Consider the following 56674-nt stretch of genomic DNA (forward strand, 5'->3'; position numbering starts at 1 on the left):
GGGACGTGCCCACCCAGGAGGTGCTGGCCGCCGCCCAGCTGCTGCGCCGCCATCTGCCGGAGCTGACGGTACGGGTGGTCAACGTCGTGGACATCGCCCGGCTGATGCCCCAGGACGCCCATCCCCACGGGATGAGCGACTTCGAGTACGACGGCCTGTTCACCACCGACAAGCCGGTGATCTTCGCGTACCACGGCTACCCGTGGCTGATTCACCGCCTCGCCTACCGCCGCACCGGCCACGAGAACCTGCATGTGCGCGGCTACAAGGAGATGGGCACCACGACCACCCCGTTCGACATGGTGGTCCGCAACGACCTCGACCGATTCCGCCTGGTCATGGACGTCATCGACCGTGTGCCCGGGCTCGCCGTCCGGGCCGCGGCCGTACGTCAGCGCATGGCCGACGCGCGCACCCGCCACCACGCCTGGATCCGTGAGCACGGCACCGATCTGCCGGAGGTCGCGGAGTGGACGTGGGCGGGCTGAACGACACCCCGATCGTCACCCCCGCCAGTGGTACCGGCGTTCCGGCCGCCCGGCGGCGCCGTACCGCAGGGACACCTCCGCGCTGCCGGTGGCGTGGAAGTGCTCCAGATAGCGGCGGGCGCTGACCCGGGAGACACCGGTGGCCGCCGCGCACTCGGCCGCGGAGAGCGTGCCGTCCGCCGCCCGGAGGGTGCGCTCCACCAGGTCGGCGGTCTCCACGCTCAGCCCCTTGGGCAGCGGCGTGGTGCCGGGTGCGGCCGTGAACGCTCCGGCCAGCACCCGGTCCACGTCCGCCTGGCCCCGTACGACCGTGGTCAGCAGCCGGCCGCGCTGCTCGGCGTACCGCTCCAGGCGGGAGCGCAGGTCCTCGTACTCGAACGGTTTGAGGAGGTAGTCGACGACGCCGTGCCGGACGGCGCCGCGCACCGCGTCCGCCTCGCGCGCGGCGGTGATGGCCATGACGTCGCAGTCGTGCCCGGCGGTGCGCAGCCTCGGGATGACGTCCAGGCCGAAGCCGTCCGGCAGGTACAGGTCGAGCAGGACCAGGTCGGGGCGGAGCGCGTCGACGGCCGCCACCGCCTCGCCCGCGGTGCCCGCCGTGCCGACGACCCGGAACGGCGCGACACGCTCGACGAACGTACGGTGCACCCGGGTCACCATGAAGTCGTCGTCGACGACGAGGACATCGATGGTGCCGTTCGTGACGGTCGGTGCGGGCGCCGGCGCTCGCGTGGGCGCTCTCATCGGGATACTCCTTCCGCCACCGCCGGCGCGGGGTGGCTCACGGTCATGCGGGCGGTGAACATCGCCCCGTCGGGCGTGTTGGTCACCGCGATCTCCCCGCCGTGGCGCTCGCACACGAGCCGGGTGAGCGCGAGGCCGATGCCGCGCTCGCCCTCCTCGGCGGCCTTGGTGGTGAAGCCGTGCGCGAAGACCTCGTGGGCCAGTTCGGGGGCGACGCCGGGGCCGGAGTCACGGACCTCGATCTCCACGCTGGCGGCGTCCTGCCGGAGCCCGACCTCCACCCACGCCCCGTCGTCGGCAGGGTCGGCACCGCCCGCGGTCACCGCGTCGATGGCGTTGTCGACGAGGTTGCCCACCACGGTCGCCACGTCGGCGGCGTCCTCCGGCGCGAGCCGGTCCAGTGCCGTGTCGTCCGAAATCCGCAGGGTCACCCTCCGCTCCGCCGCCAGTGACGACTTGGCCATCAGGAGGGCGGCCACGGCCGTGTCGCGGACACGCCGGGAGAGGGTCACGTCGAGCGACTGGCGGCGCTGGTGCAACGCGCGGATGTAGCGCACCACTTCCTCCTGCTCGCCGATCTGGATCAGCCCGGAGATGGTGTGCAGCTGGTTCGCGAACTCGTGGGCCTGCGCGCGCAGCAGCTCCGAGGAACTGCGGAAGGAGCCGATCTCCCGCTCCAGCCGGGCCAGTTCGGTGCGGTCCCGCAGTGTCGTCACCGAGCCGAGCGGGCGGCCGTCCTTGGTGACCGTCATCCGGTTCATCACCAGGACGCGGCCGTCGCGGATGACCACCTCGTCGTGCCGGTCCGCCTTCGCGGGGCTTCCCTGGGCCCCCGCCCCCGCGAGTACGTCCCGCAGCCGTCCGTCGATGCCGAGCTCGGCGAGACCGCGGCCCACACAGTCCTCCGGCAGCCCGAGCAGCCGCCGGCCCACGTCGTTCACCAGGGTGATCCGGGCCTGCGGATCCAGCGCGACGACGCCCTCCGCGATGCCGTACAGCATCGCCTCGCGGTGCTCGGCCAGCCCCGCGATCTCGCGCGGCTCCAGCCCGAGGGTCTGCCGCTTCACCCGCCGCGCCAGCAGCCAGGAACCGGCCACGCCCAGCCCGCTGGCGATGCCCAGATAGGCCAGGAGGTACGAGGACGCGCCGCTCAGCCGCTGCCACACCGTCGGGTACGCCTCGCCGATCATCACGGTGCCCAGCCGGCGTCCGAGCATCTCCTCCGTGGCCCCGAGCACCGGCACCTGTGCCACCAGCTCCGGGCTGCCGTCCCAGGTCAGCGGCCCGGTCCAGGCGCGGCCCCGGGTGACCCCGGTGCCGAGGGGCAGCCGGCCGCCGACCGCCGTCGGGTCGGTCGAGCCGACGACGCGGCCGGCGTCGTCGGTCACCGTCACCGAGGTGACCCCGGACTGCACGTACGTGGACTGCACCAAGGTGTCGAGGGCGTCGTCCGGCGCCGGGCGGGCGAGCTGGCTGCGGACGAGGGGGGTGGCGGCGAGCTGTTCGGCCAGCGCGGCGACCCGGCGGCCCTCGACGCGGCGGAAGGTCGCCTCGGACTGGGCGAGCGAGACGGCGGCGACCGCCAGCAGCACCACCACGACGATGGCGAGCTGGAGCACCAGCATCTCGCCCGCGAGAGTATGACGACGGAACGTGGCGACCACGACGGACTCGATCTCTCCTGGCGGCACGGCGACCGGCACGACAACCGGCACGACAACCGGCAGGCCAGGGCGGCTCCGGTGCCGGGACGCACCATCATGGCGCCGACCTGCGGTATTGGAAAGAGTTGTCCGGGCGAAGACTTGTGGTGACCGCAAAGACCACAACCTCCATTGGTTGCGCAAGGCAGACAGTGCGCCGCCACGCGGGCACCATGTGGCGCACATCACGCCCTTCCCGCAAGGGCTCCCCGTATTCGTACGTACCCGTACCGACCTCCAGAACAGGTGGTGGCACTCGTGCGCCTGCGCGCGCTCCTCGCCCTGCTCGGGGCCGCCCTGCTCGTGCTCGTGGGACCGCCGCTGCTCACACCGGGCAGCGGCACCGAGACCGGCACGCAGATCCCGGGCCTGCGCTTCATGGTTCCCAACACGCCCGGCGGCGGCTACGACATCACGGCCCGTACGGCCGCGAAGAACGCCGAGGACGCCGACCTCACCCACAACGTCGAGGTGTTCAACCTGCCCGGCGCCGGCGGCACGGTCGGTCTCACCCGGCTGGTGAGCGAGCACGGCAACGGCAAGCTCGCCATGTCGATGGGCCTCGGCGTCGTCGGCGCCGCCCGCTCCAACGACGCGCCCAGCACCCTCGCCGACACCACCCCGATCGCCCGGCTCACCGAGGAGCAGGACGTCGTCGTGGTCGCCAAGGACTCCCCGTACAAGACGATCGGCCAGCTCGTCGACGCCTGGAAGAAGGCGCCGGGCAAGCTCCCGGTGGGCGGCGGCTCCTCGCCCGGCGGGCCCGACCACCTCGCGCCCATGCTGATGGCGCAGGCCGCCGGGATCGCGCCCAAGCAGGTCAACTACGTGCCCTTCGACGGCGGCGGCGAACTGCTCGCCTCCATCCTCGGCAACAAGGTCGCCTTCGGCGTCTCCGGCGTCGGCGAGTACCTGGACCAGATCAAGGCGGGGGAGCTCCGGCTGCTCGCCGTCACGGGCCCCGAGCGTGTCGCCGGTCTGGACGCGCCCACCCTCCAGGAGGCGGGCTACGACGTGAACTTCACCAACTGGCGCGGCATCGTCGCCCCGCCCGGCCTCTCCGACGCGGAACGCGTAAAGCTCACCCGGCTCTTCGAGGAACTGCACGCCTCCGACGAGTGGCAGCAGTCCCTCAAGCGGAACGGCTGGGACGACGCCTTCCTCACCGGCGAGAAGTTCGGCGACTTCCTGGACGCGCAGGACAAGCGAGTGGTGTCGGTGCTGAAGGAGCTGGGACTGTGACGAAGCGGAACGATCTCACCCCGGGTACGGACGAGAGTACCGGGCGCCCCTCCTGGCAGCGCTGGCTGCGCGAACGCTCCGAACTCGGCGTCAGCGTCCTGCTCCTGCTCCTCGGCGTGCTCGTCCTCACCGACGCGCTCGCCATGGACGTCGACATGACCCAGCGCGGTCCGGTCGGACCGCGCACCGTGCCGATCGCCGTCGGCATCGGCCTGCTGGTCATCGCCGCCCTGCTCGCCGTCGACGTGCTGCGCGGCGGCCGCGGCGAAGCCGAGGCGGGCGAGGACGTCGACCTGTCCGAACCCGCCGACTGGCGCACGGTGCTGCTGCTCACCGGCGTCTTCCTCGGCGCGGCCGTCCTCATCGAGCCGCTCGGCTTCCCCGTCGCGGGCGCCCTGCTCTTCTGGGGCGCCGCGTGCGCCCTCGGCAGCCGCCGCCCCGACCGCGACCCGCTCATCGCGGCCGTGCTCTCGCTGGTCGCCTACGTCGTCTTCAACAACCTGCTCGGGGTTCCGCTGCCCGGCGGTCCGCTGATGGGAGTCCTGTGACATGAACGCTCTCAACTCCCTCATGGAGGGCTTCGGTACGGCCCTCACGCCCATCAACCTCCTCTGGGCGGCCGTCGGCGTCCTCCTCGGCACGGCCATCGGCGTACTGCCCGGCATCGGCCCCGCGATGGCGGTCGCGCTGCTGCTGCCGGTGACGTACGGGCTCGACCCGACCGGCGCGTTCATCATGTTCGCGGGCATCTACTACGGCGCCATGTTCGGCGGCTCGACGACCTCGATCCTCCTCAACACCCCCGGTGAGAGCGCCGCCGTGGTGGCCGCGATGGAGGGCAACCCCATGGCCAAGGCGGGGCGCGGCGCGCAGGCGCTCGCGGCCGCCGCCATCGGCCACTTCGCGGGCGGCATGATCGGTACGACGCTGCTGGTGGCGCTGGCACCGACCGTCGCCGACCTCGCCGTCGACATCGGGGCGCCCGACTACTTCGCCATCATGGTCCTGGCCTTCATCGCGGTGACGTCGGTCCTGGGCTCCTCCCGCATCCGCGGCCTGGCCTCCCTCCTCATCGGCCTCACCCTCGGCCTGGTCGGCCTGGACCAGATGACAGGCCAGCAGCGCCTCACCTTCGGCTCCCTGCAACTCGCCGACGGCATCGACGTGGTGATCGTCGCGGTCGGTCTCTTCGCGATCGGCGAGGCCCTGTGGGTCGCCGCCCACCTGCGCCGTACGACCGGTGAGGCCATCCCGGTGGGCCGTCCCTGGCTCGGCCGCGGCGATGTGAAGCGCACCTGGAAGGCGTGGCTGCGCGGCCCGTTCATCGGCTTCCCGTTCGGCGCGATCCCGGCCGGCGGCGCGGAGATCCCCACCTTCCTCTCCTACGTCACGGAGAAACGCCTCTCGCGGCACAAGGACGAGTTCGGCAAGGGCGCCATCGAGGGCGTCGCGGGACCGGAGGCGGCGGCGTCGGCCTCGGCGGCGGGCACGCTGGTCTCCATGCTCACCCTCGGCCTGCCCACCACGGCGGTCGCGGCCGTGATGCTGGCCGCCTTCCAGCAGTACGGCATCCAGCCGGGCCCCCTCCTCTTCGAACGCGAACCCGACCTCGTCTGGGGCCTGATCGCCTCCCTCTTCGTCGGCATGGTGCTGCTCCTCGCCCTGAACCTGCCGCTGGCCCCGGTCTGGGCGAAGCTGCTGCGCATTCCGCGGCCGTACCTGTACGCCGGGATCCTGTTCTTCGCGGCGGTGGGCGCGTACGCGGTCGGCGGCGAGGTCATCGACCTGATCATCCTGCTGATCATCGGCCTGATCGGCTTCGGCATGCGGCGGTACGGCCTGCCAGTCCTCCCCGCTGTCATCGGCGTCATCCTCGGCCCGGCCGCCGAACAGCAGCTGCGGCGCGCCCTGCAGATCAGCGACGGCAGCGTCACGGGTCTGGTCGACACGCCCTTCTCGGTGACGGTGTACGCCGTCGTGGTGCTGCTGCTGGCGTGGCCGCTGGTGCGGAGGCTGGTCACCCGGGGCCGGGCGGCCCGGAGCTGAGGTGAGGGATGACCCCCGCTTCTCCCCTAGGGGTGCGGCGGGGGCAACCCCCCGGATACACACGCCTGTTGGCTGGATGTCGGTGAGCGTGGAAACGCACGAGGATCTTTCGCATGACGAAGATCAAGCGAAACGCGGCGCTGCTCGCCGCCACGGCCGCCGTCCTGACCCTCACCGCTCCACTGACCGCCACCGCGTCCGCCCCGACCCGGGCCGGCGCGCAGCCCGCTGCTCTCGACTGGACGAAGTGCGAGGGCAGCGGGCTCGACCCACGTCAGAAATGCACCACCATCGAGGTACCGATGGACTACGCGGAGCCGGACGGCAAGAAGATCAGCATCGCGTTCTCCCGCATCCCGGCCGAGAAGCCGCAGGCGCGCCGCGGGACACTGCTCCTCATCCCCGGCGGTCCGGGCGGCGGCAGCCTCAACCGGCCGTCGGGCAAGGGCCAGAGCCTGCCGCAGGAGGTCCGGGACGCCTACGACCTGATCGGCTTCGATCCACGCGGCTACGGTGAGTCGACCCCCGTCAGCTGCGGCCTGGACCACGCCGACCTCGCCACCTCCAAGCTGCGGCCGTGGCCCGCCCCCGACGGTTCGACCACCGAGAACCTGGCCACGGCCCGCCGCATGGCGGACGCCTGCGCCCGCAACGGCGGCGAGCTCATGCAGCACATCACCACCGCCAACGAGGCCCGCGACCTCGACCGCATCCGCGCGGCCCTCGGGGAGCACAAGGTCTCCGCGTGGGGCGTCTCGTACGGCACGTACGTCGGCGCCGTCTACAGCGAACTCTTCCCGCACCGCACCGACCGCATCGTGCTCGACAGCAACGACGACCCGGACCCCACCAGGGTGGGCCGCGGCTGGCTCGCCGCGTACGAGACCGGTGTCGAGGACAACTTCCCCGAGTTCGCCGCCTGGGCCGCGCGGCCCGAGAACCCGTACCGTCTGGCCCGCACGGCGGCCGAGGTACGCCCGCTCTTCCTCGCCCTGGCCGCCCGCCTCGACCGCGAACCCATCCCCTGGCCCGGCGCCAACCCCGAGGAGCTCAACGGCAACGTGCTGCGCCAGACCATGCTGGACAGCCTCTACGATCCCGACGGCTACCCGGCCCTCGCCGAGCTGATCCTTGCCGCCCGCAAGGGAACCGTGCCGCCCGCTCCGCAGGCACCGCCCGAGGAGGCCCTGCAGAACAGCACCGCGGTCGGCGCGGCCACCCTCTGCAACGACGTCGCCTGGCCCACCTCACCGGCCGTGTACGAGAAGGAGGTCGCCGAGAGCCGCGCCGAGTACCCGCTGACCGCCGGCATGCCGAGGAACGCCATGCCCTGCGCCGCCTGGCCCTGGAAGCAGCAGGAGCCCCCGGTCCGCATCACCGACGACGGCCCCGCCTCCATCATGCTGATACAGAACGAGCGCGACGTGGCCACCCCGCTCACCGGCGCCCGGAAACTGCGCGAGGCCCTCGGCCGGCGCGCCGTCATGGTGACCGTCGACTCCACCGGTCACAACGCCTACCTCGCCAACGGCAATGCCTGCGGCGACCGCACCGTGACGCGCTTCCTGGCGACGGGGGAGCGGCCGCGGCGGGATGCGTACTGCGGCTGAGGACCGGAACTGGACGCTGAGGGGCCCGGCTGAGGGCGGGGGGCTGACGGGCCGGGGGCTGATGAGGATGCGCATCGGGGTAGTTCCTCAGGAGCCGGGACACCTCGTCGCGGGTCCTGACGGTGTCGGCGCCGACGACCTGCGCGAGCACCCACCACTGCGGCTGGGAGAGGCCGATCTCGGCGAGGGCGCCCCGGGTACGGGTGACGACGGCCTTGGAGGCCGCCCAACTCCAGTAACCGATGGGCTGCTGGATCAGTTCGGCGTCGCCGTGCGAGTACTCCATGGCCAGCCCCTCCATGACGGTCGGAGATGTGTCCCGGTCGGTCGGACAGGACGACCGTAGGAACTGAACCCGAACTTGAGGTCAAGCACGGCCGGAATCCCGCTGCCGGCTGCCTGGTCCGCTCAGCCAGACTCTGACGTCATGGAGAGCATCGTGCCGGTCAGCGACGGTGAACTGTGGGCGGACGATTCGGGGAACGGCGGACTGCCGCGCGGGTTGCCGCTGGTCCTGCTCCACCCGGGCGTCGGCGACTCGACGATCTGGGACCCGGTCCTTCCGATGCTCACCGAGCGGCACCGGGTGATCCGCTACGACGTCCGGGGCTTCGGCCGCTCACCGGCGCCGACCGTCGCGTATTCCCTGGTCGAGGACCTCGCTGCGGTCCTCGACCACTTCGGCCTGCCCCGTGCGGTGCTGGTGGGTTCCAGCATGGGCGGCGCCACGGCGCTCAACTTGGCTCTCGACACCCCGGACCGGGTGGCGGGCCTCGCGCTCTTCGTGCCCGGGGTCACGGGGTACGAGGAGCTGATGCCCTCCGGGTTCCTGCAGGAGGTGGAGCAGCTGGCCAAGGCCGGCGACATGGAGGGCATTGTCCAGCTGGGGCTGACCATGAGCGCGCGGGCGGGTGGTGGTACTCCGGACACCGATCCGGTCGCGGCCGCCCATCTTCGAAGGGCGCTGCCCGCCTGGTTCAGCAACGCCGCTCATCGGAGGACCGACGCGCCCGCGTTCGACAGGCTCGGGGAGATCACCGCGCCCACGCTGCTGGCCCTGGGGGAGCTGGACCATCCGGACGTGGTCCGCTGCAACGAGGAGATGGCCGCCCGGATCCCCGGCTGCCGTTCGGTCCGCCTGGCCGCCTCCGACCACTTCCCGACACTGCGCGAGCCGGACACCGTCGCCCGGCTGATCGAGGAGCTGTACGCCGACGCGCACTGAGCGCCGGGCACCGAATGCCGTCGGTGCCCGGTGGTCCGGCTCTCAGCCGAGTCGCGGGATCTCGATGGCGGGGCAGCGGTCCATGACCATGTCGAGGCCCATGGCACGGGTCCGCTCGTATGCCGCCTCGTCGACGACACCGAGCTGGAACCACACCGCCTTCGCCCCCTTCGCCACGGCTTCGTCGGCGACCGCGCCGGCGAGGTCGCTGTTCACGAAGACGTCCACGACGTCGACGTCGAAGGGAATGGCGTCGAGGGACGTATACCCCTGCTCTCCGTGGACCGTCTCGGCCTTGGGGTGCACGGGGACGATCCGCTTGCCGAAGCGCTGCAGGACCGCTGCGACGCCGTATGCGGCGCGCTCCCGATTCGAGGAGAGGCCGACGACGGCCCAGGTGTCACCGTGCTCGGTGAGGATCTTGCGGACGGTCTCCGTGTCGCCGTGCATGCTGTACCTCCGTTGTCTCGGCCACTCGTCCGACGAGAACGCGCCGGGGCCGCGGGCGATTCCCGCAGCCCCGGGCCGAGGGAGGGCGCCGGCCTATGCGGTGGTGCGGCGGGAGCCGGCGGAGGCCATGCCGAGCCAGGTGTGGGGGTTGCCCTCCCAGCACCAGCCGAGCTTGGGGGCGTTCTGGCTGATCCATATCGCCGGGACCCGGCGGTCACCGGAGCGTGAGCCGCCGAGGGAGAAGCACTTGTTCTTGACGAGGATCTGCGGGAAGTGGGTGATCAGCGCGATCCCTTCCTCGATGGTGAGCAGGGTCCGCCCTCTGTCCGCGATGACGTCCATGGCGTCACGGGGCACGGCGCCGCAGAACTCCTCTCCCCGCTCGACGCCGAGCACCAGATAGGCACGCTGGTCGGGCAGAGCGGTTGAGGGAGTGGCGACGAAGCGTTCGAGGGCGCCCGGTTCGAAGGAGCGGTCGACGAATCCGGGCTTGTCCTTGCCGTGCAGGGTGGTGCGCGGCATCGTCTGCTCGATCGGAGCGACCTGGCGGGTCACCACGAGCAGGAAGGGCACCCGGCCGGCCTCCGGATCGTACGGCGTGTGGGTCGCGGTGGACGTCACGACATCACGCAACGGGGCGAGCAGCGCGGCGTACTGTGCCGCGTCGGGTCCGGTCGCGGCCGGGTGGTCACGCTCGATCAGATTGCGGACCTGCCGGTCGAACTCCGAGCCCGCGTCGAAAGGTGTCTGCTGTGTCAAGGCGCTCCCATCGTCCTGTCAGTTGTCGCCGGTCGTCCTGCAGTCGTCGTCGGCCGTCCTGTCAGCCGTCGTCGGCCGCCGGGGCGACACGGGCCAGCGCGCCGGTCTCCAGCGCCGTCCACATCGCGCCGTCCGGGCCGAGGGCGATGCCGTGCGGTTCGGATCCGGGAGTGGGCAGGTCGTGCACGGCGACGGTGCCGTCGGGAGCGAGCGAACCGACGCGGTTGGCGCCCCATTCGGTGAACCACGGGGTGCCGTTCCCGTCGATCGCGACGGCGTGCGGCCGGGCGGCGCGGTCGGGCAGCGGGAACTCGGTGATCCGGCCGTCGGTGGTGATCCGGCCGATCTGGCCGGCGGCGATCTCGACGAACCAGAGGACGCCGTCGCGGCCCGCGGTGATTCCCACCGGCGCGGCGGCCTCCGTCGGCAGCGGATGGAGCGTGACCGCGCCGTCCGTGCCGATCCGCCCGACGGCGTTCGTCTGATTCAGGGTGAACCACAGCCCGTCGTCGTCCCCCGCGGCGATCGCGGAGGGGAACGCGCCGGTGACCGGCAGCGGGAACTCGGTGACCCGGCCGTCGGTGGTGATCCGGCCGATGCGGTTGGCGGCGGTCTCCGTGAACCACAGCGCGCCGTCCGGTCCCGCGGCGATGCCGAACGGCCCGCAGCCGGACGGCAGCGGGAACTCGTCGACGACGCCGTCCGTGGTGATCCGGCCGATCCGGTGCGTGCGGTACGCGGTGAACCACAGCGCGCCGTCCGGCCCGGAGGTGATGATCGTCGGTCCGCAGGCGGGATCGATCCGGTGGCTCGTCGGCTCGCCGCCGGGCACCAGCCGTCCGATCCGGCCGGCGTGGACCAGGGTGTACCACAGCGCGCCGTCCGGTCCCGTGGTGATCGCGTACGGGCCGGAGGCACGGTCGGTCACGGTGTGCTCTTCGATGGACAGGGAGGTCAAAGGGCCTTCTCCAGACCGTTGTCGGCGGCGATGCGGGCGATGTCGGCCGGGGTGCCGGCCATGATGGTGCGGGCGTGCTCGGTCACCAGGGCGACGGGCCAGTCCCACCAGGCGGCCCGCAGCAGCCGGTCGATGTCGGCCTCGTCGAAGCGCCGGCGGATGGCCCTGGCCGGGTTCCCGCCGACGATCGTGTACGGCGGGACGTCGGCGGTGACCACGGCGCCGGCCGCGACGACGGCTCCGTGGCCGATCCGTACGCCGGGCATGACCGTGGCGCCGTAGCCGAACCAGACGTCGTTGCCGACGACGGTGTCGCCGCGGCTCGGCATGCCGGTGACGATGTCGAGGGTCCGCTCGGCCCACTCGCCGCCGAACATGGTGAACGGATACGTCGACACGCCCATCGTCGGGTGGTCCGCGCCGGCCATCAGGAACCGGGTGCCCGTGGCGATCGCGCAGTACTTGCCGATGACGAGCCGCTCCGGACCGTAGGCGTACAGCACGTTGCGGTCCGCGAAGGCGGTCGCGCCGTCGGGGTCGTCGAAGTAGGTGTATTCACCCACCACGATCTCGGGACGGCTGATCAGCGGCTTGAGGAAGACGACCCGCTCATGGGCGGGCAACGGGTGGACGGCCATCGGGTCAGGTGTCACGCAGAGGTCCTCTCGGCGGGGCCGGATCACGGAGCGGATCACGGACGCGGGTCACGGACGCGGGTCACCCGTGGCCGACCCGGCGACCATAAGTTATGTCGGTCCTAGAAATGTGTCAAGCATATTTTTGGGTTCGACCTAGGTATAGTCCTTCCATGAGCCCACGGGAGACGGGCCTCAGGGCCCTGAAGAAGCATCGGACCAGGGAGAACATCTCGCGCCAGGCCACCAGGCTGTTCCTGGAGCGGGGCTTCGACCACGTGACCATCGCCGAGGTGGCGGCGGCCGCGCAGGTGGCCAAGATGACGGTCACCAACTACTTCCCCCGCAAGGAGGACCTCGCGCTCGATCAGCACGACGTCTTCATCGAGATGCCGGCCGCGACCATCCGCGAGCGCGAGCCGGGGGAGTCGGCGCTGGCCGCGCTGCGCCGTGCCTATCTGGCCGCGGTGGCCGAGCGGAATCCGGTCATCGGCTTCTCGGGCCCGGAGTTCGCCCGGATGATCACCGGCAGTACGGCGCTGGTGGCCCGGCTGCGCGAGTTCCACGACGACCGGGAGAAGGCCATGGCGCGGGTGCTCGCCGAAGAGACCGGCGCCGAGGCGGGCGACATCGTGCCCCGGGTCGCCGCGGCCCAACTGGGCGGCATCCACCGGCTGCTGTTCGAGGAGACGCTGCGGCTGACCCTCGACGGGCGCACCGACGACGAGATCGCACACACCCTCACCGGCCATGTCCGCACCGCCTTCGACGCCCTCGAACCCGCACTCGCCGACTACGCGGTGCGCCGCGCCCGCTGACCGTCCTCGTTCCGGTGCGACCACGTGCCGATGGTGGGGAACTTCGACGGCACAGGGTGCCCGGCGATGACCGAGATACGCCGTGATAGCTTTCCGGAGCCAGTCGAACCCACATGTCTGGGTCAGGGAATCCGGTGCGAATCCGGAGCTGACGCGCAGCGGTGAGGGGGACGGGCGGGGCATCGGCCACTGGACCGCGAAGGGTCCGGGAAGGCGCCGCGTCCGGACGATCCCGAGTCCGAAGACCTGCTGGCGGCCTCCGCGGTCGTACGACGGCGGGGGAGCACCGTACGACCGGGCTCCGCGTTCGAGCCCTCGACGATCAAGGATTCGCCTCCGTGCCCTTCGCACGCCTCGTACGCTCCGTACGTTCCGCCGCCCTGCCCGTTCTGCCCGTCCTCGGAATGCTCGTGCTGAGTGCCTGCGGGTCGGGGAAGACCGCAGGCGAACCCGTCGCCGACGCGGCGGTCTCCCTCACGAACTGCGGGCACACCGTCCGCGTCGGCGCGCCGCCGGAGAGGGCCGTCTCCCTCAACCAGGGCACCACCGAGATCATGCTCTCCCTCGGGCTCGCCGACCGCATGGTGGGCACGGCGACCTGGACCGACCCGGTGCTGAAGGGGTTGGAGGAGGACAACCGCAAGGTGAAGCGGCTCGCCGACAACGCCCCCTCCTTCGAGCGTGTCCTCGACACGGACCCCGACTTCGTCGCGGCCTCCTTCGTCTCGACGCTCGGCAAGGGCGGCGTGGCGACCAGGGAGCAGTTCGGGAAGCTCGGCGTGCCCACCTACGTCTCCCCGTCCGACTGTGCCGGCAAGGACAACTCCGGGGACGGCGACGGGGCCCGCAAGGACGCGCTGACCATGGACGCCGTGTACCGGGAAGTGCGCGATCTCGCCGAGGTGTTCGGGGTGGAGGAGAAGGGGGAGGAACTCGTCACGTCGCTGGAGCGGCGCATGAAGAAGGCGACGGCGGGCGTCGATGCCTCCGGCGTCACCCTCATGTACTGGTTCGCGAACTCCGAGTCGCCCTACATGGCGGGCTGCTGCGGCGCACCCGGCATCATGACCCGCGCCCTGGGCGCGAAGAACGTCTTCGACGACACGCACGACGAATGGCCCCAGATCAACTGGGAGACCGTCGCCGAACGCGACCCCGACGTCCTGGTCATCGGCGATCTGACGCGTAGGTCGCAGACCGCCGAGACCGCCGAGAAGAAGATCGAGTTCCTGGAGTCCAACGCGGTCACCAAGAACATGACGGCGGTGAGGAAGAAACGGTACGTGCTGCTCAGCGGGCAGGCGCTGAACCCGACCGTCCGTACCGTCGAGGGCGTGGAGCGGATCGCCTCCGCGCTGCGTGAGTACGGGCTGGCCGGGTGACCGCCCGTCCCACGGCCCGTACCCCCGCCGGCACGGAGCCGGAGCCCGCGACGTCCCCGGTCCGTCCGGCGCGCGGCGTCCGTACCGCGCGCCGCCTGCTGCTCGTGGTGGCCGCGGCCGCCCTGCTGGGCGCCTCGGTCGCCGGGGCGATCACCATCGGGCCCGCCGACATCCGGGTCGGTGACGTCTGGTCCGTCGTCGCCGCCCACCTGGGGTGGGGGAGCACGGACGTGAGCCCCATCCGGGACGGCATCGTGTGGGAGCTGCGACTGCCGCGTACCCTGCTGGCCGCCGTGTGCGGGGCCGGGCTCGCCGTCTGCGGCGCGGTGATGCAGTCGCTGCTGCGCAATCCGCTCGCCGACCCGTTCGTGCTCGGGGTGTCCTCCGGCGCGTCCACGGGCGCCGTCGTCGTGGTCGTCCTGGGCATCGGCGGCGGGGCGGTGTCGCTGCCGGCGGGCGCCTTCGTCGGCGCGCTGCTGTCGTTCGCGCTCGTTCTGCTGCTCAGCCACAGCCTCGGCGGCAGCACCGACCGCGTGGTGCTGTCGGGTGTGGCCGCGATGCAGCTGTTCTCCGCGCTGACCTCCTTCGTCGTCATGACCGCGGCCGACGCCGAGACCACCCGCGGGGTGCTGTTCTGGCTGCTCGGGTCGCTCGGCGGGGCGGGCTGGACGGATGTGTGGGCCTGTCTCGCCGTGCTCGTGGTGGCCCTGGCGGTGTGCCTGGGGTACGCGCGGACGCTCGACGCCTTCGCCTTCGGGCAGGACGCGGCCGCCGCGCTGGGCGTGTCCGTCGCCCGCACCCGGCTGGTCCTGCTGTGCGTGACGGCCCTGCTGACGGCCGCGCTGGTGGCCTCCGCCGGTGCCATCGGCTTCGTCGGCCTGGTGCTGCCGCACGCCGCCCGGGCGCTGGTCGGGCCGGGCCACGCACGGCTGCTGCCGGTCGCCGCGCTGGCCGGGGCGGTGTTCCTGGTGTGGGTCGACACGCTGGCCCGTACGGTGCTCGATCCCCAGGAGGTGCCGGTGGGGGTGGTGACCTCGCTGATCGGGGTGCCGGCGTTCGTGCTGGTGCTGTACCGGACGAGGAGGGCGGGATGACGGCGACGACGGATGCGCGCGGGAACCAGGGGCTGCGCGCCGAGCGCGTCTCCCGTACCGCCGACGGCCGCCTCGTCCTCGACGGCGTCGATCTCGCCCCGGCACCCGGTTCCACCGTCGGCCTCCTCGGCCCCAACGGCTCCGGCAAGTCCACGCTCCTGCGGCTGCTCGCCGGAGTGCTCGCGCCCGCCTCCGGCGTCGTCACGCTCGACGGCGACCCGCTCGCCGGACTGAACCGCCGCGACGTCGCCCGCCGGATCGCCGTCGTCGAGCAGCAGGCCGACACCCAGGTCGAGCTGACCGTCCTCGATGTCGTCCGGCTCGGCCGCGTCCCGCACCGCCGGGCCTGGACCCCCGCCTCCGCCCACGACGAACGAGCCGTCCAGGAAGCCCTGGAGCGCACCGGCCTCACCGACCGCGCCCGCCAGTCCTGGCACACCCTGTCCGGGGGTGAACGGCAGCGTGTGCAGATCGCCCGCGCCCTCGCCCAGGAACCCCGCGAACTCCTCCTGGACGAGCCGACGAACCACCTCGACATCCAGCACCAGCTGGAACTGCTCAACCTGGTCACCGACCTCCCCGTCACCACCGTCATCGCCCTGCACGACCTCAATCTCGCCGCCCTGTACTGCGACGAACTGGTGGTGCTGCGAGCGGGCCGCGTGGTCGCCCGGGGCGAGCCGCGCGAGGTCCTCACGGAGGAACTGATCGCCGAGGTGTACGGGGTGCGGGCGACGGTCACATGCCCCGAGGGACGGCCGCACGTGCGCTATCTGGGCACACTGAGCTGATCCAGGGCCCGGGGGCCGGGCGTACGTGACCGGCCGGGAAGGGCCGGTCGCGTACGACCCTCCGCCAAGTCCTGCCGCCCTCCTGCGGCCCGCGCCGCTTCCGCCCTAGGCTCGCCCCGTGCTGCGCATCACCGACGCCCGCACCGGCGAGCCCACCGAGCTGCGCCGGACCCTCACCCGCGTCCACGCCCACGTGACCGGCGCCGACACCTCGGCCCTGCGCGTCCTGCTGGTCGCCGACGTGCTCGCCCGGGCCCTGGAACTGGACGGCGTACCCGTCCTCACCGTCGCCGACCCACCCCCGGAACTGCAGGCGCGTGCCACCGCCCTCGGTATCCGGCCCGCCGCCGGGACCACCGCGCCGGCCGCGGGACGGGCCGCCCTGCACGTGGCGGCCCCCGGCACCGCCGTACCCGAGGACGGCGTCCGCATCACGGTCGCGCCGGCCGGGAACACGGCGGCCGGTACCTCGGCCGACGGTCCCGCCCTGCGCTACGCGCTGCTGGCCCACCCGCGCGCGGAGACCGCCGCGCTCGGCGGCGACGTCGCGGACGCGGCCCGTGACACGCTCGCGCGCTGGCGCGGGGCCGTCGCCGCCTGGGCCACCCGCCCGTCGCGGCCCGTCCCCGAGGCCGTACTGCGGGAACTGCGCTCCGCGTGGGAGGACGACCTGGACATGCCCGCCGTGCTCGACGTCCTGCGCCGGGTCGAGCGCGTGGACGACCTGCCCGACGGCGCCCGCTTCGAGACGTACGCCTACGCGGACCGCCTCCTCGGCCTCGAGCTCACCCGGGACGTCGGAGCCCCGGCGTGATAGAGCGCACCGGAACGGGCCCGCTGCGCCGTCTCGTCGTCCTGCGGCACGCCAAGTCCGCCCGGCCGGCCGGCGTGGCCGACCACGACAGGCCCCTCGGCCCGCGCGGCCGGCGCGACGCGCCCGCCGCCGGGCGCGCCCTCGCCGACGCCGGGCGGCTGCCCGACCTGGCGCTGTGCTCCACCGCCCTCCGCGCGCGCGAGACGTGGGAGCTCGCCGCCGCGCAGTGGGGCACACCGCCGCCGGTACGGTACGAACCGGAGCTGTACGCGGCGACCGTGCCCGAACTGCTGGTCGTCGTGCGCGCCGTCCCCGAGGAGGTCGGGACGCTGCTGATCGTCGGGCACAATCCGGGCCTGGAGGAACTCGTCCTGGAGCTGGCCGGGGACGGCCTCGACGACACCCTGCGGGCCGTCCGCACCAAGTTCCCCACCTCCGCGATCGCCGTGCTCGCCTGGCACGGCCGCACCTGGCGGGACCTCACCCCCGGCGGGGCGCTGCTGACGGACGTGATGGTGCCGAGGGGCCGGGCGGAGACCTCCTGACCGCACGCATAGGCTGGCGGGATGCAGGACGAGTACCGCACCGTCGCGCGCGCGGGTGTGCACGAGGTCGAGATCAACCGCTCCCGCTTCCTGTGCGCGCTCGCCCCGGCCGCCACCGAGCAGGAGGCCCAGGACTTCATCGCCGCTGTCCGCAAGGAGCACGCGACGGCCACGCACAACTGCTCCGCGTACGTCATCGGCGCCGACGCGGGGATCCAGAAGGCGAGCGACGACGGGGAACCGGGCGGGACCGCGGGCGTGCCCATGCTCCAGATGCTGCTGCGCCGGGACATGCGGTACGTCGTCGCCGTCGTCACCCGCTACTACGGCGGGATCAAACTGGGCGCGGGCGGACTCATCCGGGCCTATGGCGGCGTGGTGGGCGAGGCTCTGGACGCCCTCGGCACGGTCACGCGCCGGCGCTTCCGGCTCGCGACGGTGACCGTTGACCACCAGCGGGCCGGCAAGGTGCAGAACGAGCTGCGGTCCACCGGGCGGGAAGTCCGGGATGTGCGGTATGCGGAGTCCGTCACGATCGAGATCGGTCTGCCGGACTCCGACGTGGACTCCTTCCAGGCCTGGCTGGCCGATGTGACGGCGGGCGCCGCCCGGTTCGAGCTCGGGGGAGAGGCGTACGGGGACGCGTGACGGACGGTGATGGAACGGAAGTATCCGCCCGTGATGTCGGACCCGGCCGTTGGTCTTCGGGGATCATGAGGCTGCTGCACGCATTTCCGGGTCGCCACTCACCAGGCGCTGGGTTCTGTCTCTTTGGTCAGCGTCGGGTCCGGATGAGGATGCCGGCGAGGTGGAGCGCGGCCTGGTGAGGGGATGCCGCCTCGTCGGCTGGCCCGCAACCGGCATGCGCCTGCCCGGGGCCCGTGTTCCGGGGGGTGACTCCAGAGAGGTCTGCCGTGCTTGACGTTGGACGGTCCTCCCCGTTCCTCATGGATGCCGCTTCTCGGGGAGGCAGCTATGAACCAGCGCGAGCACCGCTCCGCGGCGACGTCACCGACGACGGTTTCCGGCGCCTGCTGCGCTGGTCGCGCCGGTGGCCGCGGCACCGGTGGGTGATCGAGAACGCCCGGGGCGTGCGGCGGGACCTGGCACAAAGGCTCCTGCGGCAGCGCGAGAAGATCGTCGATGCGCCGGCCAAGCCGTCCACCCGAGTGCGTCTGCTCACCCATGGCCACCCGCGCAAGACCGATCCGGCCGACGCCCGAGCGATAGAGATCGCCGCCCTGCACGCAACGGGCCTGCACGTCCCACCCCACTGGGAGAGGACAACACGACATCCCTGCGCCTGCTCAGCGATCGGCGCGACGAACTGGTCGGCCAGGGCCCAGGCCGTCAACCGCCTCACGTGCTCACCGCGGCGCTGGCCCCTGGCCAGGGTCACGGGAAGCTCCTGGAAGTCGTCCAGCGCGCTCCGGGCAGCCGGGGCTTCGCTCCGCTGCCCCGCCGGTGGACGGCCGAGCGTACCTTCGGACGGATCAGGATGTTCCGTCGGCTCGCCCGCGACAACGAGACGCTGCCCGCCCGCTCCGCCGCCCTCATCCGGCTCCGGATGACCGACCTGATGGCCCGCCGTCTCACCGGCGAGTCCACTCCAACCCGGCGAGGCACCTAGACCGGGACAGCCGTCGAGTCCTGCGCCTGAGGTTCTGTTCGATGGTCGTATCGAGTGCGCGGTAGAACTCGAAGCTGGATCGCAGGGCTTCCGGGTCGGCGGCGAGGATGTCGACGTAGTACTGGACGGCGTAGTCGGGCAGTGCCTTCGCGGATCTCGTGGCGAACTGATGGCCGAAGTAGAGGTGTTCCCGTCCGCTGACCAACTGTTCGTTGACGCCGGTGAGGCGGTTGAAGGCGAAGTGCCAGAGGCGGTCATTGGCCGCGTGCCGGTGTCGTACCCGTCCAGGGGTTCGTCGGACAGTCCGACACCGCGCGGATCGACCGCGACGACCTGGAAGTCCTGGGCCAGCGCGGGCATCACGAGGCGCCAGGCGTACCAGGTCTGGGGCCAGCCGGCGAGCAGCAGCAGCGCGGGTCGTTCGCCGCCGGTCACGGCGTGCAGGCGCAGCTCGACCGTGCCCACAGGCCGGTCTCGAACACCACGACGCCCGCCACGTTCTGGCAGCGCGGATACGCCGACGCCTCACTCGATGCCCTCGGTTCCGCCACCGGTCTCGGCCGCGGCTCCCTCTACGGCACCTTCGGCACCAAGGACGCCCTGTTCCGCCAGTGCCTCGACCGCTACGCGTCGGTCTACGGCGCGCAGTACGAGCAGGCACTGACGGCGCACCCCGGTGATCCGGTACGTGCGGTCCAGGAGGAGAACAGTACTCAGGTGCGTGGCCTGCTCGACCTGCAGCGCCAACGGGTACGCGCGGCACTGGCGGACTCCTCGGCCGACACCCGAACGCTCGATGAACTCGCCACATTCGTCGTCGCCGTCAACCAGTCGCTGACTGTACTGAGTTGTGCCGGCGCTTCTGACGCCGAGCTGCGCTCCGTGGCCCGGCTCGCCTGCACAACGGTGGCGGACACCCTCGCTCGGGCGGCACCGGAGGACGTCACCCAAGGCTGACGGGCACCGACTCCTCCGGAACTCGGCCTTCTGCGGCCCAGCATGCCGGCGGCCGCACCGGGCCGACGGCATCCACTGGCCTGAATCGGCGCCTTCTCACTTTTGTGCGCGATGCGGCCGTGCAGGTCGCGGGCGGTGAGTGCGGTGCGGGTCTTGTCCGAGTCGTCTGGTCGAGCACAAGAGCCCGACGGCGAGTTCCGGCGTCTGGCCCGCTGTGGCCGGGGATACTCGGCTCAGTGGTCCGGACGGCTCGGAGTTCTGTGCTGGGTGCGGGCCGCGGTCAGCCGTACGCAAGTACAGCGTCACCTGGCGGACGGTGCGGCGGACTCCGGACAGCCAGTGGTCGGAGCCACGCAGGCAGCAGCGACGTCCAGAGTCGAGGCTGGATCCCTTCAAGCCGTTGAGCGGTGGAGTTTCCGAGGCGGGTCCGGATGCGCCGGCCAAGCAGCAGCACACCGCTCAGGGGCCGGTGGGACTCCCCGCCCACACCGTGGGGGTTCGGCCCGACCAGGGGCTCGCCTGTTCGAGTTGTCCGGCGAGGCGGAAGAGGCGGCCTTCGAGTCCGTGACCGGCGGCGAACTGCATTCCGATCGGGAGCCCCGTCGCGGCGTCGGCCGTCACAGGAACGGACATGGCGGGCGTGCCCGCCACGTTGAACGCCATGGTGAACGGTGAGCGGTCGTTGAGGCGGTCGATCCAGCCGAGGCCGTCCAGCGCCTGTGCACCCTCGGCATAGGTGCCCAGGGGTACGGGCAGTTCCGGCAGAGTGGGGGTGAGCAGCATGTCGTGGGCGTCGAAGTACCGTGCCAGGCTTCGAGCCACCCGGTTCCGGATCGTGAGAGCGGTGACGAACTGGGCGCCGCTGACCCGCTGTCCGTAGTGGTAGCCGGCAAGGGTGAACGGCTCGAGGGTCGAGGAGTCGACGGGCCGGACGAAGGCGGCAGCCAGCTCGTCGACCTGGGCCGTCAGATTCGCCGTCATCAGACGGGCGTTGGCCAGGACGAACTCCTCCCAGTCGGCCCCGAGGTGGACCTCGGCCTCCTCCACCTGGTGGCCGAGGGATTCGAGCAGACGCACGGTGCGAGAGAGCGCGTCGGCCACGGGCGGGGTGGTGCGGCGTCCGCCCCACGCCTGGGTGAGGACACCGATCCGCAGCCGGCCCGGGGGGCGGATCACTTCCTGTGCGTACGGCCGGGACGGCTGCTGGGCGAAGTAGGGGTCGCCCGGTTCCGGGCCGCGGATCTGGTCGAGCAGTGCCGCACTGTCGCGTACCGTGCGGCTGACGCTGCCGTGCACGGCCAGGCCGTTGAAGACCTCGTCGACGCCGGGGCCCATGGAGACCCGGCCACGGGTGGGCTTCAGCCCGAAGAGGCCGTTGTAGGCGGCGGGGATGCGCAGCGAGCCGGCGGCGTCGGTGGCGTGTGCGATCGGGACCACCCCGGCAGCGACAGCCGCGCCCGCGCCCCCGCTGGATCCGCCCGCACTCCGCTCCAGGTCCCACGGGTTGCGGGTCGCGCCGTACAGCAGTGGTTCCGTCGTGATGCTGTAGGCCATCTCCGGTGTCGCGGTCCTCCCGAACGTCACGAGGCCGGCGCGGCGGAAGCGGAGCATCAGGGAGGAGTCGGCGCCGGCGACGTGGCCGAGTGCGAGACGGCTGCCCAGCTCCATTCGCCTCCCGGCCATGGAGACCGCGATGTCCTTGATCAGGAAAGGAACCCCGGCCAGCGGTGTGCTGCCGGGGGTGGGCGCGTCGTCGGCCGGCCATGTCTCCACGATGGCGTTGATCTGCGGATTGACCGCCTGCGCGGCCTCGCGTGCGGCTGTTTCCACTTCGGCGGGGGTCACCTCGCCTTTGGCCACCAGCTCCGCGAGCCCGACCGCGTCGAAGCTCACGTACTCGGAAATTCTCACTGTCCCTCCCACAGGCAGAACGATACCGCTGGGTCTCTGATGAGACCCGACGGTATCGCATGGAACGGACTGGTACCGTAGCGGTGGGTGTGGGGGCCACACCGGACCGGACGTCACGGAGAAGGCATGGCATCGACCGCCAGAAGGCCGAGCAGGGTGGCGAAACTGCCGCCCCGTGAGCGCATCCTCGACGCAGCGGAAGAGCTCTTCCAGAGCGAGGGGATCCGGCGGGTGAGCGTCCAGGCGATCGCCGAGAAGGCCGAGACCACGAAAATGGCGATCTACCGACACTTCGAGACCAAGGACGCGCTGGTCGCGGAGTGGCTGCGGATCGTCGCCGCCGACTACCAGGCGGCCTTCGACCGGGCCGAGGCCGAACACCCCGGCCGGCCCAGGGAGCAGATCCTTGGCCTGGCCCGTTTCATCGCCGAGGGATTGCCGGCGATCTCCCACCGGGGCTGCCCGTTCATCAACTCCCTCGCCGAGCTGCCCGACCGCTCCCACCCCGCACGGCAAGTGATCGAGAAGCACAAGGCCCACCAGACCCGCAGACTGGTCGGCATGTGCGCCGAGGCCGGGCTGCCCGATCCCGAGCAGGCCGCGGCCGAGATCACCTTCGTACTCGAAGGCGCGCAGGTCAGCACCCAGAACGGAAGCATCGATCAGGCGGGGAACCGGCTGATGAGAACCGTCGAGGGGATCCTGGATCGGCACCGCTCCCTCCTCGGCGCATCCCGCACGAACACCGGCTGACCGCCCGCACCCGCGTCTGCCTCCCCGCACCGCCGGGAACCGGATGCGCCCCCAGGCTCACCGGAACTCCTGCCGCAAGTGCCGGATGCCCGACGCCTGACGCCTCGCTCGCTCAAGAGCAACGCCTCTGCGGGCCGAAGCCCTGCAGAGGCGTCCTCGGTAGCGGCTTCGGCGAAGGCAGCCACCAGGTCGGTACGGAGGGCGAGTCGGAGGGGAGTCGAAGGGGAGTCGAAGGGCGAGTCTGGTCGGCCGCGGCGGAGATGACCGGCCCGGCACTGGGTCGCGAGGGGAGGTCCCGGACCGGAGAGCACACCTGGTCCACCTCGACGCGTCCACCTCGGCGTCATGGTCCCGGAGGACGGCGAGAGCGCGGCCGATGTCAGGCCCGCGACCCGGGCCCTGATCGACCTCGCCGTCACGTCCGGCAGCGGCTGGGGGGGTCCGCCGCTGCCGCAGATGCCGCCGCCCTTCGGCCTGTCCGTGGTCACCGACCCGGCGGCATGAGAACCTGCCGCGTGCCGTGAGGACGGGTATCCGCGAACGGGCGGACAGCGGCGGGCAAGCGGGGGAGGGGCTGCGGCCGGAGGCCGATGGGTCACCCCGCGAGGGCGTGCGCGAGGAGGGTCTCCGCTGCCGCCCTTGCGTGCCGGCCGTAGTCCGCTTCGTCCAGCACCATGGCCCGGCTGGCCGCCCCGTCCGCGAGGGTGACCAGCTGTTCGGCGAGTGCGGCCGGCTCGCGGCAGCCCAGCTCCGTCACCAGTGCGGTGACCAGCTCCACCATCCGCAGTTTCTGCTCGCGGGCGTAGGAGTGGACCGTGCTGTCCGGGTCGGGGAACTCCGCCGCGGCATCGATGAACGGGCACCCGCGCACCGGTGCCGCGTCCGGCGCGGGCTGGTCGAACAGCCCGAGGATCCGCTCCCGCGGAGGGATGTCCTCGCGGGTCAGCACGCTCTCCAGGGTCGCCCCCGACGAGGCGAGGTGCTGGAGGTGGGCGATCACCAGGTCGCTCTTGGTCCGGAAATGCGCGTAGAGCGTCCGCTTGGACACCGGTGCCGCCTCCGCGACCTGCTCCATGCCGGTCGCGTTGATCCCCTGGACCGCGAACAGCCGGGCGGCGGCTGCCAGGATGCGCTCCCGTCCGCCACGCCCGCGCCCCCCGGAGGCCGTAGTCGTCGCACTCATACACCAAGTATACGCCAGCGTTTACCTCGGAGGGCGGAGTCTGCTAGGGTCCCGCCGTACCCGCAAGGTAAACGATCCCGTTTACATCATTTGCTGTCGAGGAGTGTTCCATGAGCCTGCTGGTCCCCACCGAGCTGAGCGGCTGCGCGGAGAAGCTGATACGCGGCCGTCACGCGACCCGCGCGTTCCGTCCGGACGCCGTGCCCGAGGACACGATGCGGTCGATCTTCTCGCTGGCCGGCGCCGCGCCGTCCAACTCCAACGCGCAGCCGTGGCGGGTGGAGGTGGTCAGCGGCGCCGCGCGTGAGCGCCTGGCGGACGCCTTGCAGGCGGCCCACGCCGCACACCGCACCTCGGCCGACTTCCCGTATTCCGAGGACATGTACGCACAGGTGCACCAGGAGCGCCGGGCGGCGTTCGGCGCCCATCTGTACGGAGCGCTGGGCATCGGCCCCGACGATCGCGAGGCGCGGGCGGCCTACGACGCGCAGAGCCTGCGCTTCTACGGCGCGCCGCACGCCGCGTTCCTGTTCGTCACCGGGGACGGCGGGCCCCGGCTGGCCGCCGACGTCGGCGCCTACATGCAGACGCTGCTCCTGGCGATGACCGCGTACGGCGTGGCGAGCTGCCCGCAGGGGCTGCTGAGCTTCTACGCCGACACGGTCCGCGCCGAACTCGCGGTCACGGCAGGGCGACTGCTCGTGGGCATCTCCTTCGGTTACGCCGACGAGGCCGCGCCGGTGAACCACGTCACGACCGAGCGGGCTGCGCTCGAAGAGGTCACGACCTTCCACGGCTAGGATCCGGCTTCGAGGATCGCTAGATGGTGGATCATGGTGGGGTGGTACGCCGACATGAACGCACCGATCAGGAGTGGGAGTTACTCGCTCCGCTGATCCGCGGGCCGCGAACGGTCGGCCGCGGGTGGAGGACCGCCGGGTGATCACGGGTGATCACGGGTGATCAACGGTATGGTCCACAAGATCCGGACCGGGATCTCCTGGCGTGACCTGCCCGAACGGATTCGTTCGAAGACGGACCCTAGTACGCGAGCTGCCCGATGCCCCCATCGACGCGCAGCACGGTCCCTGCGGTGTAGGCGGATTCGTCCGAGGCGAGATAGACCGCTGCCTTCGCCAGCTCGGTGGCGGTTCCCAGGCGATGGAGAGGCACGGTCTGCCGGAGTTCCTCGTAGAGGGCGGCCTGGCGCTCGGGGCCGAGGGGCGCGAACGCGTTGGTGATCGTCGGGCCTGGGCTCAGTCCGTTGACGCGGATGCCCCGGTCCTTCAGCTCATGGGTCAGCCCGCGCGTGTAGGAGAGCAGGCCCGCCTTGGCCGCGCCGTAGACCGTCGCGTTCTCGTGTCCGATGTACGCGGAGACCGAGCCGACGAGGATGACCGAGGACTGCTGAGAGAAGAGCGGCAGCATGTCCCTGATCAGGAAGAACGGCGACTTGAGATTGGTCGCGAGGAGCCTGTCGAACGCCTCCTCGGTCCATGCCTCGATCGGGAGGTGAGTGACGTCGGCGGCGTTGCTCATCAGGATGTCGAGCTTCGGCCATTCCTCCCGGAGCCGCGCCGCGAGCGCCGCCTGGCCGGGTACGTCGCCGGCGTCACTGGCGATGGTCAGCAGCGGGCCGTCCAATTGCCGGGCTGCCTCGTCCAGCTTTTCCTGCGAGCGGCCGGTGATGGCGACAGTCGCTCCCTCGGCGAGGAATTCGCGGGCCGTTGCCAGGCCGATGCCGCTCGTCCCCCCTGTGATCAGTGCGTGCTTTCCCGCAAGACGATCCATTGTTCTGTCTCTTTTCAGATCGCGGTGCGGCCACCGTCGGCGGCCACGATCGCCCCGGTCATGTAACTGGCCCGGTCACTGGCGAGGAAGGCGATCACGTGGGCCACCTCGGCCGGGTCGGAGGTGCGCTTGAGTGCGGTGGTCAGGCCCATGCCACCCATGTCCGGCCCCATCGCCGCGACCACCTTGGAGGTGCGCATCGGGCCCGGAGCGACGGCGTTGACCCGCACGTTCGACTCGGCGAATTCCGCCGCCCAGGTACGGGTCAGCGATTCGAGCGCCGCCTTGGTGGCGCCGTAGACGGCCATGCCCGGCATGCCGAGGCCGGCCGCGGTGGAGCTGACGTTGACGATGCTGCCGCCGCCGCCCGCGGCCATCTTCTCCGCGAGCAGGGCGGTGAGCAGGAACGGGGCACGCACATTGACCGCGAAGGCGGTGTCGTAGCTCGCGAGGTCCTGCCCGATGGTCGGGGAGAACGTCATCACGCTCGCGTTGTTGATCAGGATGTCGACGGCTCCGGCGTCCTCGGCCAGCTGTCGCACGTCCGCCGAGTCGGACACATCGGCAGCGACGAAACGCACCGTCCCGGCGGACTCGCCCCCGGCTGCGCGGAGGTCTTCCACGACCTGGGCACCGCGCTCCGGATCGGTGCCGGTCAGGACCAGGTCGGCTCCGCCCGCGGCCAGCACCTTGGCCGTCGCGTGCCCGAGTCCGCCGATCGCGCCGGATCCGGTGACGAGTGCCGTCTTGCCTGCGAATTCCATTGCTTCACCCTTCGTGCCGGCCAGTGAGCGACCGACTTCTGTGCGTCCGTTCAAGAAGTACTGCAACGGAAGCTACGACTTCTTGAACGCCGAGTCAAGAAGTCGTAGCATTGAGCACGTGGCACGAACCGGACGCCCCCGCGAGTTCGACAGGGAACAGACGCTGGAGCGCGCACTCGAACTGTTCTGGTCCCGGGGATACGGGGCGACGTCGATCCAGGACCTGGTCGACGCGCTGGCCGTCGAGCGCGGCAGCCTCTACGGCGCATTCGGCGACAAGCGCCGCTTCTACCTCGAAGCCGTCAGGCTCTACTGGGAGGTGTACGAGCGGCACCTGACGACCGCGCTCGACACCAGCCCGCTCCTGCCCGCCCTGCGTGAGATCCTGACCCATCCCGTGCGGCTGGACGAACTGATCTCCGACGTGGGCGTGCCGCAGGGCTGCCTGGTCGGCAACACGACCGCCGAACTCGTCCCCCAGGACAGCGAAGCCACGGAGATCGTCACCCGCTCGTACCGCCGGTTCACCGACATCGTCGCCGGCGCACTCCGCCGCGCACAGGCCGCCGGAGAGGTCACGGACACCCATTCCCCCGAGGCCCAGGCGCAGCTCCTGCTCTATATCGTCCAGGGCCTCTCGCTCGTATCGAGGGCGGGGCTCGGCCGGCCGGCGGCCCTGGCGGCGATCGACACGGCGGTGGACGGGTTGCGGGCGTGACCGGATCTCTCCGTGAGCGACCGGAACCCTCCGGCCCTGCGGAGATTCCCTCGCCGCCCACGCACCGAGGGGCAATCGATCACGGAGGTTGCCCGCCCTCCCCCTGCGGCGCGGGTCAGCGCCGCGATCCGGATTCGGCCGCGGGCAGCCTCTCCGGTGCCGTGCCCGCGGTGACGCTCAGGTCCTGGGTTCCTATGACGGACAGCAGTTCCAGCTGCTCGGCTCCCGGGCTTCCGGGCGGCGCGGTGAACCACAGCAGGCGTTGGCGTCCGTCCTCGCTGAGCAGGTTGTAGCAGTCGAGTTCGATGATGCCGAGCGTGGGGTGGACGATCTTCTTGTGGTCCATGCGGCGCACCGCGACGTCGTGGGTGTCCCAGAGGGCTGCGAACTCCTGGCTACGGCGGCGTAGCGCAGCGATCATCTTCGTGACCTCCGTGTCCCGGCCGCGCCGGGCGGCCGCTGCCTGGAGGTCGGCCACGAACACCCGGGAGTGGTGCGGGTGGTCCTCGGGCGGGTACCTCTCACGCGCCTGCGGGTCGGTGAACCAGCGGTACACGAAGCTCGCCGCCGGGCCGCGGTGTGCCGGGGACCTGCCGAGCAGGTTCCGGGCCAGGTCGTTCTCCACCAGGGTTTCGTGCAGGTCGGTGATGACGCGCGCGGGGGTGTTGGACAGCCGGTCCAGGAGTCCGAGAAGCGCGGGCTGCACGTGTGTCGACGGTCCGTGTGCTGACGGAGGGATCGGCCGTTCGGCCAGGTGGAACAGGTGGTCGCGCTCGTCGCCGTTCAGGCGCAGGGCTCGGGCGAGGGCGGCCAGGGTCTGGGGCGAGGGCTGCACGCCGTGCTTTCCGCTGCCGCGTTCCAGCTCCGTGTAGTAGTCGGCTGACAGCCCTGCCAGCTGGGCGACTTCCTCGCGGCGCAGCCCGGGGACGCGCCGGCGCGGGCCTTGGGGGAGACCGACCTCGGCGGGGCGGATGCGGTCGCGGCGTGTCCTGAGGAAGGCGCCGAGTTCTGGAAGGTTCACCCCTTCATGGTCGCGTGCGCGCCAGGCCGTAGCCAGGGGGTGGCATCCCCTGGGTAGACGCAGCCCTGGCTAGGGGTGGGGGACCGGCCGATCGTTGAGCACGCAGCAGGGCGACGGCGAGACCGCGTCCTTGATCGCATCCACCACAGGAGTCAGTAGTGCCTGTCCCCCCTTCCCTCGACGGGATGGCCGCCCCGGCCCGGCCCTCCGCCTCACCCCGTGTCGCGATCGTCACCGGCGGCTCGCGCGGCATCGGCCGCCGGACCGTCGGCCGGCTGGCCGCCGACGGGTACGCCGTCGTGGTCGGCTATGCCGGCGACCAGGACGAGGCCGAAGCCGCCGCAAAGGAGGCCGCCGACGGCGGCGCCCGGGTGATCGCGTTGCGCGCCGACGTCGCCGACGAACACGCCGTCGCAGCTCTGTTCGACGTGGCCGAGGCAGAGTTCGGCGGTGTCGACGTCGTCGTGCACGCGGCCGGGCGGGCCCACCTGGCGCCGATCGCCGAGCTCGACCTGGCCGTCCTGGACGACCTGCACCGCACCAACATTCGGGGCACCTTCGTCGTCGTCCAGCAGGCCGCCCGTCGGGTGCGCCCCGGCGGCGCGATCGTGACGTTCTCCACGTCCGTGGTGGGGCTGGCCTTCCCGAACTACGGCGCGTACTCCGCCAGCAAGGGCGCGGTCGAGGCGCTGACGCTGATCCTGGCCCGGGAGCTGCGGGGCCGGAACGTCACCGCCAACGCCGTCGCGCCCGGCCCCACGGCCACCGACCTGTTCCTGGACGGCAAGGACGAGGAGACCATCGCCCGCCTGGCCGCCCAGCCCCCGCTGGAGCGCCTCGGTACCCCGTCCGACATTGCCGAGGTCGTCGCGTTCCTGGTCTCCCCGGCCGGCCACTGGATCAACGGACAGGTCGTCCGCGCCAACGGCGGAATCATCTGAACCGCCCGCACACCCCATCGATCAACGAGAAACCCTGTCATGAGGAACGACGACGCCGGAAAGGTCATTCTGGTAACCGGGGCCTCCAGCGGCATCGGGGCGCTGTCCGTGCGTGCTCTACGCGGGCATCCGCCAGACCACGACCCGTAACGCGACCGCGGTGGCCGACCTGGCGCGCTACGGCACCGACCACCAGGTCGACGTGCACGCCGTCGAGCTGGACGTCACCTGCCAGGACTCCGCCGACACCGCAGTCGACCGGATCCTCGCCGAGCGCGGCCGGCTGGACATGGCCGTGCACAACGCCGGACACATGGTCCTGGGCGCCACCGAGGCGTTCACCGACGAGCAGTTCGCCGCGGACCTGCACGACGTGAACGTCCTGGGTACCCAGCGCGTCAACCGCGCCGCCCTGCCGAAGTCGCGTGAGCAGGGCTCGGGGCTGCTGGTGTGGATCGGCAGCTCCAGCACCCGCGGCGGCTGCCCCCGTTCCTGGCCCTGTACTTCACCGCCAAGGCCGCGATGGCGCATGGCACTCGGCCGCTGCGCACCCACATAGACCCCAGCCGAGACGGCGGCGAAGTCGTCTCCGCGGTCGCCGACCGCGTCCGCGCCGACTCCTTCCGCCGCATCGGACTGGACAGTCTGCTCACCGCAGGCAGCTCCCTGTAACGCCCCACTGAGAGAAGGAACAACCAGCCATGCCTTTCGCGAACTTCAAGGTCCCCGAGAAGACCCTCACCCCGAAGCAGAAGGAGGAGATCGTCACCCGCACCACCGAGCTGTATGTCGAGATCTACGGCGAGCGCGCCCGTAACAACACCATGGTGCTGGTCGAAGAGGTCGCCGACGGCGGCTGGGGCATCTCCGGCAACGTGCTGACCCTCGCCATGCTCGGTGAGGCGACACCGACCGACACCAGCGACGCCTGACCGCACCCACCGGCCGTCATGCGGCCAGGACAGCACCATGAAACCGAGGGCCGCCGCCGATCGCTCCCGGCGGCTGGCTTCGTTCACTTCCAGGTTCTGGCACAGATCTGAATCTGTGCCAGAACCCACTCTTCGTGAAGAGAGCCACGGCGGCCCTCGGCCGGGCCCCGCTGCGCTACGCGACCTACTTTCGCGGCTGGTGCCTGAGCTAGGCCCAGGGATTACTCCGGGGAAGCGTACGCTGCGCCGGATTTCTATCCGTTGTACCGACTGCCCACGGCGTCTGTACCAACTGCCCACGGCGTCAGGAAGTGCTGCATGGCAGCGGTGGGCCGCCGATCGACCCGTTCGTCTGCGAGACCTCGTCGAGGTAACTCTGTACACGCTTGCGGCCGAAGACGGCGAGCTGGAGGGCGATGCTGTAGAAGGCCATGGTGCGGATGCGGTCCACGCCCGCGTACGCAGCACCCCCGACGGGGCCCTCAGCGAGCCGTGCCACCCCGACGATGCGCGCTGAGGGAGGCGGCACCCTGCAGTTGCGGAGCACGGCCGCCACCCATGACGTGCTGCTGGTCGGCGGGCCGCAGGGGTGTCAGGAGGGGTGGATGGCGTCGATGTCGGCGGTACCGTCGACGACCTGACGAGCGAGGTCGGTCAACCGCAGCCGGTGGGCGCGAGCGTAGGCACGCAGGTGGCCGAAGGCGGTATCGGGGGTGGTGTGCCAGCGCTCGGCCAGGATGCCCATGGCCCGCTCGATCAGCATCCGGCTGTGCAGCGCGATCCGCGGTTGGGTGATGTCCCCGTGGTTGTACTCCGGAGTGCGCTGCTGAAGGGTGGCGATGGCGGCCAGATCGGCCAGGGCCTGCGCCATCCGGGCATCGAGGGCACTGAGCGGGCCGGGCTGGGTGTGGAAGAGGTTGAGCACGCCGACGGCCTCATCGTGCAGCCGCAGGGGCAGGGCGTGGGTGACCGCGATCCCGGCCCGACCGGCGGCTTCGGCGAAGGAGGCACCGGCCGCGACGTCGCCGGGCGACGTCAGGTCGATGTTCAGCAGCGCACGGCTGGTGTGGTAACAGACCACCCACGGACCCTGCTGGTGCTGGAGGGCCGACAGTTCCAGCAACCGGATGTACTCGTCCGAGGCGGCGATGATCTGTAATTCGTCGTGCTCGTCGGCGAGCATCACCCCGGCGGCGGCCACCTCCAGCAGTTCCGTGCAGCGCCCTGAGAACCGCTGCAGGAAATCGATCGGGTTGTGGCCGTCGATGACGGCCTCGACGGCCTCGACCAGGATGTGCAGCATCCGGCGCTCAGGGTCCACGGCGGTCACAAGGCCTCATCGCCTTGTCGCCCTGGACCGGCCGATCGGTCAGATTCATCACGCCTGTCCTGGGGCTGTACCCGGTCGGCCACCACCATCTCGGCCACCTGCAGCAGCGGCCGATCATGCCGGAAGGCGTGGCTGCGCAGCAGCACGGCCGCGGCCGGCGGCACCCCGGCCTGGACGCCGGCCGTGCCGGTGGCCCGGTGGATCGCGGTACGGGGCCATACGTCCTGGTCGGGCTCGGCCCGCGCTGGTGGGACCCGCACGGCGTCGAGTACCGCGTCGGTGATTGCCAGGGTCGGCGGCACCCCGTCGTCCAGGCCTGCGGCGGCAGCGGTCCGGCCGTGGCACTCTGGCGCGGTCAGCACGCCCGGGCAGACCCTTCCGAGGTACGGCGGAACGCAGAAGACCGCCTGCTCCCCAGGTTGTGTCGCTGCGGGCAGCAGCGCCGGCCACCGGTGGGGCCGCACCCGCTCCGGATCCAGTTCCCGGATCGGGCCGCGGGAACCGTAGGCGTCGATACCGGGTGGCCGGCCCACGGTGAACCGCCCCTCGCCCAGGCGCTCACTACGGCCCGGGCCGAACCTCACCAGCCCACTGAGACCCTGGTACACCATCAGTGACACCGCCACTCCGTCGACTCCGATCCTGGGTGACCTCGGCAGGGTCACCTCCGATCAGCTGTGACGTGCTGCCGCTGCGCAAGGTGGGCGGCACTCGTGTCGGGCCCGCGCCGACCACCGGGCCTCAAGCCGCAAGGTGCGGGAACGACGCGATGGCGGGTGTGCCCGTGGCGCCCGACACCCAGTCCCTGGGCCCGTTCGCTGAAGTCCCGGCAGCCCAGAATGCGGTGCAGCGGATACGCGCGGCGCGGGTCGCCGCCGTCCACGGACGGCGGCCGACCTGCCCGGCGGGAGGAGGCACGCTTCCCGCCTGCGTCTGCTGCGTGGATCCGCTCCATGCCGTTCAGTAAAGTCCCGTCCCGGGCGGCCAGGACATACCGGAGACGCGGAAAACGCCGTCAAGTACCCACAGAACGCAGCATCGCGGAATGCGCACGGGCCGGGCGGATGCCGGAGCACGGTCCTGTGACCGTCCCGGCCCCTCCCGGCTCGGCTCAGGGGGCGTCTCGGCGCAGGGTCCGGTACGGGGAGCTGCCGTAGGCGGTGCGGTAGGTGACGGAGAACCGGCCGGGGTTGAAGAAGCCCCAGCGGGCGGCGATGGCGGCGACCGTGACTCCGGTGGTGGGGTCGGCGGCCAGCAACTCGGCATGGGCCTGGGCGAGACGCACCCGGCGCAGGTAGCCCATCGGGGTGGTGTCCAGATGGCGGCGGAAGGCGCACTGTACCGTGCGGATGCTGACACAGGCCGCGGCGGCGATGTCGGCGAGGCTGATGGCGGTGTCGGCGTGGTCGTCGATGAAGGCGACGGCGCGGCGCACGGTGGCCGCGTGGGCGTCGTTGCGGTCCTCGATGGTGGGGTCGGTGAGCGCGGTGTTGGGGAAGGCGTTCAGCACGCTCGCCGCCAGGTGTTGGGAGGCGGTGGAGACGACCAGCGGTGTCTCGCGGATCGCCGGGACGGCGAGGACGTGCTCGCGCAGGTGGGTGATGGTGTGCAGCAGGTGCCCGGCGGCGGTCGGGGAGACGGGCCGGTCGCCGGTCAGCCGCACCGGTTCGGGCCTGCGCCCGGGGAGGGCGGCGGCCACCTGGCTGAGCAGCACCGGGTCGAGCATGGTGACGTTGTAGCGGGAACGGTGGACAGCGCCGCCGTAGGGCCGGCCGAGCGGGGCGAACACGAACACGTCGTCGGGGCCGAAGACGCCTTCCGTCCCGTGCTTGTGGGGGAAGTACTGCCGGACGATGGTGCCGGACTGCACACTGCCCACGCAGATGGTGCTCAGGGAGTCGGCGTCGTACGCCACGTCATAGGCGAAGTCGAGCTGGTCCACGCTGACCGATCCCATGACGTTCCGTGAGATCTGCGCCCGGGCGTGCTCGGCGTCGCTGCCGATCCGCATCTTGGTGTAGACCTTGCTGAGGAAATCCTCGGTGAGCTCCAGGTCCTCGCTGTCGAAGACGAGCGTGTCCATCGCTGTTCCCGTCGGTCGGGTGGGTGTGCGGGGTGTTGTGGGGCGGCTGCCCGCAGGCCCGGCGTTACGCGGCGGCGAACGAGTCGGGCGGGGCGAAGCCCCAAGGGCGAAGCCGCGGGGCGAGCGATCGCGGTGACGGTGACGCCCGTGGCGGGATCGTTGGCGAGCAGGTCCTGCTGGGCCCGCTCCGGCGCGAGTCGGCGCCGGTGGTGCAGCGGGGCGGCGGTGCCCAGGTGGCGGCGGCCGCGATGTCGGACACGGTCAGCGCCTGCACGGCGTTCGCTTCGAGGAGGGTGACCGCGCGGCGCGGCGCCGCAGGCCCGGCGTTGCCGGGACCGGGCCGACGGTCCGGTGGTCATGGCGGTACGAGGGAAGGCGGCAGGCGTCGGGGAGGCCGGCAGGTTCACCGTCTGGGCGTGCACCAGCGACTCACGCGCGCCGCCCTGCCACAGTTGACAGCGGTCGCCGACCTGTACGACGGCAGAGGCGCCGACGGCGATGCCCGGCTGATGGACCGGCGAACCGTCGTGGTAGGCCGACGAAGGCCCGGTCGGCCCGTGGCCCGTGCGGGAAAACCATGCCGTGCCGTCACACCCGTCCATCCGCCACAGGTGCGGCACCGCGGCGACCGCTTCCCCGGCCCGCGTCAGTCGAGCGCCTGCCAAGAGACTGCCTCCCTTGAGACGGGCGGCGACGGAGGGCCGGGTCGGTGTCTTCGGCCACGGCCTCCCGCAAGATGCCGGCGAGGCGGCCGGCGGTCTCCGCGTCGCCTTGGGCGAGCGCGGTCAGCCCGCGGGCCCACACGGCCTGGGCACGGGCCGACTCGCAGGCCGTACCCAGGGCCGGGGCTCGGTCCGGACAGTGCTGCCCCTCCTTGGGGAAGCCGCGGGCGAACAAGTCGAACCACAGCGTCCCGCCCAGCTTCAGTGCGGTGTGCCCGTCCCCGTCGGTGAGGCAGAAGTCGAGTGCGGTGCGCAGATTGGCGTGTTCGGCGGCCAACCGATCACGCCACGCGACCTGGCCGGGCCCGCGCCAGGCGGCGTCGCCGGCCTGGGCCAGGGCCAGGTAGTGGTCGCGGTGGCGTCGGCGCACCGCCTCCTCCTCGCCCAGGCCGCGCAGCCAGAACGCCCCGAACTCGCGGATCGTGTCCAGCATCCGGTACCTCTCCCCGGCCACGGCAGGGACCCAGATCAGCAGCGACTTCTCCACCAGCGCCTGCAGCAGGCCCGGTACCTCCTCGCCGGGCAACGGCCCGTCGGCGCACACCCGGCTCGCCGCCTCGGTGTCGAAGCCGCCGGCGAAGACCGACAGCCGGGCCCACAGCAGCCGTTCCGTGGGCGTGCACAGTTCATGGCTCCAGCCGATGGCGGTGCGCAGCGCCTGGTGCCAGTGCGGATCCGCCTCGTAGTCCTCGTCCTCGGTGTTGCCCAGAACCGCGAACCGGTCGGCCAGCCGCCGGTTCAGCTCGGCCAGCGGCCACTCCCCCAGCCGTGCCGCGGCCAGTTCGATCGCCAGTGGCAGTCCCTCCAGGCGTCGGCACAGTGCCACCGCCTCGGCCCGGTCGGCGGCGGTGACCGTGAAGCCGGGTACCGCCTCGGCGGCCCGCTCGGCCAGCAGCAGCACCGCGTCCGCCTCGGTTTCCCCTGCCCCCGCCGCATCGGCCTCCGGGACCGGCAGCGGGTCCAGGGTGAACACCTCCTCGGCGGCCAGGTGCAGCGGGCGGCGGCTGGTGGCCAGGATCCGCAGCCGCGGGGCAGCCCGCAGCAGCACCTCGATCACCATCCCGCAGTCCTCGACAAGGTGCTCGCAGGTGTCCATCACCAGCAGGATCTCCCGGTCGGCCAGGTACTCGGCCACCACCTCGCTCATCGGGCGGGTGGTCTCGTCGGTCAGCGGCAGCGCTTGGCCTATGGCGTACGGCAGGCCCCGGCCCTGGTTCAGGGAGGACAGCTCCACCAGCCAGGCCCCGTCCGCGAAGTGCGACTGCAGGCCGGCCGCGGTTCGCAGCGCCAGCCGGGTCTTGCCCACGCCCCCGAGGCCGGTCACCGTCACCAGCCGGGACCGTCCGCACAGCCGCGCCACCTGCGCTAGTTCCTCATGGCGTCCGACCAGGTGTTTCGTTTCCCTCGGCAGGTTGCCCACCCGCCGCTTCCGTACCACTTGAATCGTCTCCTTCGCGGTACCTGTCCGTCCGTGGGTGACCAGGTGTTAGCAAAGTGCCGAACCCGCCCGCAGAACTTCGGACACTTCGGTCCCCGCCACCGGCCGAAGGTGAGACAGTGCCTCGTCGCCCGGAAGGACGAGGGCGCAGTCCGCGTCGAGGAGGTCTGAGATGTTCGCAGACCGCGCTCGGCTGCTCATGGCCCAGGTGTCCCTGGCGCTGGCCGTCCGTGCCCGTCCCGCCGACGGCGCCCGGCACGGCGGCGATGTGTGCGATGCCGTCCTCACCCCGGCGGGGCCCCGCCTGATCCTCTGCGACGTCAAAGGCCACGGCCCCGACGCCGCTGCGCTGGCCGCCGCCGTCCGGGCCTTCTTCCGGCACACCGCCGCCACCGAAGCCGATCCCGTGCGCGTCGTCCGCACCCTCGACGCCCGTCTCAGCCCCGCTCTCGGCACGGAGGATTTCGTCACCTGCCTGCTCGCCGACCTCCGCCCCGACGAGGTCCGCCTGGTCAACTGCGGCCACCCCCCACCCCTCCGTGCCGGCCGCCGCCTGCGACCACTCGCCCCTCCCGATCCCTCCCCGCCCCTGGGCCTGGCCCCCGACCCCAAGCTGCAGCGCGCCCCACTCCTCCCCGACGAGCGTCTGCTCCTCCACACCGACGGTCTCACCGAAGCCCGCAACCACGACGGCGCCTTCTTCCCCCTGGACCGGAACGTCCTCGCCGCCCTCAACGCTCCCACTCTCAACCAGGCCCTCGACCGCCTCCTTGACCTCCTGCATCGCCATACCGGACGTCCCACCACAGCCGACGACCTCACTCTGATCCTCATGCAGCCCGTCGCCGCCGCCCGCACCGCCCCGTCCAGTGGCCTTGCCGGCCCCGGCCCCCAGTGCCCTGATCCCCACGGCCGGCTCTGAGGGCTCCATGACCGACACTGCGCCTGCCGAGACGCGGTCGAGTCGGTCAACGCCGCACCCGCCGGGAGGGTGGCGACCAGGCCATGGCCCCGGCCGGGAGTGTCTGATCAACGGCGGATCTGATGATCGAGGAGACGCCAGAGATGACCGACACCGTCGTTGAGCCTGAGCCCGCCGAGCAGCCGGTCCAGGCGCCGTCGAGTACGGCGACGGACGAGCGGTTGATCGCGATGCTGGTGGACCGCGCCCGTACGGACGGGCTGCAGCTGACCGGCGAGGGCGGGCTGCTGCAGATGCTGACCGAGCGGGTGCTGGAGTCCGCTCCGGAGGGCGAGATCATCGACCACCTCGGCTACGAAAAGCATGATCCGGCCGGGACGAACAACGGCAGTAGCCGCAACGGCACCCGGGCCAAGATCGTGCCGACCGATGTCGACCCCGTCGAGGTCAAGCTGCCCCGGGACACCGCCGGCAGCTTCGAGCCGCAGATTGTCAAGAAGCGGCAGCGCCGCCTGACCGGCGTGGACGAGATGGTGCTGTCGCTGTCCGCGAAGGGCCTCACGCACGGCGAGATCTCCGCCCATCTTGCCGAGGCCTACGGCGCCGAGGTGTCCCAGCAGACCATCTCCACCATCACCGACCAGGTGATGGACGGCATGGCCGAATGGCAGAACCGGCCTCTCGACCGCGTCTACCCGGTCCTGTTCGTGGACGCCATCAAGGTCAGGATCAGGGACGGTCAAGTCGCGAACCGCCCCATCTACGTGGTGATGGCGGTGACCGTGGACGGCACCCGCGACATCCTCGGCATCTGGACCGGCGAGGGCGCCAAGTACTGGCTGCACGTGTTCACCGAGCTGAAGAACCGCGGCTGCTTGACCCATTCCTCGACCGCGCGAAACGCGCGCCCTTCCGGACTCTGAACCGCGGGCGCTCATCGCGGCATGACACGTGACCCCGACACCAATCAGGTGATCCGGGTTCGGAGCAGCCGCTCCGTCCTCGCCGAGGGCTTGGACGGAGCGGTGGACGCCGCGTCGGGGCTTCTTGGCGGTCAGTTCGGCGAACCACCGCTCGATGCCCCCGGTCCTCGCGCGCTTCCGGAGCTGCTGCGCGCCGACGAGCGTCGAAAGGACCGGCCCGAGGCGATGAGCCGGCCGCAGCGGCCAGATCCGTCGGCCGACGTTGTCTGTCGGTCCGCGATGCCAGGCACTGAGGCTTCGGCAAGGGCGGGACCAGGAGCCCGGAGCGACCGGCGGCAGGGTCGGGGCGGCCACGTACAGGAACATCGGCCACTTACAGGAACATGCCGAGGAACCGCAGGCGGGAGGTGATGAGACGCGCCTTCTCCGGCCGCTTCTTCTGAGGTCAGTGGTGGATCAAAGGGAGACAGGCGATAGCGTGATGGGTGGTAGTGGCGAGCCCGTGCTGGTCGGTGCTGGTTCGTGAGGCGTAGTAGGGGTAGACATGCAGGTCAGCGCGGTTTCATGAGATTGCTGCACACTTCCGACTGGCATCTGGGCCGGGCGTTTCACCGCGTCGGCATGCTCGGGGCGCAGGCCGAGTTCATCGGCCATCTCGTCACGACCGTGCGCGAGCGCGGCGTGGACGCCGTCGTCGTGTCGGGTGACGTGTACGACCGGGCGGTGCCGCCGCTGGCCGCGGTCGAGCTGTTCGACGACGCCCTGCACCGCCTCGCCGACCTCGGTGTGCCCACGGTGATGATCTCCGGGAACCACGACTCGGCCCGCAGGCTCGGCGTCGGCGCCGGGCTCATCGGCCGCGCGGGCATCCACCTGCGCACCGATCCCGCCGCCGTCGGCACACCGGTGGTGCTGGCGGACGAGCACGGCGACGTGGCCTTCTACGGGCTGCCGTATCTGGAGCCCGCCCTGGTCAAGGACGAGTTCGGGGTGGCGAAGGCGGGCCACGAGGCCGTGCTCGCCGCCGCCATGGACCGGGTCCGCGCCGACCTCGCCACGCGCGCGCGGGGCACGCGGTCCGTCGTCCTCGCCCACGCCTTCGTCACCGGCGGCGAGGCCAGCGACAGCGAGCGGGACATCTCCGTCGGTGGGGTCGCCGGCGTCCCGGCCGGGGTCTTCGACGGAGTCGACTACGTGGCCCTGGGCCATCTGCACGGCTGCCAGACCCTCACCGAGCGCGTGCGCTACTCCGGCTCCCCGCTGGCGTACTCCTTCTCGGAGGCGAACCACCGCAAGAGCATGTGGCTCGTCGACCTCGGGGCCGACGGGTCCCTCGCCGCCGAGCGGCTCGACTGCCCCGTGCCGCGCCCGCTCGCCCGGATAAAGGGGGAGCTCGAGGACCTGCTGGCCGACCCGGAGCTGGCCCGCCACGAGGACGCGTGGGTCGAGGCGACGCTCACCGACCCGGTGCGGCCCGCCGACCCCATGGCGCGGCTCGGCGAGCGCTTCCCGCACGCGCTCAGCCTCGTCTTCGCCCCCGAGCGGGCACCCGACGACCCGGACGTGTCGTACGCCGGGCGGCTGGCCGGGCGCAGCGACCAGCAGATCGCGGAGGACTTCGTGGCCCATGTGCGCGGCGCCGGACCGGACGAGCACGAGCAGGCCGTGCTCAGGGACGCCTTCGACGCGGTGCGCGCCGACGGGGGCGGCGCAGAGGCCGTGCGGGACGCTCCGCGCGGAGCCGTACCGGGAGCCCGGCGAGGCGCCGCGCGGGAGGCCGTCCGGTGAGGCTGCACCGTCTCGACATCACCGCCTTCGGGCCCTTCGGCGGCTCTCAGACCGTCGACTTCGACGAGCTGTCGGCCGCCGGGCTGTTCCTGCTGCACGGGCCGACCGGCGCCGGCAAGACGTCCGTCCTGGACGCCGTCTGCTACGCCCTGTACGGCAGCGTGCCCGGCGCCCGGCAGAGCGGCGGAGGGCAGGGGCTGTCCCTGCGGAGCGACCACGCGGCGCCGTCCACGCGCACCGAGGTCCGGCTCGACCTCACCGTCGCCGGACGCCGGCTGGAGATCACCCGGCAGCCGCCCTGGGAGCGCCCCAAGAAGCGCGGCACCGGCACGACGGTCGACAAGGCGCAGACCTGGCTGCGCGAGTACGACGCGGCGGCGGGCGCCTGGAAGGACCTCAGCCGCTCCCACCAGGAGATCGGCGAGGAGATCACCCAGCTCCTCGGCATGAGCCGCGAACAGTTCTGCCAGGTGGTGCTGCTGCCCCAGGGCGACTTCGCACGGTTCCTGCGCGCCGACGCCGAGGCCCGGGGCAGGCTGCTGGGCCGGCTCTTCGACACCCACCGCTTCGCCGAGGTGGAGAAGCGCCTCGCCGAGCGGCGCCGCGCGACCGAGGCGGACGTGCGCGCGGGCGACGCCGAGCTGCTCGCCGACGCGCACCGGATGCAGCAGGCCGCGGGCGCCGGGACGCGGCCGCCCGAGCTGGAGCCGGGCGACCCCGGGCTCGCCGACGCCGTCCTGGCCTGGGCCGCCGTGGCCCGCAGCACCGCGCGCGAGCGGCTCACCGTCGCGCACTGCGCACGGTCGGCCGCCGAGTCCGCGCGGGCCGCCGCCGAGCGCGCCCTGGACGACGTACGCGAGCGGGCCCGGCTGCAGCGGCGGTTCGCGGAGGCGCGGGAGCGGGCCGCACGGCTCCAGGAACGGGCCCCCGCCCACGAGGAGGCGCGGACGCGGATGGAGCGGGCCCGCAAGGCCGAGGCCGTGGCGCCCGCGCTGGAGCTGCGCGACGCGGCCGAGACGGAGTACCGCCGGGCGGCGGCGGACGAGGCACGCGCGCGGGGGCAGCTGCCCGGGGAGTACGCCGAGGCGGGCGCGGCCGGGTTGGCCGCCGCCGCGCGCCGGGCCGCCGGGGAACTGGGCGGCCTCGCGTCCGCGCGGCGCGCCGAGCAGCGGCTGGCCGGCATCGTCGCCGAGCGGGCGGACCTGGACCGTCAGGAACGCGCCGACGAGGAGGTCCTCCGGGAGGCCGGGAGCTGGCTCGCCAGCTGGGAGGCGGCCCGCGCGGACCTCCGGGACCGGGTCGACAGCGCACAGGAGGCCGCCACGCGCGCGGAGCAGCTCGCCGTACGGTGCGAGCCCGCCCGCAAGCGGCTCGACGCGGCCCGGCTGCGGGACCGGCTCGCCCAGGACACCGACCGGGCCCAGGCCCGTGCGCTCGCCTCCCGTGAGCGGGCCGCGGACGCCCGCGCCCACTGGCTCGACCTCAAGGAACAGCGCCTGAAGGGCATCGCCGCGGAGCTCGCCGCCGGCCTCGTCGACGGCGAGCCCTGCGCGGTCTGCGGCGCCACCGGGCATCCGGCGCCCGCCCGGAAGATCGCCGGGCACGTCGGCCGGGAGGCGGAGGAGGAGGCCCTCGCCGCCTACCAGCGCGCCGACGAGGACCGCGCCGAGGACGAGCGGCGGCTCGCCGTCGCCCGCGAGGCACTGGCCGCCGCCACCGCCGAGGCGGGCGACACGCCCACCGGCCGGCTCGCCGGGGAAGTGGCGGAGCTGGAGCGGGAGCACGCCGGCGCGCGCGCCGCGGCATCGGGGCTGCACACCGCCAAGGAAGCCCTCCGGCAGGCCGAACAGGAACGCGAGCACCGGCTGGAGGCCCAGCAGGAGGCCGCCCGCCGGGTCGCCTCCCGCGCCTCCCTCCGGGAGGCGCTCGACCGGGAGAGCACCGCACTGGAGGAGGAGCTCGCCACGGCCCGGGGCGCCGCCGACAGCGTGTCCGCGCGGGCCGCGCAGCTGGAGCGGCAGGCCGCGCGGCTCACCGAGGCCGCCGACGCGGCCCGGGCCGCCGAGGAGGCGGCGCATCGGCTGAAGGACGCCGACGCACGTCTCGCCGACGCCGCGTTCCGCGCCGGGTTCGACACCCCGCAGGCCGCCGCGGACGCCCTCCTCGACGACGCCGCCCACCGCGATCTGCAACGGCGGCTCGACGCCTGGCAGACGGAGGAGGCCGCGGTACGGGCGGTGCTCGCCGAGGCCGACACGGCGGCCGCCGCCCAGCTGCCGCCCGCCGATCTCCAGGGCGCCGAGCGCACCGCCGAGGCCGCCGCCCGGCGGCTCCAGGACGCGGTGTCCGCCTATGACGCGGCCGCCCGCCGTTGCACCGAACTCGACCGGCTGTCCGCGCGGGCCGCCACCTCCGTACGGCGTCTCGCGCCGCTCCGCCGCCAGTACGACCGCGTGGCCCGCATGGCCTCGCTCGCGGCGGGCACCTCGGCGGACAACGAACGCCGGATGCGCCTGGAGGCGTACGTGCTCGCCGCCCGCCTGGAACAGGTGGCCGCCGCGGCGACCGTACGGCTGCGGCGCATGTCGTCCGGGCGCTACACCCTCGTCCACTCCGCCGACCGCGCCGGGCGGGGGCGCAGCGGGCTCGGACTGCACGTCGTCGACGCCTGGACCGGGCGGGAGCGCGACACGGCCACGCTCTCCGGCGGCGAGACGTTCTTCGCCTCGCTCGCCCTCGCCCTCGGCCTCGCGGACGTCGTCACCGACGAGGCGGGCGGTGTGCGCCTCGACACCCTCTTCATCGACGAGGGCTTCGGCAGCCTGGACGACCAGACGCTGGACGAGGTCCTGGACGTCCTCGACTCCCTGCGGGAGCGCGACCGGAGCGTGGGCATCGTCAGCCATGTGGCGGACCTGCGGCGGCGCGTCCACGCGCAGCTGGAGGTCGTGAAGGGAAGGTCCGGATCGGCCGTACGGCAGCGGGGAGCCGGGTGAGGGACGCCGCCCTCAGCTGCTCTCAGCCGCCCTCAGCTGCTCTCAGCGGCCGAGCGCGCGCCGGGGCAGCGGCGACGAGTAGACGATGCTCGTCGTCACCGAACCCAGCGCCCCGATCCTCCCCGACACCTCCTCCAGATGACGCATCGAACGGGCCGCGACCTTGATGACGAAGCAGTCGTCGCCCGTGACGTGATGCGCCTCCAGGATCTCGGGCGTCACGGCGACCAGGTCGTGGAACGGCTTGTAGTTGCCGTTCGGGTAGCGCAGCCGTACGAAGGCCAGGATCGGCAGCCCCAGCCGCTCCGGGTCCACGACGGCCGCGTACCCCTGGATGACCCCCGCCTCCTCCATCCGCCGCACCCGCTCGGTGACCGCGCTCGCGGACATCGAGACGGCGCGTGCGAGGTCGGCGAAGCTGGCCCGGCCCTCCCGCTGGAGGACGTCGAGGATGCGCCAGTCGGTGGCGTCCGGGGAATACACGGTCATGAACGAGGAATAGCAGGGGAATCCACGGTCGATCAAGAAATGTGCCGTGGGCATCCCCTTCAGAGAGGGGCTCGCCGACCGTAGATTCATGGTCATCGAGAACCGCCGGAGGAAGGCCCCCTGTGAACACCACCGTGAACATCGCCGTGAACACCGCCGTGAGCACCACCCCGACCGTGAACCCCGTCCTGCGCGTCCCGCCGGCGGCCCCCGCCGCCGCGGCCGCGTACTTCCGTGCGAGCCTCGCCTTCCACGCCGACGTCTCCGACGTGGCGGCCGCCCTCGCCGCCGGCGGCGACCCCGGTTTCGTCGTCCTGGACTCACGCTCGACGGAGGCCTGGGACCAGGGCCACGTCCCCGGCGCGCTCCACCTGCCCACCGCGCTGATCCCCGAACAGGCCGAGCGGCTCCTCGACAAGGCGGTCCCGGTCGTCACGTACTGCTGGGGCCCGGGCTGCAACGGAGCCACCCGCGCGGCCCTCGCCCTCGCCGAACTCGGCTTCCAGGTGAAGGAGATGCTCGGCGGCTTCGAGTACTGGGCGCGCGAGGGCTTCCCGTACGACACCTGGCAGGGCACCGAGCGCCGCGCCCTCGACCCGCTGACGGCCCCGGTGGACGCGGAGGACTGCGGCTGCTGAGGGGGAGGAAGAGGGAGAGGCAGGGAGAGGCGGTCCGGGAAGCGCGGGGCAGCCCGAGAATCCGTCAACTCCCGTGTACTTTCTGGCGTATGGCGCGATACGCGGAATCAGGTGTGACGGAGTGGGTGGAGTCGGGTGGGGGCCCGCTCATAGCGGTACCGGAGGCCGTGCTGCCGTTCTGGACCGGGGCGGACGGCGACGAGCCGTCGTCCGACTACGACCGGGCGTGTGCCGTCGACGGCCATGTCGGGCTGGTGCCCGTCGGCGACACCAGGGCACTGGTCCTCGGTGACGAGCCCGCCTCCACCGCCTTCCTGCCGGAGTACGGCACGTTCGTGCGGTGGTGCGCGGCCGACTCCGAGGAGGAGCTGCTGGCGCAGGTGCCCGCGGCGCTCGACGCGGCGGTGTGGGCGCCGGAGGTGGAGTGGCGGGTGCCGGGAGCGGTCGTCCTGTTCGACGCCGCCTGGCCGGGGGACGGCTCGGAGCGGACGGACCACGTGCGGGTCGAGCTGGAGCCGGGGCGGTACGGCGTGCGGGCGGCCCATGTGCCGGCCGGCCCCGAGACCTGGCTCGGACTCGTCCACCTGCGACGGCTCGTGAACTGAACGGTGGCGCGCGGAGGCGCGGAACCGCTGTGCGCCGCATCCGCCACGCCCCGCGCGTTATTCGCGTGCGCGCCGCCTCCGCCCCACGCATGATGGATCACCATGCACCGGCTTCCCCACCCCGCACCCGAAGACCTGCGCCGTGACCCGCTGCCCCTGCGGGGCCGCACCGCCCTCGTCACCGGGGCGAGCAGACGCGGCGGTATCGGGTACGCCGTGGCCCGCCGTCTCGCCGCGTACGGAGCGAGCGTCTATCTGCACCACCACGTGCCGCACGACGCCGCCATGCCCTGGGGCGCCGACCGTCCCGAGGACGTCGCCGCCGCGGTGCGCGAGGCGCTCGGCGACCCCCACGCGCGCGTGGCGCACGGACCGGGCGACCTCTCCGACCCCGCCGCACCGGCCCGGCTGATCGCGACGGCCGCGGACGCGCTCGGCGGGCGCCTCGACATCCTCGTCGCCAACCACGCGCTGTCCGGCTCCGACGGCACCCTCGACACCGTCGACGCCGCGATGCTCGACGCGCACTGGGCGGTCGACACACGGTCCGTGCTCCTGCTCGTACAGGCGTACGCACGGCTGCGGTCCACCCTCCCGCCGCGCACCCCGGGCGGGCGCGTGGTGATGATGACCTCCGGGCAGGACATCGCGGGCGGCATGCCCGGAGAGATCGCGTACGCCCTGCAGAAGGGCGCCCTCGCGTCGATCACCCGCTCTCTGTCCACGACACTCGCCGATCTGGCCGTCACCGTGAACACCGTCAATCCCGGCCCGGTGGACACCGGCTACATGACGGGTGAGGCGTACGAGACGATCGCCTCCATGTTCCCGGCGGGCCGCTGGGGCATGCCGGACGACCCCGCCCGTCTCATCTCCTGGCTCGCGACGGACGAGGCCGAGTGGGTCACAGGGCAGGTCATCGACTCGGAGGGCGGCTTCCGGCGCTGAGTGAGCGTCCCTCTGACGGACCGGCCGTACGGCGGGCCGGGCGCACCGGCCCGCCGTACCCGGACACGCACGTGACCGGTCGGACCGGTCATCGGACCGGTCATCGGACCGGTCAGAGGCGCGACAGCTCGTCCACCAGATCATCGAGCCCCAGCGACCCCTGCGACAGCGCCGCCATGTGCCATGCCTTCGGGTCGAAGGCGTCGCCGTGGCGCTCGCGGGCCTTCTCTCGGCCGAGCAGCCAGGCACGCTCGCCCAGCTTGTAGCCGATGGCCTGGCCCGGGATGGTCAGATAGCGGGTCAGCTCGCTCTCCACGAAGTCCGCCGGGCGGCTGCTGTGCGCGCCGAAGAACTCCTGCGCCAGCTCCGGCGTCCACCGCTCACCCGGGTGGAACGGGGAGTCCGCCGGGATCTCCAGCTCCAGGTGCATGCCGATGTCGACGATGACCCGGGCCGCGCGCATCATCTGCGCGTCCAGGTAGCCGAGCCGCTCCTCCGCGTCCTTCAGGAAGCCCAGTTCGTCCATGAGACGTTCCGCGTACAGCGCCCAGCCCTCGGCGTTGGCGCTGACCATGCCGACGGTGGCCTGGTAGCGGGAGAGGTCCTCCGCGACGTGCACCCACTGCGCGAGCTGCAGGTGGTGGCCGGGGACGCCCTCGTGGTACCAGGTCGACACCAGGTCGTACACCGGGAAACGGGTCAGCCCCATCGTCGGCAGCCAGGTGCGGCCCGGGCGGGAGAAGTCCTCCGACGGGCCCGTGTAGTACGGGGCCGCGGCGCCGCCCGGCGGGGCGATGCGCGACTCCACCTTCCGTACCCGCTCGGCGAGTTCGAAGTGGGTGCCGTCCAGCGCCTCGATGGCCTCGTCCATCAGGCCCTGGAGCCACGTCCGGACCTCGTCGACGCCCTCGATGTGCCGGCCGTGCTCGTCGAGGTGCGCGAGCGCCACCCAGGGAGTCTCGGCACCGGGCAGGATCTTGCCGGCCTCCGTCTTCATCTCGGTAAGGAGGCGGTGGTACTCGGACCAGCCGTACGCGTACGCCTCGTCGAGATCCAGGTCCGTGCCGTTGTAGTAGCGGGACCAGCGGGCGTAGCGCTCGCGGCCCACCACGTTCGGCGCGCCCTCGATCGTCGGCGCGTACACGTCGCGCATCCAGTCGCGCAGCTCCACGACGGCCGCGGTCGCCGTACGGGCCGCCTCGTCCAGCTCCGCGCGCAGCGCGTCCGGGCCGGCCGACGCGAAGTCCTCGAACCAGCCGCGGCCCGAACCGTCCACGTCCGCCCACTCGGTGAGCTGCTCGACGAAGGTCGTGGTCGGGCGAGGGGCCGCGTACAGCTTGCGCTCCAGACCGAGGGAGAGGGACTCGCGGTAGCCCGCCAGCGCGGCCGGCACCGCCCGCAGCCGCTCGGCGATCGCCGCCCAGTCCTCCTCCGTGTCGGCGGGCGTCACGGTGAAGACCTCGCGCACCGCGTGCGGCGGCGTGCTCATGTTGCCGACCGCGCGCAGGCCCTCCTCGGCGTCGTGCACGGCGAGTTCGGCGGTGAGCCGCTCGCGCAGCAGCCGGGCGCAGCGGCGCTCGACGTCACTGTCCGCGCCGGGCTGCCGCTCCGCCTCGTCGAGCCGCGCGAGCGTCGCCCGCATCAGCTCCGCCAGGGCCTCCTGACCCGCGGGCGAGGTGTCGGGCAGCCGGCTCGAACTCTCCTTCACGCCGAGGTAGGTACCGGTCACCGGGTCGAGGGCGATGAGCTCGTCGACGTAACGGTCGGCGACCTCGCGGGGCAGCGGGCTGATGGTGTTCGACATGCGGACATCCTCGTACGCCGACGGGCACCGCGTCAGCCCGATTACGGCAGGTCGTACCCCTGCTCAGCCGGATTTCGCCGAGGGCGTGACCTGCTGATCGCCGGATGGCGACGGCGGCGCGTGCTGCTCCGGCGGCAGCGGCGGCCCGTGCCGCTCGGGCGGCAGCAGCGGTCCGCAGTCCCACTGCTGGAAGATCAGCCGGGTCTCCACCCGGGCCACCTCGCGCCGGGCCGTGAACTCGTCCAGGACCAGCCGCTGCAGATCCGCCATGTCCGCGACCGCCACATGCACGAGGTAGTCGTCGGGTCCCGTCAGATGGAACACGGTCAGCGACTCCGGCAGCGCCCTGATCCGCTCCACGAACGGCCCCACCAACTCCCGCCGGTGCGGCCTCACCTGAACCGACAGCAACGCCTGAAGCCCCCGTCCCAGCTTGGCCGGATCGAGCCGCAGCCGGTGACCGAGGATCACGCCCGCCCGGCGCAGCCGGGTCACCCGGTCCAGACACGTCGACGGCGCCACCCCGACCTGCGCGGCGAGATCGCGGTACGTGGTCCGTGCATCGTTCTGCAGCAGCCGCAGAAGGTGGAGGTCCACCGGATCCAGTACGACAGAGTCGGCCATGGGCCGAACGTAACACGGACTTCGGGGCCGTCCACCCGGTCTCTGTTCAGCCTGATCGCATGGACACGGACATGGGCACAGACACGAACCCGGGCACGAACCCGGGCACGAATCCGGGTACGGACCTGGGCACGAACCCGGGCACGGACCCGGGTACGGACCCGGGTACGAACCCCATCGGCTCCGGGACGTACGCGGCGAACGCTCACGGACACGAGGCGGCTCCGTGGACCCTGGCCACCGCGGCCGTGCACGCCGGCCGCGAGGACCTCGCACGCCAGGGACTCCACGCCCCGCCGATCGACCTGTCCACCACCTACCCCTCGTACGACAGCCGGGGCGAGGCCGCCCGGATCGACGCCTTCGCCGCCGACGGCGGGGAACTGGAGGGCCCGCCGGTCTACGGGCGGCTCGGCAATCCCACCGTCGCCCGCTTCGAGGAAGCCCTTGCCCGGCTGGAGGGGACCGGGAGCGCGGTCGCCTTCGCCAGCGGTATGGCCGCACTGAGCGCCGTACTGCTCGCGCGGGCCGGGACGGGCCTGCGCCATGTCGTCGCCGTACGGCCTCTCTACGGCTGCAGCGACCACCTGCTCACCGCCGGGCTGCTCGGGTCCGAGGTGACCTGGGTCGACCCGGCGGGCATCGAGGCCGCGTTGCGGCCCGACACCGGCCTGGTGATCGTCGAGTCGCCGGCCAATCCGACGCTCGCCGAGATCGACCTGCGCGCCGTCGCCCACGCCTGCGGTTCGGTGCCCCTCCTCGTGGACAACACCTTCGCGACGCCGGTGCTGCAGCGCCCGGCCGAGGCGGGGGCGCGGCTGGTCCTGCACAGCGCGACCAAGTACCTCGGCGGACACGGTGACGTCATGGCCGGAGTCGTGGCCTGCGACGAAGAGTTCGCGGGCCGGCTGCGGCAGGTGCGCTTCGCCACGGGCGGCGTGCTGCATCCGCTGGCCGGCTATCTGCTGCTGCGCGGCCTCGCGACACTGCCGGTACGGGTCCGGGCGGCCTCCGCGACCGCCGCCGAACTCGCCCGCCGGCTCGGCGCCGACCCGCGCGTCACCCGCGTCCACTACCCGCGTCTCGGCGGAGCCATGGTGGCCTTCGAGGTCCTGGGCGATCCGCACCGGGTCATCGCCGGGGTCCGCCTCATCACGCCCGCGGTCAGCCTCGGCAGCGTCGACACCCTCATCCAGCACCCGGCGTCCATCAGCCATCGCATCGTGGACGAGACCGACCGCCGGGGAGCCGGGGTCGGCGACCGGCTGCTGCGGATGTCGGTCGGTCTGGAGGACGTCGAGGACCTGTGGGGGGACCTGGACGGGGCGCTGGGAACGGCGGTGGGAACGGCGGTGGGAACGGCGGTGGGGGCGTTGCGGGAAGGGCCGGTGCGCGACGGGCGGCACCGCCCGGTGAGCGCGTGACCGTCCGTTGAACGCCTGCGGGTTGTGAGTACGAGGACGGCCCGGCGTTCTCCGTTCCACCGGGCCGTCCTCGCGTGCCGGATCACTCGGGCACGCCGGTCACCGTCACCACCCTTGCCCCTGCGCCGCCTGGCCGTACGGCAGCCGGGAGGCCGCCGGCGTCGCGTCCAGGCGGGCCGTGATGACGAGGGTGCCCTCCTCGATCTGGTAGTCGAGGGGCAGCCCCAGGTTGCGCATCGCGGCGACCATGCCGGTGTTGGAGGACTGCGTGACCGCGTACACGCTCTCGCAGCCCGCCTCGGCCGCCATGCCCACCAGCCGGCCGAGGAGTTCACCGCCGATGCCGCGCCGCTGCCACCCGTCCTCGACCAGCAGCGCGACCTCCGTCTCGTCACCGTCCCACAGGAGGTGGCCGAGCCCGACGATCCGGCCCGAAGCGGTCTCGACGGCCAGGGTGCGGCCGAAGCGGGGGCTGAGGAGGTGGTTGAGGTAACGGTCGGCGTCGGCCAGCGGCCCGTGGTAGCGCATGCCCAGAGTGCGCGGCGAGCAGCGGGTGTGCAGCGCCTTCGCCGCCTCCAGGTCGTCCGTCCCGGCGCGCCGCACGGTGATGTCGCCGCCCTCCGGCAGCGTCAGTACGTCCCGGCCGCGCGGGACCCTCGGGCCCAGCCGCGTGTCCAGCTCCACCAGCGCCCGCGCCCGCGCGAACTCCGTCGGCGTGAACGGCAGATACGGCCGCTCCACCGTGATCACCCCGCCCTCCGGCGCCCGCAGCCGCATCACCGTGTCCTCCAGTGCTCCCTCGACCGGGGCGCTCTCGAGGGCCCGCCCGGTGGCGGGGGAGGTGGCCGGCAGCGAGCGGATGGTGCACCGGCCGAGCAACTGGCGCAGGGCGAGCGGCAGTTCGGCCGCGTCCAGGGCCGTGCGCGTGGCCAGGCCCAGCACCCGGGCCGGTACGTCCACGAGGTCGTGGGCGTCGGCCCGCTCGATCCAGGTCCCGGCGCCGCCCGCCGCCGAGACGGCGCGGGTGATCTCCGACGTGGCCAGTCCGGCGGGCGACCGCAGCAGGAACTCGTCCACCGTGCCCTCGGCCAGCGGATGCGTCTGGAGGCTCAGGATGTCCACCCTGTGACGGGCGAGCGCCGAGCACAGGGCGGCCAGCGAACCCGGCTCGTCCCGGACCGTCGTCCGCATCCGCCACAGCACGGTCGCCGCGGCCACCTCGTCCTTACCGGTACCGGAGGTATCCCTTGTACCGGCGGTATCGCTCGTACTGGCTGTGCCGCTTGTGCCGCTCGTGGCGCTTGTATCGCCTGTATCGCCTGTATCGTCCACCGGCGGTGCGTGACCGTGGCGGCGTGCCCACCATGTGTGGAAGCCGGCCGTGGCGACCAGCACCGCCGCCGAGACCAGCAGCAGCGCCGGGCCGTCGGGCCCGTGCCCGATCAGGTTCGCCACCGCGTCGGCCACGGCCACCGCCGTGAACAGTGCGGCGAGTTCGACCACGTCCCGCCGCCAGTGGTGCACCGGGCGGCCGTTCTTCGCCCGCGTCACTTGAGACATCTCTGGAGTCATACGGCCACTCTGGAGGAATGGTGTTGCGTGATCACGAACGCTCTGTGACCGATGGGTAAAGCGTCATTCCGCTCCTTTCGTTGCCTTTTGGACTATTGGTGGGTGTGGCGCTCGTGGCGGGTGCGTCGTCGCGTCGTCGGAGTCAGGCCGCGCGCTCGCCGTCGCCGCCCGGCTCCATGGCCCCCTGGCCCAGCGCGTCACGCAGCCGGCGTGCCTCCGTCACCAGCCGCGACGAACCCCGGCGGTCCGCCGTCCGCCCGAGGTGCGGAAGGTCACCGCGCGCCCCCGACCGCTCCGCGCACTCGGCCGCGACCGCCAGCAGGTCACCGAGCCCCCGCACGGGCTTCACCGCACCGTCGGCCGCGAGGGGTGCGAGCAGGATCGGCAGTGTTCCGCGCAGTACGGACCACAGGGTGGCGTACGCCCCTGTCGCCGCCGCGGTCCGTATCGCCTCGGCGAGCCGCAGCGGCTTCACGGCCCCGCTCTGCATCAGTTCCCCGAGGTCCGCCGCCAGCCGGTCCGCGTCGAGCCGGCCGCGCGCGGCCAGGACCAGCAGCGCGTCCACGGCGGCGAGCCGGTCCTCCGGATGCCGCGCCCCGAGCCCGTACGCCACGCCCAGGTGCACGGCCTCCCCGGGCTCGCCGTGGGCTTCCGCGAGCGCGGGGAGCACGGCGGTTCCACCGCGCGAGTCGTCGACGGCGACCGTCGATATGTCGCGCAGGAGCCGCCCGGCCACCAGCTCCGGCCGGCCCGGGACCACCGCTGTCCAGTGCTGCCGCTCGGACTCGTCCCAGTGGCGGCAGTGCCAGCGGTTCGTGAAGAAGGAGACCGGCTGCCACAGATGCCGGAACTCCGGCGGGAAATCGGCGTGCCGCACCGGGACCTCGCCGAACTCCAGCAGGATGCGCGGTCCGGAGGTGCGTCGCCGCGTGGACGGCGACGGCTCCGCGGTGGTGAGCCACCGGGCGAGGCGGTCCGCCTCCGCGGTGCCCATCTTCCGCGCGGCGCGTGCCGCGTCCTCGGCCGCCGCGCGGTCGTCACGCCGCACCCGCAGCAGGGCCTGGGCGAGGTCGGCCGGTCCCGGGCGGACGCCCATCTTGTTGTAGGCGTCGAGCCGGGCGATCAGTTCGTCGGGCTCGAGCAGGCCCGTGCTCCAGGTGGGTGTGGCCAGCAGGAACGGCAGCGGTTGGGTGCGTATCCGGTACGCCGCCTCCCAGAGCCGGGCCTCGACGGCGCGGGAGAGGCCGCTGTGCGGGCAGTGGCCGTACGTCGACCCCCGCGACACCGCCCGGTGCAGCGTCTCCGTGCTCACCTCGTCGAACAGCGCGGCGAGGACCACCTCCAGACCGTGCGGCGACTCGCGGAAGAAGTTGTCCTTCCCTATGTACAGCTGGTCGGGTTCGTACCACCAGCACCGGGCCACCACAGGGCGCAGGGCGTCGATCAGCCCGGCGCTGTCCTGGTGTGCGTGCCGGACGAGCCCGTCCAGCGCGCGTTCGAACGCGCTCACGTCGCCGTCCGCCGCCAGCAGCGCGCCGACCTCCTCCGCGAGTTCGGCCGCGGACCGGGGCGCCGGAGCCAGCCGCGTCGGTCGCGGAGCGGGCGGGAGCACCTCCTCGTGGACCGTATGGGCGTCGTGCACCGGCTCCTGGGGCGCGACGTCGAGCAGCTGTTCGGCGCGCTGTCGCAGACCGGGGCTCAACTGGGTCGTCGCATCGACGAGTTCCGCGCGGACCCGGGCGGAGTCGCCGAGGGTGTCGAGGTCCCCGAGGTGGCGCTCCACCAGCTTCAGCGCGCGCTTCTGTGTGTCCGTGTCGTCGTGTCCGAAGGCCTGTGCCACGGCGGGCAGCAGTTCGTCCGCGCCGGACGGATCACGCCCGAGGATCTTGCCCAGCAGCACGAGCTGTGCCCGGACCAGCTTCTTCTCGGAGCGGAAGAGCACCGCTACGGACGCCTCGGCGAGGTCGCGCACGGCGAGCTCCCCGTCCAGCGCCAGCGTCCCGAGCACCGACTGGGCGTGCGCGGCCACCGTGGAGGGCGCGTCGGAGCACAGGGCGATCCAGTCGGCGATGCGGGCCCGCTGCTCGTCCGGGCCGAGGTCCAGCGCGGTCAGCAGCTTGAGGAACGCCCGCTGATCGGCGGGCCGGCCGCCACGCAGAAGCCGGGCCACACAGGCGTCGACCACGGCCACGCGGTCCAGGCGTCCTTCCCGCGTGAGCTGCGGCAGGGCGTAGGTCCAGCTGTTCGGTCCCTCGTCCGGCCAGCCCAGCCAGCCGCCGACATCGCGTGTCTCGAAGAGGGCCGCGACGAGCTCGGCCAGATGGGGGTCCTTCCGCAGCCGGTCGGTGACCGTGTCCCCGGTCGGCCAGATCGAACCGATGTCCTGAAGCCAGCCGTGTACATAGGCCTCCGTCGTCGGCACCGCGCAGCCGGACAGCCGCACCAGACCGGCCATCAGCGCGTACGGCACCCGTGCCGTCATCGGACGCCCGGCGAGCCGGTGGGCGAGATCCGCCAGCCACGTGGGATCGCGGTCCCCCAGCACGTCCAGCAGCACCTCGGACGCGGCCTGCCACCAGCGCATGTCGTTCGCGGAGAGCCAGGTGGCGACGGCCGCGGCCCCGGTCTGGCACCCCGCCCCGGCCACCTGCAGCGCGGGACAGGCACGGCGGGCGGCGCCGCTCCAGAGGTCGGCGCGCAGCTCCTTGCGCAGCAGCTGCAACTCCGGGAAGCAGGCGCGGCGTTCGCCGTCCGTCATCTCGTCGAGCAGGCGCACCACGTCGCCCGTGCTGCCCGCCCGCACCGCCTCGACCAGTGACGCCGACTTCGGCTTCGTCTCCATCACATACCCCCGTCCGCTCGTCCCTCGCCCGCTCGCGCCCCGTCCGCTCATGCCGCGTCCTGCCCCACCGTCGCGCCCCGACGGGTCATGCGCACCGCCAGGGCGTGCTTGCACGGTCCGCGCCCGCCCCGGTACCTGGCCCACCACAGACACGAGCAGCTCAGTGTTCCGGCGGCGTCGCGCACCCGGTGCACATGGCCGTCCCTGGCGGTCACCGTGCCGATGTCGCCGTCCAGGGCCACCGCTCCCGCGGCGACCAGGGCCCGGGCCGCACGCAGCCGCGGATTGCTGCGTTCGGCGCGGTCGGCGTCGTACGGGAGCTCCCGGTGGAAGTACGCCGCCTCCGCCGTGTCGTAGCCCACGCGTCCCGATGTGCCCAGCCGGACCAGGGCCGCGCGGACCCGTTCGGCAGGGAGCCCCGAGGCCGTGGCCAGGTCGCCGATGTCGATGCGCGGCTCCCAGGCGAGCAGGACGGCGATCAGCTCCGCGTCCTCGGCCGCCGCGTCGGTGGCGAGTGCGTCCAGCACACCGCCCTCGCCCGAGAAGCCGCGCGCGACCTCGGGGGACAGAGTGAGCGTCAGCCGCATACCGGGCAGGACGACCTCCCAGGCCCCCGCCACCGGCGCGGTTCCGGCGACCGGCGGGCCGTACACGCGCAGCGCCGTCGCATGACGCAGCACCCGGCGCAGGGCGACCAGTCGCTCCGGGCCCGGCAGGCACACGGCCCCCGGCACCGGCCGGGTGGTCGGACGCAGTGTGCGGCCGGAGGGCACCGCCCACCGCACACCACCGGCGGTGCCGCGCGCGCCACCGCCGGGCAGCGAGCGCAGGAAGCGCACGGCCTCGGCCGCCGGCAGCTCCGCCCGCAGATCGAACCCGGCGGCGATCACCTGGGCCTCGGCGAAGCCGCGCAGCCAGCGGTCGGGCAGCGGCACGCGCTTCTCGACGACCGGCCCGGCCGACGTGGTCACCGCCAGCTCGTCCGGTCCGACCCGCAAGTGCAGCGGGTCGTCCCCGCCGACGCGGGACAGCGCCTCGCGCAGCGGGTTGTTGACGTCCACGTTCGTCGTGCCGTGGCCCACCTCGCCGCCGTCGAGGCCCGCCTCCAGCACGTCCAGCCGCGCGTACACCCCGCCGCAGCCGGAGAAGGACTCGAAGCGGAGCCGGTCGCCGTTGCCCGTGACCACCGGGTCGAGCGAGGCCCGCAGCTGCGGCTGGTGATAGCGGGCCGCCGCCACGTCCGCGACCGCCAGCAGTGCGGCGGAGGCCACCTGGGGAGCCGTCAGGAAACCCGTGAAGAACCGCGGATGGTCCTCGATGCCCGTCGGGGTCGCACCCCGCGAGGTCTCGAGGCCCAGCCGCTGTCCGCCCGGAGCGGACTCCAGCACGGAGGGTCGGGAATAGGCCACGGCCTGCAACGATCGCGTCATGGGAAAGACCGTAGAGGCGGCCACTGACAATCGGCCTGACCTGCGGAGATGCCAGGCAGGAGGAGTGGGCGGGAGGGGCCGGCGGCGACCAGGACCGTGCCGCGCACCGCGGGATGACTCCGGTGCGCGGCACGTTCCATGAGCGTACGTCAGACGCGCCGGCGGACGGGGTGGGTCACTGCCCGACCAGCCCAGGCCGCAGCACCTTCGTGAACAGCACGGTCCCGTCCTGTTCCCGCAGCCGTACGGTCAGCTCGCCGCTGCCGCCGTCGATGTCGACCTCGCCGAAGAACTGGTAGCCCTCGGCGGGGGAGACGTTGGAGGTGGTCGGCGCCTTCACGAACACCCGCTCGGGGCCGAACGTGCCGTCCAGCGCGCTCGCCGGGAACGCGCCCGCGTTGAGCGGCCCGGAGACGAACTCCCAGAACGGCTCGAAGTCGCCGAACGCGGCCCGCGACGGCTGGTAGTGCTGCGCCGAGGTGTGGTGCACGTCGGCGGTCAGCCACACCGTGCCGGTGATCCTGCGGTGCTTGATGAACCGCAGCAGCTCGGCGATCTGCAGCTCGCGGCCGAGCGGTGCGCCCGGGTCGCCCTGTGCGACGGCCTCGATGTTCTGCTTCCCCTCGGTCGTGTCGGACACCACCAGGCCCAGCGGCATGTCGGAGGCGATCACCTTCCACACCGCGCGCGACCGCGACAGCTCCCGCTTCAGCCACTGGAGCTGCTCGGCGCCGAGGATGCCCTGCGGGTCGGTGGTCTCGGTGCCGGGGGAGTTGGCGTTGCGGTAGGTCCGCATGTCCAGCACGAAGACGTCCAGCAGCGGCCCGTGCCGCACGACCCGGTGCATACGGCCCTCGCGCGCGCCCGTCGGCAGGGTGGAGACCGGGTAGTACTCGGTGAAGGCCCGCGTGGCCCGCGCGGCCAGCAGGTCCACGCTCTTGACGGTGTAGCGGGTGTCCGAGTCGGCGATCACCTGGCCCGGGTACCAGTTGTTGCGCACCTCGTGGTCGTCCCACTGGACGATCGACGGCACCTGGGCGTTGAACTTCCTCAGGGCCTCGTCGAGCAGGTTGTACCGGTGGTTGCCGCGGAACTCGGCGAGCGTCTCGGCGACCTTGGCCTTCTCCTCGGTGGTGACGTTCCGGTAGACGCCGCCGTCGGGGAGGGCCGCCGTCGCGAATATCGGCCCGTCGGCGTAGACGGTGTCGCCGCTGAACAGGAAGAAGTCCGGGTCGAGCGCGCCCATCGCGTCGAAGATGCGGTAGCCGCCGATGTCCTCGTTGATGCCCCAGCCCTGCCCGGCCAGGTCCCCGGACCACACGAACCGCACCCCGCAGCGCCGCTTCGCGGGTGCCGTACGGAAGGTGCCGGTGACCGGCTCACCGGTGCGGCGCGGGTCGTCCGGGTCGGCGAGCAGCACCCGGTAGTGGATCTGCTCGCCCGCGGGGAGGCCGTGCAGCCGGGTCGTCCCGGTGAAGTCGGTGCCGGAGCCGAGCAGCGGGCCCTGCCATCTGCGCGGATTGCGGAAGGACTCGGTGGCGGACGTCTCGACGATCATCCGGGCCGGCCGGTCGGAGCGTACCCAGACCAGACCGGAGTGGGCGGTGACGTCTCCGGCCTGCACCCCCCATCCCGCCCGGGGCCGACCCGACCGGGCGAAGGCGGGCGCCGCGCCCGGTCCGAGCCCGGCGGGCAGGGCCAGGGCCGCCGAGGCGGCGAGGGAACCGCGCAGCACGCTGCGGCGGCCGGGCAGGTGGATCGGCGGACGGTGGGTCATGAATGCGCCTCCAGGGACGGATCCGGCCATGTGCACCGTCACACCTACTGCGGCACTTCGGCGCACACGGAAACCAGAAGTGAACAACCGACACGACAACGGGACTCCGGGCCGGGCGTCCGGTCATTGTGGTGGACATCACGCGCCTGTGGCGCCGGTGCCGGCCCCATCCCGTACGGGTGCCGGCCTCCCGTCCGCGGTGTCAGGAGGCCACCGCCTCGGACATCAGGCGGACGTTCTCCCGTATCCGTGCCGGCGACAGATGCGCGTACCCCAGGACCAGCCGTACGCCGTCGTCGTCCGGCACCCGTCCGTGGTCCGCGAGCGGGCGTAGGGCGACGCCCGCCGCGGCCGCCCGTCCGAGGAAGCGGTCCGGAGGCCCGTACCGGCCGGGCAGCGCGGCGATGACGTGCA

General features: G+C 72.4%; 52 protein-coding genes, 4 pseudogenes and 1 riboswitch (1 of these 57 cut by a window edge). Of the genes and pseudogenes, 29 read left to right on the top strand and 27 right to left on the bottom strand.

Annotated elements, in window-relative coordinates:
- A partial coding sequence (locus tag IE242_RS26380) for a phosphoketolase family protein (RefSeq protein WP_506417254.1) occupies positions 1 to 488 on the top strand: 488 nt, incomplete at its 5' end.
- Between the two features lie 15 nt (positions 489 to 503).
- Here IE242_RS26380 and IE242_RS26385 read toward each other — a convergent pair.
- Complete coding sequence (locus tag IE242_RS26385) at positions 504 to 1232, bottom strand: response regulator (RefSeq protein WP_189863502.1); 729 nt, start codon at positions 1230 to 1232, stop codon at positions 504 to 506.
- The gene (locus tag IE242_RS26390) at positions 1229 to 2896 is read right to left on the bottom strand and encodes a sensor histidine kinase (RefSeq protein WP_189863865.1); all 1668 of its coding nucleotides are present in this window, start codon (positions 2894 to 2896) and stop codon (positions 1229 to 1231) included. The genes IE242_RS26385 and IE242_RS26390 overlap by 4 nt, the downstream gene beginning before the upstream one ends.
- Positions 2897 to 3193: 297 nt before the next feature.
- Here IE242_RS26390 and IE242_RS26395 point away from each other — a divergent pair, with 297 nt between their 5' ends.
- From IE242_RS26395 to IE242_RS26410, 4 genes are all read left to right on the top strand, one after another.
- Positions 3194 to 4177, top strand: coding sequence for a Bug family tripartite tricarboxylate transporter substrate binding protein (locus tag IE242_RS26395; protein ID WP_189863868.1), 984 nt, complete (start codon positions 3194 to 3196; stop codon positions 4175 to 4177).
- Positions 4174 to 4725 carry a tripartite tricarboxylate transporter TctB family protein gene (locus IE242_RS26400; protein ID WP_189863504.1) on the top strand — a complete coding sequence of 184 codons (552 nt, stop codon included), beginning with the start codon at positions 4174 to 4176 and terminating at the stop codon, positions 4723 to 4725. The genes IE242_RS26395 and IE242_RS26400 overlap by 4 nt, the downstream gene beginning before the upstream one ends.
- A 1-nt stretch (position 4726) precedes the next feature.
- Entirely contained in the window at positions 4727 to 6223 is a 1497-nt protein-coding gene (locus IE242_RS26405; protein ID WP_189863506.1) for a tripartite tricarboxylate transporter permease, read from the top strand.
- Positions 6224 to 6336: 113 nt separating this feature from the next.
- Positions 6337 to 7833 carry an alpha/beta hydrolase gene (locus tag IE242_RS26410; RefSeq protein WP_189863508.1) on the top strand — a complete coding sequence of 499 codons (1497 nt, stop codon included), beginning with the start codon at positions 6337 to 6339 and terminating at the stop codon, positions 7831 to 7833.
- Between the two features lie 64 nt (positions 7834 to 7897).
- On the opposite strand, the pseudogene IE242_RS37995 reads toward IE242_RS26410, so the two are convergent.
- Positions 7898 to 8119: pseudogene (locus IE242_RS37995) on the bottom strand (winged helix DNA-binding protein); the annotation flags it as partial.
- Positions 8120 to 8260: 141 nt separating this feature from the next.
- On the opposite strand from IE242_RS37995, the gene IE242_RS26415 reads away from it, so the two are divergent.
- A complete protein-coding gene (locus IE242_RS26415) occupies positions 8261 to 9058 on the top strand; it encodes an alpha/beta fold hydrolase (protein ID WP_189863510.1) in 798 nt (265 codons plus the stop codon).
- Positions 9059 to 9100: 42 nt separating this feature from the next.
- On the opposite strand, the gene IE242_RS26420 is transcribed toward IE242_RS26415, so the two are convergent.
- The 4 genes from IE242_RS26420 to IE242_RS26435 form a co-directional block, all read right to left on the bottom strand.
- Positions 9101 to 9508: a CoA-binding protein gene (locus IE242_RS26420; protein ID WP_189863512.1), complete on the bottom strand. Its 408-nt coding sequence runs from the start codon at positions 9506 to 9508 to the stop codon at positions 9101 to 9103.
- 93 nt (positions 9509 to 9601) lie between these two features.
- Positions 9602 to 10267: a DUF5701 family protein gene (locus IE242_RS26425; RefSeq protein ID WP_189863514.1), complete on the bottom strand. Its 666-nt coding sequence runs from the start codon at positions 10265 to 10267 to the stop codon at positions 9602 to 9604.
- A 61-nt stretch (positions 10268 to 10328) separates the two neighbouring features.
- A complete protein-coding gene (locus tag IE242_RS26430) occupies positions 10329 to 11216 on the bottom strand; it encodes a Vgb family protein (protein WP_373299591.1) in 888 nt (295 codons plus the stop codon).
- Between the two features lie 5 nt (positions 11217 to 11221).
- Entirely contained in the window at positions 11222 to 11878 is a 657-nt protein-coding gene (locus tag IE242_RS26435) for a CatB-related O-acetyltransferase (protein WP_189863518.1), read from the bottom strand.
- 155 nt (positions 11879 to 12033) lie between these two features.
- On the opposite strand from IE242_RS26435, the gene IE242_RS26440 reads away from it, so the two are divergent.
- The 7 genes from IE242_RS26440 (at position 12034) to IE242_RS26470 (ending at position 17952) form a co-directional block, all read left to right on the top strand.
- Positions 12034 to 12678: a TetR/AcrR family transcriptional regulator gene (locus IE242_RS26440; RefSeq protein ID WP_189863520.1), complete on the top strand. Its 645-nt coding sequence runs from the start codon at positions 12034 to 12036 to the stop codon at positions 12676 to 12678.
- Positions 12679 to 12761: 83 nt separating this feature from the next.
- Positions 12762 to 12946, top strand: a riboswitch (cobalamin riboswitch).
- 136 nt (positions 12947 to 13082) lie between these two features.
- Positions 13083 to 14060, top strand: a complete 978-nt coding sequence (locus tag IE242_RS26445) for an ABC transporter substrate-binding protein (protein WP_189863870.1) — start codon at positions 13083 to 13085, stop codon at positions 14058 to 14060.
- The gene (locus tag IE242_RS26450) at positions 14057 to 15154 is read left to right on the top strand and encodes a FecCD family ABC transporter permease (protein ID WP_189863522.1); all 1098 of its coding nucleotides are present in this window, start codon (positions 14057 to 14059) and stop codon (positions 15152 to 15154) included. Before IE242_RS26445 ends, IE242_RS26450 begins: the two co-directional genes overlap by 4 nt.
- Positions 15151 to 15945 (top strand): ABC transporter ATP-binding protein, encoded by a 795-nt coding sequence (locus IE242_RS26455; protein ID WP_189863524.1) that lies wholly within the window; start codon positions 15151 to 15153, stop codon positions 15943 to 15945. The genes IE242_RS26450 and IE242_RS26455 overlap by 4 nt, the downstream gene beginning before the upstream one ends.
- Before the next feature lie 118 nt (positions 15946 to 16063).
- Positions 16064 to 16759, top strand: coding sequence for a hypothetical protein (locus IE242_RS26460; RefSeq protein WP_189863526.1), 696 nt, complete (start codon positions 16064 to 16066; stop codon positions 16757 to 16759).
- Positions 16756 to 17304, top strand: coding sequence for a SixA phosphatase family protein (locus IE242_RS26465; protein ID WP_189863528.1), 549 nt, complete (start codon positions 16756 to 16758; stop codon positions 17302 to 17304). Before IE242_RS26460 ends, IE242_RS26465 begins: the two co-directional genes overlap by 4 nt.
- Before the next feature lie 21 nt (positions 17305 to 17325).
- Positions 17326 to 17952 carry a YigZ family protein gene (locus IE242_RS26470; RefSeq protein WP_189863530.1) on the top strand — a complete coding sequence of 209 codons (627 nt, stop codon included), beginning with the start codon at positions 17326 to 17328 and terminating at the stop codon, positions 17950 to 17952.
- A 944-nt stretch (positions 17953 to 18896) separates the two neighbouring features.
- Here the strand turns inward: IE242_RS26470 and IE242_RS38935 are convergent.
- Positions 18897 to 19139 (bottom strand): hypothetical protein, encoded by a 243-nt coding sequence (locus IE242_RS38935; RefSeq protein WP_308436788.1) that lies wholly within the window; start codon positions 19137 to 19139, stop codon positions 18897 to 18899.
- A 233-nt stretch (positions 19140 to 19372) separates the two neighbouring features.
- Here IE242_RS38935 and IE242_RS26485 point away from each other — a divergent pair, with 233 nt between their 5' ends.
- Positions 19373 to 19891, top strand: a complete 519-nt coding sequence (locus tag IE242_RS26485; RefSeq protein ID WP_189863534.1) for a TetR/AcrR family transcriptional regulator — start codon at positions 19373 to 19375, stop codon at positions 19889 to 19891.
- Positions 19892 to 19962: 71 nt separating this feature from the next.
- On the opposite strand, the pseudogene IE242_RS38000 reads toward IE242_RS26485, so the two are convergent.
- Together IE242_RS38000 and IE242_RS26490 are read right to left on the bottom strand one after the other, a co-directional pair.
- Positions 19963 to 20055: pseudogene (locus tag IE242_RS38000) on the bottom strand (IS5/IS1182 family transposase); the annotation flags it as partial.
- A 295-nt stretch (positions 20056 to 20350) separates the two neighbouring features.
- Positions 20351 to 21802, bottom strand: a complete 1452-nt coding sequence (locus tag IE242_RS26490; RefSeq protein ID WP_189863535.1) for an amidase — start codon at positions 21800 to 21802, stop codon at positions 20351 to 20353.
- Positions 21803 to 21928: 126 nt separating this feature from the next.
- Here IE242_RS26490 and IE242_RS26495 point away from each other — a divergent pair, with 126 nt between their 5' ends.
- Both IE242_RS26495 and IE242_RS26500 read left to right on the top strand, forming a co-directional pair.
- Positions 21929 to 22555 carry a TetR/AcrR family transcriptional regulator gene (locus IE242_RS26495; RefSeq protein ID WP_189863537.1) on the top strand — a complete coding sequence of 209 codons (627 nt, stop codon included), beginning with the start codon at positions 21929 to 21931 and terminating at the stop codon, positions 22553 to 22555.
- Between the two features lie 345 nt (positions 22556 to 22900).
- Entirely contained in the window at positions 22901 to 23059 is a 159-nt protein-coding gene (locus tag IE242_RS26500; RefSeq protein WP_189863539.1) for a hypothetical protein, read from the top strand.
- A gap of 91 nt (positions 23060 to 23150) precedes the next feature.
- On the opposite strand, the gene IE242_RS26505 is transcribed toward IE242_RS26500, so the two are convergent.
- A complete protein-coding gene (locus IE242_RS26505; protein ID WP_189863542.1) occupies positions 23151 to 23738 on the bottom strand; it encodes a TetR/AcrR family transcriptional regulator in 588 nt (195 codons plus the stop codon).
- 110 nt (positions 23739 to 23848) lie between these two features.
- Between IE242_RS26505 and IE242_RS26510 the strand changes: the two genes are divergently transcribed.
- The gene (locus tag IE242_RS26510) at positions 23849 to 24538 is read left to right on the top strand and encodes a nitroreductase (protein ID WP_189863544.1); all 690 of its coding nucleotides are present in this window, start codon (positions 23849 to 23851) and stop codon (positions 24536 to 24538) included.
- A gap of 241 nt (positions 24539 to 24779) precedes the next feature.
- On the opposite strand, the gene IE242_RS26515 is transcribed toward IE242_RS26510, so the two are convergent.
- Both IE242_RS26515 and IE242_RS26520 read right to left on the bottom strand, forming a co-directional pair.
- On the bottom strand, positions 24780 to 25529 hold the full coding sequence (locus IE242_RS26515) for an SDR family oxidoreductase (protein ID WP_189863546.1): 750 nt from the start codon (positions 25527 to 25529) through the stop codon (positions 24780 to 24782).
- Between the two features lie 14 nt (positions 25530 to 25543).
- Positions 25544 to 26293, bottom strand: coding sequence for an SDR family NAD(P)-dependent oxidoreductase (locus tag IE242_RS26520; protein WP_189863548.1), 750 nt, complete (start codon positions 26291 to 26293; stop codon positions 25544 to 25546).
- Between the two features lie 118 nt (positions 26294 to 26411).
- On the opposite strand from IE242_RS26520, the gene IE242_RS26525 reads away from it, so the two are divergent.
- Positions 26412 to 27011: a TetR/AcrR family transcriptional regulator gene (locus tag IE242_RS26525; protein ID WP_189863550.1), complete on the top strand. Its 600-nt coding sequence runs from the start codon at positions 26412 to 26414 to the stop codon at positions 27009 to 27011.
- Positions 27012 to 27126: 115 nt separating this feature from the next.
- On the opposite strand, the gene IE242_RS26530 is transcribed toward IE242_RS26525, so the two are convergent.
- Positions 27127 to 28032: a helix-turn-helix transcriptional regulator gene (locus IE242_RS26530; protein WP_189863552.1), complete on the bottom strand. Its 906-nt coding sequence runs from the start codon at positions 28030 to 28032 to the stop codon at positions 27127 to 27129.
- A 185-nt stretch (positions 28033 to 28217) separates the two neighbouring features.
- Here IE242_RS26530 and IE242_RS26535 point away from each other — a divergent pair, with 185 nt between their 5' ends.
- The 3 genes and pseudogenes from IE242_RS26535 to IE242_RS26545 all read left to right on the top strand — a co-directional run bounded on the left by IE242_RS26535 (position 28218) and on the right by IE242_RS26545 (position 29905).
- Entirely contained in the window at positions 28218 to 28973 is a 756-nt protein-coding gene (locus IE242_RS26535; protein ID WP_229859509.1) for an SDR family oxidoreductase, read from the top strand.
- Positions 28974 to 29012: 39 nt separating this feature from the next.
- A pseudogene (locus IE242_RS26540) lies at positions 29013 to 29645 on the top strand (SDR family NAD(P)-dependent oxidoreductase).
- A 29-nt stretch (positions 29646 to 29674) separates the two neighbouring features.
- Positions 29675 to 29905: a tautomerase family protein gene (locus tag IE242_RS26545; protein ID WP_012013599.1), complete on the top strand. Its 231-nt coding sequence runs from the start codon at positions 29675 to 29677 to the stop codon at positions 29903 to 29905.
- Between the two features lie 304 nt (positions 29906 to 30209).
- Here IE242_RS26545 and IE242_RS26550 read toward each other — a convergent pair whose 3' ends face one another.
- The 5 genes from IE242_RS26550 to IE242_RS26570 all read right to left on the bottom strand — a co-directional run bounded on the left by IE242_RS26550 (position 30210) and on the right by IE242_RS26570 (position 35478).
- Complete coding sequence (locus tag IE242_RS26550) at positions 30210 to 30404, bottom strand: hypothetical protein (RefSeq protein ID WP_189863555.1); 195 nt, start codon at positions 30402 to 30404, stop codon at positions 30210 to 30212.
- Between the two features lie 93 nt (positions 30405 to 30497).
- The gene (locus IE242_RS26555; protein ID WP_189863557.1) at positions 30498 to 31235 is read right to left on the bottom strand and encodes a GAF and ANTAR domain-containing protein; all 738 of its coding nucleotides are present in this window, start codon (positions 31233 to 31235) and stop codon (positions 30498 to 30500) included.
- Positions 31232 to 31597 carry a hypothetical protein gene (locus tag IE242_RS26560; protein WP_189863559.1) on the bottom strand — a complete coding sequence of 122 codons (366 nt, stop codon included), beginning with the start codon at positions 31595 to 31597 and terminating at the stop codon, positions 31232 to 31234. Before IE242_RS26560 ends, IE242_RS26555 begins: the two co-directional genes overlap by 4 nt.
- A 749-nt stretch (positions 31598 to 32346) precedes the next feature.
- Positions 32347 to 33318, bottom strand: a complete 972-nt coding sequence (locus IE242_RS26565; protein ID WP_189863561.1) for a helix-turn-helix transcriptional regulator — start codon at positions 33316 to 33318, stop codon at positions 32347 to 32349.
- Between the two features lie 588 nt (positions 33319 to 33906).
- Positions 33907 to 35478 carry an ATP-binding protein gene (locus tag IE242_RS26570; protein ID WP_189863563.1) on the bottom strand — a complete coding sequence of 524 codons (1572 nt, stop codon included), beginning with the start codon at positions 35476 to 35478 and terminating at the stop codon, positions 33907 to 33909.
- A 172-nt stretch (positions 35479 to 35650) separates the two neighbouring features.
- Here IE242_RS26570 and IE242_RS26575 point away from each other — a divergent pair, with 172 nt between their 5' ends.
- The 4 genes and pseudogenes from IE242_RS26575 (at position 35651) to IE242_RS26590 (ending at position 42107) form a co-directional block, all read left to right on the top strand.
- Entirely contained in the window at positions 35651 to 36400 is a 750-nt protein-coding gene (locus IE242_RS26575) for a PP2C family protein-serine/threonine phosphatase (protein ID WP_189863565.1), read from the top strand.
- Positions 36401 to 36630: 230 nt separating this feature from the next.
- Positions 36631 to 37272, top strand: a pseudogene (locus tag IE242_RS26580) (IS256 family transposase); the annotation flags it as partial.
- Positions 37273 to 37887: 615 nt separating this feature from the next.
- Positions 37888 to 39111, top strand: coding sequence for an exonuclease SbcCD subunit D (locus IE242_RS26585; protein ID WP_189863566.1), 1224 nt, complete (start codon positions 37888 to 37890; stop codon positions 39109 to 39111).
- The gene (locus tag IE242_RS26590) at positions 39108 to 42107 is read left to right on the top strand and encodes an AAA family ATPase (protein WP_189863568.1); all 3000 of its coding nucleotides are present in this window, start codon (positions 39108 to 39110) and stop codon (positions 42105 to 42107) included. The genes IE242_RS26585 and IE242_RS26590 overlap by 4 nt, the downstream gene beginning before the upstream one ends.
- Before the next feature lie 42 nt (positions 42108 to 42149).
- On the opposite strand, the gene IE242_RS26595 is transcribed toward IE242_RS26590, so the two are convergent.
- Entirely contained in the window at positions 42150 to 42596 is a 447-nt protein-coding gene (locus IE242_RS26595; RefSeq protein ID WP_189863570.1) for an Lrp/AsnC family transcriptional regulator, read from the bottom strand.
- A gap of 122 nt (positions 42597 to 42718) precedes the next feature.
- Here IE242_RS26595 and IE242_RS26600 point away from each other — a divergent pair, with 122 nt between their 5' ends.
- The 3 genes from IE242_RS26600 to IE242_RS26610 all read left to right on the top strand — a co-directional run bounded on the left by IE242_RS26600 (position 42719) and on the right by IE242_RS26610 (position 44787).
- Positions 42719 to 43234 carry a rhodanese-like domain-containing protein gene (locus IE242_RS26600; protein WP_051848010.1) on the top strand — a complete coding sequence of 172 codons (516 nt, stop codon included), beginning with the start codon at positions 42719 to 42721 and terminating at the stop codon, positions 43232 to 43234.
- A gap of 89 nt (positions 43235 to 43323) precedes the next feature.
- Positions 43324 to 43839 (top strand): immunity 21 family protein, encoded by a 516-nt coding sequence (locus IE242_RS26605; RefSeq protein ID WP_189863572.1) that lies wholly within the window; start codon positions 43324 to 43326, stop codon positions 43837 to 43839.
- A gap of 102 nt (positions 43840 to 43941) precedes the next feature.
- A complete protein-coding gene (locus IE242_RS26610; RefSeq protein ID WP_189863574.1) occupies positions 43942 to 44787 on the top strand; it encodes an SDR family oxidoreductase in 846 nt (281 codons plus the stop codon).
- Between the two features lie 112 nt (positions 44788 to 44899).
- Here the strand turns inward: IE242_RS26610 and IE242_RS26615 are convergent, their stop codons facing one another.
- Together IE242_RS26615 and IE242_RS26620 are read right to left on the bottom strand one after the other, a co-directional pair.
- Complete coding sequence (locus IE242_RS26615; RefSeq protein ID WP_189863576.1) at positions 44900 to 46591, bottom strand: DUF885 domain-containing protein; 1692 nt, start codon at positions 46589 to 46591, stop codon at positions 44900 to 44902.
- 63 nt (positions 46592 to 46654) lie between these two features.
- Complete coding sequence (locus IE242_RS26620; protein ID WP_229859466.1) at positions 46655 to 47215, bottom strand: Lrp/AsnC family transcriptional regulator; 561 nt, start codon at positions 47213 to 47215, stop codon at positions 46655 to 46657.
- A 71-nt stretch (positions 47216 to 47286) separates the two neighbouring features.
- Between IE242_RS26620 and IE242_RS26625 the strand changes: the two genes are divergently transcribed.
- A complete protein-coding gene (locus IE242_RS26625) occupies positions 47287 to 48639 on the top strand; it encodes a trans-sulfuration enzyme family protein (RefSeq protein ID WP_229859468.1) in 1353 nt (450 codons plus the stop codon).
- A 105-nt stretch (positions 48640 to 48744) separates the two neighbouring features.
- On the opposite strand, the gene IE242_RS26630 is transcribed toward IE242_RS26625, so the two are convergent.
- The 5 genes from IE242_RS26630 to pdxR form a co-directional block, all read right to left on the bottom strand.
- Positions 48745 to 50163 (bottom strand): GNAT family N-acetyltransferase, encoded by a 1419-nt coding sequence (locus IE242_RS26630; protein WP_189863872.1) that lies wholly within the window; start codon positions 50161 to 50163, stop codon positions 48745 to 48747.
- Between the two features lie 190 nt (positions 50164 to 50353).
- Complete coding sequence (locus IE242_RS26635) at positions 50354 to 53053, bottom strand: DUF7824 domain-containing protein (protein ID WP_189863578.1); 2700 nt, start codon at positions 53051 to 53053, stop codon at positions 50354 to 50356.
- Positions 53054 to 53100: 47 nt separating this feature from the next.
- Positions 53101 to 54483: an SWIM zinc finger family protein gene (locus IE242_RS26640; protein WP_189863580.1), complete on the bottom strand. Its 1383-nt coding sequence runs from the start codon at positions 54481 to 54483 to the stop codon at positions 53101 to 53103.
- 175 nt (positions 54484 to 54658) lie between these two features.
- Complete coding sequence (locus tag IE242_RS26645) at positions 54659 to 56260, bottom strand: alkaline phosphatase D family protein (RefSeq protein ID WP_189863582.1); 1602 nt, start codon at positions 56258 to 56260, stop codon at positions 54659 to 54661.
- Between the two features lie 202 nt (positions 56261 to 56462).
- On the bottom strand, positions 56463 to 56674 hold the end of the coding sequence (pdxR, locus tag IE242_RS26650) for a MocR-like pyridoxine biosynthesis transcription factor PdxR (RefSeq protein ID WP_189863584.1). 1309 nt of this gene lie beyond the right edge of the window; the window shows 212 of its 1521 coding nt (coding positions 1310-1521); its start codon lies beyond the right edge, outside the window — the gene reads right to left on this strand; its stop codon occupies positions 56463 to 56465.

The organism is Streptomyces poonensis, from assembly GCF_014650915.1.
Classification (GTDB): domain Bacteria; phylum Actinomycetota; class Actinomycetes; order Streptomycetales; family Streptomycetaceae; genus Streptomyces; species Streptomyces poonensis.

Excerpts from the sequence above, each read along its gene's own strand:
- IE242_RS26385 (WP_189863502.1), bottom strand. The coding sequence starts at position 1,232 with ATGAGAGCGCCCACGCGAGCGCCGGCGCCCGCACCGACCGTCACGAAC.
- IE242_RS26405 (WP_189863506.1), top strand. The coding sequence starts at position 4,727 with ATGAACGCTCTCAACTCCCTCATGGAGGGCTTCGGTACGGCCCTCACG.
- IE242_RS26410 (WP_189863508.1), top strand. The coding sequence starts at position 6,337 with ATGACGAAGATCAAGCGAAACGCGGCGCTGCTCGCCGCCACGGCCGCC.
- IE242_RS26415 (WP_189863510.1), top strand. The coding sequence starts at position 8,261 with ATGGAGAGCATCGTGCCGGTCAGCGACGGTGAACTGTGGGCGGACGAT.
- IE242_RS26420 (WP_189863512.1), bottom strand. The coding sequence starts at position 9,508 with ATGCACGGCGACACGGAGACCGTCCGCAAGATCCTCACCGAGCACGGT.
- IE242_RS26440 (WP_189863520.1), top strand. The coding sequence starts at position 12,034 with ATGAGCCCACGGGAGACGGGCCTCAGGGCCCTGAAGAAGCATCGGACC.
- IE242_RS26445 (WP_189863870.1), top strand. The coding sequence starts at position 13,083 with ATGCTCGTGCTGAGTGCCTGCGGGTCGGGGAAGACCGCAGGCGAACCC.
- IE242_RS26455 (WP_189863524.1), top strand. The coding sequence starts at position 15,151 with ATGACGGCGACGACGGATGCGCGCGGGAACCAGGGGCTGCGCGCCGAG.
- IE242_RS26470 (WP_189863530.1), top strand. The coding sequence starts at position 17,326 with ATGCAGGACGAGTACCGCACCGTCGCGCGCGCGGGTGTGCACGAGGTC.
- IE242_RS26495 (WP_189863537.1), top strand. The coding sequence starts at position 21,929 with ATGGCATCGACCGCCAGAAGGCCGAGCAGGGTGGCGAAACTGCCGCCC.
- IE242_RS26500 (WP_189863539.1), top strand. The coding sequence starts at position 22,901 with ATGGTCCCGGAGGACGGCGAGAGCGCGGCCGATGTCAGGCCCGCGACC.
- IE242_RS26505 (WP_189863542.1), bottom strand. The coding sequence starts at position 23,738 with ATGAGTGCGACGACTACGGCCTCCGGGGGGCGCGGGCGTGGCGGACGG.
- IE242_RS26510 (WP_189863544.1), top strand. The coding sequence starts at position 23,849 with ATGAGCCTGCTGGTCCCCACCGAGCTGAGCGGCTGCGCGGAGAAGCTG.
- IE242_RS26515 (WP_189863546.1), bottom strand. The coding sequence starts at position 25,529 with ATGGATCGTCTTGCGGGAAAGCACGCACTGATCACAGGGGGGACGAGC.
- IE242_RS26520 (WP_189863548.1), bottom strand. The coding sequence starts at position 26,293 with ATGGAATTCGCAGGCAAGACGGCACTCGTCACCGGATCCGGCGCGATC.
- IE242_RS26535 (WP_229859509.1), top strand. The coding sequence starts at position 28,218 with ATGGCCGCCCCGGCCCGGCCCTCCGCCTCACCCCGTGTCGCGATCGTC.
- IE242_RS26545 (WP_012013599.1), top strand. The coding sequence starts at position 29,675 with ATGCCTTTCGCGAACTTCAAGGTCCCCGAGAAGACCCTCACCCCGAAG.
- IE242_RS26565 (WP_189863561.1), bottom strand. The coding sequence starts at position 33,318 with ATGGACACGCTCGTCTTCGACAGCGAGGACCTGGAGCTCACCGAGGAT.
- IE242_RS26575 (WP_189863565.1), top strand. The coding sequence starts at position 35,651 with ATGTTCGCAGACCGCGCTCGGCTGCTCATGGCCCAGGTGTCCCTGGCG.
- IE242_RS26585 (WP_189863566.1), top strand. The coding sequence starts at position 37,888 with ATGAGATTGCTGCACACTTCCGACTGGCATCTGGGCCGGGCGTTTCAC.
- IE242_RS26595 (WP_189863570.1), bottom strand. The coding sequence starts at position 42,596 with ATGACCGTGTATTCCCCGGACGCCACCGACTGGCGCATCCTCGACGTC.
- IE242_RS26605 (WP_189863572.1), top strand. The coding sequence starts at position 43,324 with ATGGCGCGATACGCGGAATCAGGTGTGACGGAGTGGGTGGAGTCGGGT.
- IE242_RS26610 (WP_189863574.1), top strand. The coding sequence starts at position 43,942 with ATGCACCGGCTTCCCCACCCCGCACCCGAAGACCTGCGCCGTGACCCG.
- IE242_RS26615 (WP_189863576.1), bottom strand. The coding sequence starts at position 46,591 with ATGTCGAACACCATCAGCCCGCTGCCCCGCGAGGTCGCCGACCGTTAC.
- IE242_RS26620 (WP_229859466.1), bottom strand. The coding sequence starts at position 47,215 with ATGGCCGACTCTGTCGTACTGGATCCGGTGGACCTCCACCTTCTGCGG.
- IE242_RS26625 (WP_229859468.1), top strand. The coding sequence starts at position 47,287 with ATGGGCACAGACACGAACCCGGGCACGAACCCGGGCACGAATCCGGGT.
- IE242_RS26635 (WP_189863578.1), bottom strand. The coding sequence starts at position 53,053 with ATGGAGACGAAGCCGAAGTCGGCGTCACTGGTCGAGGCGGTGCGGGCG.
- IE242_RS26640 (WP_189863580.1), bottom strand. The coding sequence starts at position 54,483 with ATGACGCGATCGTTGCAGGCCGTGGCCTATTCCCGACCCTCCGTGCTG.
- IE242_RS26645 (WP_189863582.1), bottom strand. The coding sequence starts at position 56,260 with ATGACCCACCGTCCGCCGATCCACCTGCCCGGCCGCCGCAGCGTGCTG.